The sequence below is a fragment of the Paracoccus zeaxanthinifaciens ATCC 21588 genome (assembly GCF_000420145.1).
Taxonomy (GTDB): domain Bacteria; phylum Pseudomonadota; class Alphaproteobacteria; order Rhodobacterales; family Rhodobacteraceae; genus Paracoccus; species Paracoccus zeaxanthinifaciens.
Genome location: NZ_ATUJ01000015.1, coordinates 1 through 56094 on the forward strand (window position 1 = coordinate 1; position 56094 = coordinate 56094).

Here is a 56094-nt window from a genome sequence, read left to right on the forward strand (position 1 = left end):
CCAGAAAAGATTACTCATGATGCCCCCACCTGTTTGGGAGCGTGAATCACGCCGACAGGACGGCATCAAGAAAATTAATGGGTCCTGACCCTGGGGTCTTCTGCGCTATCTTCTGACTGACGATGGGGCGTCCCGCGTAAATGTCCTCCTGTATCTCTTTCTCACGTTTCTTGGCCCATGCCTCGGCAGCCCGCCGACTGTCGAACGTCCTAGACTCCTTGTGTCCGTAGCGGCGTTTGATGATCTGCACCAAGTAGCTTATTGTGCCGTTCTTGCGCTTGCGTTCGGCTATTGTTGCCAAGCATATGACTCCATCGGGCGAGTATGATTTCCTTGTCATACATGATGCAGTCATACGCAAAAACATGCAAGATCATACATGAAGTTGAAGCTCTATCTGGCGGTCTAAATGGTAGAAAATCAAATGAATACAGTTATTTGGGACTCTGCCAAGCTTAGCATTGCACCTATGATGGACTGGACGGACCGCGAATGCCGGTTCTTCCACCGGCTGATGTCGCGCAACGCGCTGCTCTATACCGAGATGGTGACGGCACCGGCGGTGATCCATGGCGACCGTCCGCGCCTGCTGGACTTCGACGCGGCCGAGCATCCGCTGGCCCTGCAGCTTGGCGGGTCGGATCCCGACGAGCTGGCCGAGGCGACCCGCATCGCCGCCGACTGGGGCTATGACGAGATCAACCTGAATGTCGGCTGCCCGAGCGACCGCGTCCAGTCGGGCTGCTTCGGTGCGGTGCTGATGAAGGATCCCGACCTCGTGGCCCGCTGCGTGCAGGCGATGCAGGCCGCAAGCCCGGTCGAGGTGACGGTGAAATGCCGCATCGGTGTGGACGACCAGGAAGCGTCCGAGGTGCTGCCCGCCTTCGTCGCGCGCATGGCCGATGCGGGCGTTGCACGCATGTCCATCCATGCCCGCAAGGCCTGGCTGCAGGGCCTCTCGCCCAAGGAGAACCGAGAGGTTCCGCCCCTCGACTATCCGCTGGTCCACGCCATGAAGGCGCGCTTCCCGCAGATGCACCTGTCGATCAATGGCGGCATCGCGTCGCTGGACCAGGTGCGCACGCATCTGGACGCGATGGACGGGGTGATGGTCGGCCGCGCGGCCTATCACGAGCCGTGGAACATCATGGGGCAGGCCGACGCGCTGTGGGGCGACACGCCGCCCTTTTCCGACCCGTCCGAGGTGGCCGTCGCGATGCGCGACCGGATCGGGGCGCATCTGTCGGCGGGCGGCAAGATGCACCAGATCACGCGCCACATGCTGGGCCTGTTCCACGGGCGCGCGGGCGCGCGCGGCTGGAAGCGCATCCTGTCCGAGGCCTCGTCGCGCGGCACGCTGGACGATTACGATGCCGCGCTGGCCGCCGTGACCGAGGCGGCCTAGGCCTTCTCGGCCCGCTTGGCCGCATCCCACAGCCGGTCCATCTCGGCCAGGTCGCTGTCCTCGGGGCGGCGGCCGTCGCGGGCCAGCGCCTCCTCGATGGCGGCGAAGCGGCGGGTGAACTTGGCGTTCGCACGGCGCAGGGCCTGTTCGGGATCGACCTTCAGGTGGCGCGCAAGGTTCGCCATCACGAACATCAGGTCGCCGAACTCCTCCTCGACCTGATCCTGGCCTAGGGTGTCGCGGGCCTCGACCAGTTCCGCGACCTCTTCGGTGATCTTGTCGGTGACGCCGCTGATCTCGGGCCAGTCGAAGCCTACACGCGCAGCGCGGTTCTGCAGCTTGATCGCGCGGGTCAGCGCGGGCAGCCCGAGGGCCACCCCGTCCAGCGTGCCGCGTTCGGCCTTGCCCGCGCGTTCGACCGCCTTGATCGCCTCCCAGTCCTTGACCTGCTGTTCGGCGGACTTGTCGCGGGATTCGTCGCCGAAGACATGGGGATGGCGGAAGACCAGCTTGTCGCTGATCGAGGCCGCGCAATCGGCAAAGTCGAACATCCCCTTCTCGGATGCCATCTGCGCGTGGAACACCACCTGCAGCAGCAGGTCGCCCAGCTCGCCCGGCAGTTCGTCCCAGGCTTCGCGCTCGATCGCGTCCTCGACCTCGTGGGCCTCCTCGATGGTATAGGGGGCGATGGTCGCGAAATCCTGTTCGATATCCCAGGGGCAGCCCGTCTGCGGATCGCGAAGGTCGGACATGATGCCGATGAGGCGGGTGATCTCGACCGCCGGATCGCGGCGTTCGGAACGGTCGTCGGGCATTGCAAATCCCCTTGCGCAACAGGAAGGTGCGTTTCGACTGCCACAAGGAAGGACGCCTGTCCACATGCCCGTGATCAACCGCATCGCCGATTTCACCGACGACATGACGGCATGGCGCCGCCACCTGCACCGCAATCCCGAACTGGGCTTCGACTGCCACGGAACGGCGGCCTTCATCGCCGACCGCCTGCGCGAATTCGGCGTGGACCAGATCCACGAGGGCATCGCCCGCAGCGGCATCGTCGCCATCATCGAGGGGCGGGCCGAGGGGCCGACCATCGGCCTGCGCGCCGATATCGACGCGCTGCCCATCCACGAGGCGACGGGCGCGGAATGGGCCTCGACCGTGCCGGGGCGGATGCATGCCTGCGGGCATGACGGCCATGCGACGATGCTGCTGGGCGCCGCCCGCTATCTGGCCGAGACGCGCAACTTCGCGGGGCGCGTGGCGCTGATCTTCCAGCCCGCCGAGGAAGATGGCGGCGGGGCCGACATCATGGTGCAGGAAGGCATCATCGAACGCTTCGGCATCACGCGCGTCTTCGCCATGCACAACAATCCCGGCCAGGCGCCGGGCAGTTTCGTCACCACCCCCGGTCCGATCATGGCCGCCGTCGACACGTTCGAGATCAACGTGAAGGGGCAGGGTGGCCACGGGGCAATGCCGCATCTGACGGTCGATCCCATCGTCGCGGCCGTGGCCATCGTCAGCGGCATCCAGACCATCTCCAGCCGCAACCATTACTCGTTGGACGATCTTGCGATCTCGGTCACGCAGATCCATGCGGGCAGCGCCGAGAACATCGTCCCCGACAGCGCCTATATCAACGGCACTGTCCGCACCTTCGCGCCCCATGTCCGCGAGATGGTCGCCCGCCGCATCCGCCAGATCTGCGAGGGGCAGGCCACCGCCTATGACCTCAGCGTCGATCTGGACTATGTCCAAGGATATCCGGCGACGGTGAACGACCCCGCCCAGACCGATTTCGCCACCGCCGTCGCCCGGGAGATCGCGGGCGACGCCGCCGTCAGCGACCAGGGCGGGCGCGAGATGGGGGCCGAGGATTTCAGCTACATGCTGAACGAGCTGCCGGGCTGCTACCTGTTCATGGGGCAGGGCGACACCGCGGGCCTGCACAGCCCCGACTACGATTTCAACGACGAGGTCGCCCCCGTCGGCGCCAGCTTCTTCGCGCGGCTGGTCGAACGCGCCCAGCCCGCCGCCTGACGCGCCGCTCAAATTGACGTTTCCCCGCCCTTCGGGGGCGGGGCGCTTTCTTGCCAATGGCGGTCGGCGCGGCTAGGGTCCGTGCCGACCCAGACATGGCCCCGCCTTTTCGCCGGGGCCTTCTTGCGAAAGGAATACCGATGTTCGTGACCCCCGCTTACGCCCAGGCCGCAGGTGCCGGCGCAGGTAACGCGTTCGCGCAGTTCATCCCGCTGATCCTGATCTTCGCGATCATGTATTTCCTGATGATCCGCCCGCAGCAGAAGCGCGCCAAGCAGCACCGCGAGATGGTCGCGAACCTGAAGAAGGGCGATCAGGTCATCACCCAGGGCGGCGTCATCGGCAAGGTCGCGACCGTCCGCGACGACGAGGTCGAGGTCGAGATCGCGCAGGGCGTGCGCATCCGCATCGTCCGCAGCACCGTGGCGCAGGTTCTGGGCAAGACCGAACCCGTCGCCGCGAACAGCTGAGGGGGCGCAAGCCAGATGCTTCAGATCGACCGCTGGAAGCGCATCCTGATTCTCGGGATCTGCCTTCTCGGGCTGCTCTATGCGCTGCCCAACGCCTTCTATGCCCGCGTCGAGGCGCATAACGACGCCGCTGCCCAGATCGAGGCCAGCGGCGTGGAAACGCCCGAGCTGCTGGCGGCGCGCGACGCATGGCCGTCCTGGCTGCCGGCGGGGCTGGTCAATCTGGGGCTGGACCTTCGGGGCGGCGCGCACCTGCTGGGCGAGGTCCAGGTGGACCAGGTCTACAAGTCGCGCATGGACGCACTGTGGCCCGAGCTTCGCCGCGCCCTGGCCGAGGACCGCGAGACGGTCGGCGCGATCCGCCGCGTGGATGCCCCCGAGGGCGAGCTGCGCGTCGAGATCGGCAATCCCGACCAGATCGCCCGCGCGGTCGAGATCGCGCGCGAATTTTCCGACCCGGTCACGACGCTGACCGGCGCGGGCCAGCAGACGCTGGACATCACCGGCAGCGGCGCGACCCTGTCGATCGCGCTGTCGGATGCCGAGAAGGCCGTGACCGACGACCGCACCATCCAGCAGACGCTGGAGATCGTGCGCCGCCGCGTCGACGAGGTCGGCACGCGTGAACCCACGATCATGCGCCAGGGCACCGATCGCGTGCTGATCCAGGTGCCGGGCATCGGTTCGGCCGCCGAGCTGAAGGAGCTGATCGGCACCACCGCGCAGCTGACCTTCAACCCCGTCGTGGGAACGACCGGCGATGCGGATGCCCAGGCGGGCGTCGGCCAGACCGTCGCGCCCTCGATCGACCAGGAGGGGGTGTACTACATCCTCGACAGCACGCCCGTCGTCACGGGCGAGGACCTGGTCGATGCGCTGCCCGCCACCGACCAGAACGGGCTGCCCTCGGTCAACTTCCGCTTCAACCCGACGGGCGCGCGCGCCTTCGGGTCCTATACCTCGGCCAATGTCGGCCAGCCCTTCGCCATCGTGCTGGACAACGAGGTCATCTCGGCCCCGGTCATCCGCCAGGCGATCACCACCGGTTCGGGACAGATCTCGGGCTCGATGGATTTCGACCAGGCGAACCAGCTGGCGATCCTGCTGCGCGCGGGCGCCTTGCCGGCCGAGATGACCTTCCTCGAGGAACGGACCGTCGGTCCCGAACTGGGGCAGGACAGCATCGACGCGGGCAAGGTCGCGGCGGGCGTCGGCTTCGTGCTGGTCGTCGCGCTGATGATCGGCAGCTATGGCATGTTCGGCGTCTTCGCGACCGTCGCGCTGGCCTTCAACATGGTGCTGCTGTTCGCGATCCTGTCGGCCATCGGCGCGACGCTGACGCTGCCGGGCATCGCGGGGATCGTGCTGACCATCGGCATGGCGGTCGATGCCAACGTGCTGGTCTTCGAACGCATCCGCGAGGAACTGAAGACCGCCCGCGGCCCCGCCCGCGCCATCGAGGCGGGTTACGAGAAGGCCATGTCGGCCATCGTGGACGCCAACATCACCACGCTGATCGTCGCGGGCATCCTGTTCGTGCTGGGCTCCGGCCCGGTCAAGGGCTTTGCCGTGACGCTGACCATCGGGATCGTCACCTCGGTCTTCACCGCGCTCTACGTGACGCGGCTGATCACCGTGATGTGGTTCGAACGCGCCCGCCCGAAGAAGATCGAGGTCTGACATGGCATTCCGTCTGAAACTGGTCCCCGACGAGACCAAGATCGACTTTTTCCGCTGGCAGTTCGTGACCTTCGGGTTCTCGGCCATCCTGATGCTGGCATCGGTGGTGGTGCTGTTCCTGAACGGGTTGAACTTCGGCATCGACTTCCGCGGTGGCACGACCATCCGGACCGAGGCTGTCCAGCCCGTCGATGTCGGCGCCTATCGCGACGCGATCCAGCCGCTGGACCTGGGCGACGTCGCCATCACGCAGGTCTTCGACCCCAGCTTCGGTCCCGAACGCAACGTGGCGCAGGTCCGCATCGGTGCCCAGGACGGGGCCGAGGCCGTGACCCCCGCCACCATCGAGGAGGTGCGCGGCGCCCTTCAGCAGGTCGACCCCTCGATCGAGTTCGCATCGGTGGAATCGGTTGGCCCCAAGGTGTCGGGCGAACTGATCAACACCGCGATCTATGCGGTGCTGGCGGCGCTGGTCGGCATCTCGATCTATATCTGGCTGCGCTTCGAATGGCAGTTCTCGATCGGAGCGATCATCTCGCTTCTGCATGACGTGCTGATCACCATGGGCATCTTCGCGCTGTTCCAGATCCGCTTCGACCTGACCACCATCGCGGCGCTTCTGACCATCGTGGGCTATTCGATCAACGACACCGTCGTCGTCTTCGACCGGCTTCGCGAAAACCTGATGAAGTACAAGACCAAGCCCCTGCGCGACCTGATGAACCTGTCGGTCAACGAGACGCTGTCGCGGACGGTCATGACCTCGGGGACGACGCTTCTGGCGCTGATCGCGCTTCTGGTGCTGGGCGGCGACGTGATCCGCGGCTTCGTCTTCGCGATCACCTTCGGCATCCTGATCGGGACCTATTCCTCGATCTATGTCGCGAAGAACTTCGTGCTGTGGCTGGGCGTCAAGCGCGACTGGGACAAGTCCGATCCCAAGGACCCCAAGAAGCGCAAGAACGTCTCGCCCTTCGAGGGCGCCGAGGAGGTCTGATCCATGCTGAGCCCCACGGATTTCGACGGTCAGAACGCGGTGGACGGGTATGGGCCGGGTTTCTTCCGCGTGGCCGGGAACGTCCATCACGGGGCCATCGTGGTCGAGGGCGACCGGATAAGCGAATGGGGTGGGCTGGACGACCGGGCCACCCTTCGCGGTCTTGCGGGCCGCGTGGACGTGCTGTTCCTGGGGATGGGGGCAGAGATCGCCTATGCCCCGCGCGAGCTGGTCGAGGAACTGAAGGCGCTGGACATCCGGGTCGAGGCCATGGCCTCGGCCACGGCGGCGCGCACCTACAACGTGACCCTGTCCGAGGGCAGGCGCGTGGCCTGCGCGCTTCTGCCGCTGTGATCCGGCTGCGCGCCCGCGATCTGGCGGTGTCCCGCGGGGGCCTGCGCGTGATCGAGGGGGTGGACGTGGATCTGAGCGCGGGCGATGCGCTGATCCTGCAGGGGCCGAACGGCGCGGGCAAGACGACGCTTCTGCGCACCATCGCGGGGCTTCAGCCGCCCGCCGCGGGGACGATCGAGGCCCCCGAGGAGTCCATCGCCTATGCCGCCCATGCCGATGCGGTGAAACCGACCCTGACCGCGGCCGAGAACCTTGCCTTCTGGGCGCGGGTCTTCGGTGGCAGCGACCGGGGCGTGCTGGCGCGGTTCGACCTTGCCGATCTGGCAGGGCGACCCGCCGCAAGGCTGTCGGCGGGGCAGCGGCGGCGTCTGGGCCTTGCGCGGCTGGCGGTGACGGGCCGCCCGATCTGGGCGCTGGACGAACCTACGGTCTCGCTCGATCGCGGATCGGTGGCGCGTTTCACGGATGTCCTGCGCGCGCATCTGGGGCAGGGCGGCATCGCCATCATCGCCAGTCATCTGGAACTGGACCTGCCCGCCAGGGTGCTCGACCTGCGCGCCCATCGCGCGGCGCCGGGCAGGGTCGCGCGCCCCTCCAGCTTCAACGAGGCCTTCGGATGAGGGCGCTTCTGCTGCGCGATCTGCGCCTTGCGATCCGCGCGGGCGGGGGCTTCGGGCTGGGCTTGTGCTTCTTCCTGATCCTGACGGTGCTGGTGCCCTTCGGCATCGGGCCTGCACGCGCCGGGCTGGCGGCGGTCGCGCCGGGTATCCTGTGGGTCGGCGCGCTTCTGGCCTGCCTGCTGTCGCTGGACCGCATCTTCGCGCTGGATCACGAGGATGGCAGCCTGGACCTGCTGGCCACGTCGCCGCTGCCGCTGGAAGGGGTCGTCGCGATCAAGGCGCTGGCCCATTGGCTGACGACGGGCCTGCCGCTGGTGGTCGCGGCCCCGGTCTTCGGGCTGCTGCTGCAACTGCCCTTCGCGGCCATGCCCTGGCTGGTGCTGTCGCTGCTGCTGGGAACGCCCGCGCTGTCGGTGCTGGGGGCCTTCGGGGCGGCGCTGACCGTGGGGCTGCGGCGCGGCGGGCTGCTGATGTCGGCGCTGGTGCTGCCGCTGTACATCCCCACGCTGATCTTCGGGGCCGAGATCACGCGCCGCGGTGCCGAAGGCGCGCCGGTCGCGGCCCCCGTTGCGCTGATCGCGGGGATCACGCTGGCCAGCGCCGCGCTGATCCCCTTTGCCGCCGCTGCCGCGCTGCGCGTCAACCTGCGATGACCGCTTGAGCCTGCGCGCGGCATCGGGATAAGGAAAGCCATGTCCATCTGGGAATACGCCAACCCCGCCAAGTTCATGCGCACCACCGGCGCGATGCTGCCCTGGCTTCTGCCCGTGGCGGTCGCGGCGACCGTGGGCGGCGTGGTCTGGGGCTTCCTCACGCCCGACGATTACCGGCAGGGATCGACGGTCAAGATCATGTACATGCACGTGCCCGCCGCGATGATGGCGATCAACGTCTGGGTCATGATGCTCGTGGCCTCGGTGATCTGGATCGTGCGGCGGCACCATGTCAGCGCGCTTGCCGCCCGGGCGGCGGCACCGGTCGGCGCGGTCATGACGCTGATCGCGCTGGCCACCGGCGCGATCTGGGGACAGCCGATGTGGGGGACGTGGTGGGAATGGGATCCGCGGCTGACCTCGTTCCTGATCCTGTTCCTGTTCTACCTGGGCTATGTCGCGCTGTGGTCCGCGATCGAGGATCCCGACAGCGCCGCCGACCTGACGGGCGTCCTGTGCCTTGTCGGGTCGGTCTTCGCGCTGCTGTCGCGATATGCCGTGCTGTTCTGGAACCAGGGGCTGCACCAGGGCGCGTCGCTGTCGGTCGCCTCGGGGGAACGGATGTCGGCGGTCTATCGCTATCCTTTGTACCTGGCGATGCTGGGCTTCGCAGCGCTGTCGCTGGCGCTGATCCTGATCCGCACCCGGACCGAGATCCGCAGGCGCAGGCTGGCCGCCCTTCAGGCGAGGGAGCTTCGTTCGTGATCGATCTGGGAAAATACGCGGGCGCCGTGATCGGGGCCTATGGCGTGTCGCTGGTCCTGCTGGGCGGTCTGATCTGGCACAGCGTCGCGGCGAATGCGCGTGCGCGGCGCGATCTGGAAAGGCAGGAACGCGATGGCTAGGATCTCTCCGGTCGTGCTGATCCCGCCCGTGGTCTTTGCCGGGCTGGCCGCGATGTTCCTGTGGGGGATGGGGCGCGACGACCAGCTGCCATCCGCGTTCCAGGGCCGCGAGGCCCCCGCGCTGCCGCAGACGACCCTGCCGGGCAAGGAACAGCTGACCGACGACATGCTGCGCCAGCCGGGCGTGAAGCTGGTGAACTTCTGGGCCAGCTGGTGCCCGCCCTGCCGGGCCGAGCATCCGACCCTCATGCAGCTTGCGGGGGAACTGCCGGTCTACGGCATCGACCTCAAGGACGATCCGGACGACGCGCTGGAGTTTCTGGCCGAGGACGGCGATCCCTTTGCCGCGATCGCGACCGACCCGAAGGGGCGCGGGGCCATCGACTGGGGCGTGACCGCCCCGCCCGAGACCTTCATCGTCGACGGGCAGGGGCGCATCCTGCATCGCCATGCCGGTCCGCTCATCCGCGACGATTTCGAGCGGCGTTTCCTGCCGATCCTGCAGGAAGCACGAGACCAGCAACAACTGTCGGTTGCGGACTGATCCGACCCGCGTCAGACTGCCCCCATCATTCGACATGGGCGAAGGGGGAAGATGATGCACAGGGGTCTGACGCTGGCATTCTTGCTGGGCAGTGCGGCGATGGCGGGGGCCCAGCAGGCCGCCGACGGCGTGGCACCCGAAGGCGCAAGCGGCACCGAGGTGATCGCCGACGGTTTCGGTGAACTGGGGCAGGCGGCGCAGGACGCGCTGGCCGCGAAATCCGAGGGCCGCCCGGTCGTGGGACAGGACTGGATGGTCGCCGCAGCCCATCCGCTGGCGGTCGAGGCAGGTGCCAAGGTGCTCGAGGCCGGCGGAACCGCTGCCGATGCGATGGTTGCGGTGCAGACGGTGCTGGGCCTTGTCGAGCCCCAAAGCTCGGGGCTGGGCGGGGGTGCGTTCCTCGTGTGGTACGATGCCGAGACGGGCGAGGTGACGACGCTGGACGGGCGCGAGACCGCGCCGATGGCCGCGACGCCCACGCTGTTCCAGGACCAGAACAGAGAGCCGATGGGCTTCATGGACGCCGTGATCGGCGGGCGTTCGGTCGGCACGCCCGGCACCCCGCGCCTGCTGGAGGTCGCGCACCGCAAATGGGGTCGCGCCAACTGGTCGGGCCTGTTCGACGACGCGATCCGGCTGGCGAATGACGGCTTTACCGTGTCCCCGCGCCTTGCGGGCGCCGTCGCGGACGAGGGCGACGACCTGCGCGGCCATCCCGCGACCGATGCCTATTTCTTCCCGGGCGGTCAGCCGGTCGCGGCGGGGTCGGTGCTGAAGAACCCGGCCTATGCCGCGACGCTGCAGGCCCTGGCGATGGACGGGGCCGACGCCTTCTACGAGGGGCCGATCGCGGGCGACATCGTCGCCGCCGTCACCGGGGTCGCGGACAATCCCGGCGTGTTGGCCGCGGGCGACCTGTCGGCCTATCGCGTGATCGAGCGTCCGGCGGTCTGCGTGGAATACCGCGCGCATGACGTCTGCGGGATGGGGCCGCCCTCGTCCGGGGGGCTGACGGTCGGGCAGATCCTGGGCATGCTCGAGGGGCAGGACATGGCGTCCCTTGGCGCCGAGAACCCCGAAAGCTGGCGCCTGATCGGCGATGCCTCGCGCCTGGCCTTCGCGGATCGTGGCCGCTTCATGGCCGACAGCGATTTCGTGGCCATGCCGACCGAGGGGCTGATCGACCCCGCCTATCTGGCCAAGCGCGCCGAACTGCTGGCGGGCGACGACGCCCTGCCTGAAGTCAGCGCAGGCCAGCCGGGATGGAGCCATGCCAGCCTCTGGGGGCAGGACAACGCGATCGAGCTGCCCTCGACCACGCATATCTCGATCGTGGACAGCGATGGCAACGCCCTGTCGATGACCACCACCATCGAGAACGGCTTCGGGTCGCGCGTGATGACCAACGGCTTCCTGCTGAACAACGAGCTGACCGATTTCAGCTTCTCGACCCATGACGACGACGGCTGGCCCATCGCCAACGCGCTGGCACCGGGCAAGCGTCCGCGGTCCTCGATGGCGCCGACCATCGTGATGAAGGACGGCGCGCCCGCGATGGTGATCGGATCGCCCGGCGGCAGCCGCATCATCGGCTATGTCGCCAAGGCCATCGTCGCGCATCTGGATTGGGGGATGGATGTGCAGCAGGCGGTGGCCAGCCCGAACATCCTCAACCGTTTCGGGACGATGGATGTCGAACCGGGCCTGCCCACGGACCTGACCGAGGCGCTGACCGGCATGGGCTTCGAGCTGAACGAGGGCGACCTGACCTCGGGGCTGCAGGGGATCGTCATCACGCCCGACGGGTTGCAGGGCGGGGCCGATCCGCGCCGCGAAGGCATTGCCATCGGCGGGTGAACGGCGCGCATGAAGAAGGCCCCCGGTCGCGAAACCGGGGGCCTTTTTTCGCATCGTCGGCAGATCAGGCTGCGGCGAGGTTGCGCAGCACGTAATGCAGCACGCCACCGTTCTTGAGATAGTCGATCTCGACCTCGGTATCGACGCGGGCCTTCAGCTGGATCTGCTTCTCGGTGCCATCGGCATATTTGATCGTGCAGGGCACCATCGCCAGCGGCTTGAAGTCGCCCTCCAGCCCCTCGATGGTGATCTGCTCGTCGCCGGTCAGGTTCAGCGTGTGGCGCGTGTCGCCGTCGGTGAACTCGAACGGGATCACGCCCATGCCGACCAGGTTCGAGCGGTGGATGCGCTCGAAGCTCTCGGCGATGACGGCCTTGATGCCCAGCAGGTTCGTCCCCTTGGCCGCCCAGTCGCGGCTGGAGCCCGCACCGTATTCCGCGCCCCCGATCACCACCAGCGGGGTGTCGCTTTCGGCATAGGACATGGCCGCGTCGAAGATCGCCGCCTGGTTGCCCTTGGCGTCCTTCGAGAAGCCGCCCTCGACCCCGTCCAGCATCTCGTTCCTGATGCGGATATTGGCGAAGGTGCCGCGCATCATGATCTCGTGGTTGCCACGACGAGAGCCATAGCTGTTGAAGTCGCGCGGTGCGACCTGCCGCTCGGTCAGGTACTGCCCTGCGGGGGTGTTCGGCTTGAACGAACCGGCGGGGCTGATGTGGTCGGTCGTGATCATGTCGCCCAAGAGCGCAAGGACGCGCGCGCCCTTGATGTCGCTGATCGTGCCCGGATCCTTGGACATGCCCTGGAAATAGGGCGGGTTCTGGATGTAGGTCGAGCTTGCGGGCCAGTCGTAGGTCTCGCTGTCAGTGACCTCGACGGCCTGCCAACGCTCGTCGCCCTTGAAGACATCGGCGTATTTCGACTGGAACATCTCGCGCGTGACCACGCTGTGGACCATCTCGGACACTTCGTGAGAGCTGGGCCAGACATCCTTGAGATAGACGGGGTTCCCGTCCTTGTCGGTCCCGAGCGGATCGCGCGTCAGGTCGATGTTCATGTCGCCCGCCAGCGCATAGGCCACGACCAGCGGCGGCGAGGCCAGATAGTTCGCGCGCACGTCCGGGCTGATCCGGCCCTCGAAGTTGCGGTTGCCCGACAGGACCGACACGGCCACCAGGTCGTTGTCGTTGATCGCCTTCGATATCTCGGGCTGGAGCGGCCCCGAATTGCCGATGCAGGTGGTGCAGCCGTAACCGACGAGGTCGAAGCCGATGGCGTCCAGATCGTCCTGCAGGCCCGCCGCCTCCAGGTATTCGCTGACGACCTGCGACCCCGGCGCCAGCGAGGTCTTGACCCAAGGCTTGCGGTTCAGGCCCAGCTCTCGCGCCTTGCGGGCCACGAGGCCCGCGGCCATCATCACATAGGGGTTCGAGGTGTTGGTGCAGGAGGTGATCGAGGCGATCACGATGCTGCCGTCATGCAGCTTGTAATCCTCGCCCTCGACCTCGGCCTCGGCAAAGCCCTCGTGGCGTCCGCCGGGGACATAGCCCGGTTCGCGCGCGCCGCCCTCGCGGGTCCATTTCTCTTCCTCGGCATCGGGGGCGTCGGGGAAGCGGATGCCGCGGATCAGCTTGGTGAAGGCATCGGCGGCCTCGTCCAGCGGGGTGTGGTCCTGCGGGCGCTTCGGCCCCGAGATGGCCGGGACGACATCGCCCAGATCCAGGTGCAGCGTCGAGGAATAGACCGGCTCGTAGGCCTCGTCGCGCCAGAAGCCGTTTTCCTTGGCATAGGCCTCGACCAGCGCGATGCGGTCCTTGTCGCGACCCGTCTGTTCAAGATAGCGCAGCGTTTCCTGGTCGATCGGGAAGAAGCCGCAGGTCGCGCCGTATTCCGGCGCCATGTTCGCGATGGTCGCACGGTCGGCCAGCGGCATGTTCGACAGCCCGTCGCCATAGAATTCGACGAACTTGCTGACCACGCCATGCGCGCGCAGCATCTGCGTCACCTTCAGCACGAGGTCGGTCGCGGTCACGCCTTCCTTCAGCGCGCCGGTGATCTTGAAGCCGACGACCTCGGGGATCAGCATCGAGATGGGCTGCCCCAGCATCGCGGCCTCGGCCTCGATCCCGCCGACGCCCCAGCCCAGAACGGCAAGGCCGTTGACCATGGTGGTGTGGCTGTCGGTGCCGACCAGCGTGTCGGGATAGGCGACGCTGCGGCCGTCCTGGTCGGTGTCGGTCCAGACGGTCTGGGCCAGGTATTCAAGGTTCACCTGGTGGCAGATGCCGGTGCCGGGCGGGACCACGCGGAAATTGTTGAACGCCTTCTGGCCCCATTTCAGGAAGGTATAGCGTTCGATGTTGCGTTCGTATTCCAGCTCGACATTGCGTTGGAAGGCGCGCGGATTGCCGAATTCGTCGATCATGACCGAATGGTCGATCACCAGGTCGACCGGGTTCAGCGGGTTGATCTTCTGCGCGTCGCCGCCCAGGGCGTTGATCCCGTCGCGCATCGCGGCCAGATCGACCACCGCCGGCACGCCGGTGAAGTCCTGCATCAGCACGCGCGCGGGGCGATAGGCGATCTCTCGCGGGTTCTTGCCGCCCTTTTCGGCCCATTCCGCGAAGGCCTTGATATCGTCGAGCGAAACCGTGCGGCCGCCATCCTCGAAGCGGAGCATGTTTTCCAGCACCACCTTGAGCGCCGCCGGCAGTTTCGAGAAATCGCCCAGCCCGGCTTCGGTTGCTGCCGCGATCGAGTAGTAATCGACCTGCTGGTCGCCCGCCGTCAGCGTGCGACGCGTCTTGGCCGTATCGGTTCCAGTCTGAATAGGCATCAGGGCCTCCCTGTCTGCGAATGTGGATGGGTCCGGCTCACATCCTTGCTAGCCCGATAGAACGAAGCGTCGCAAGGGCGTTAAGGTTCAATGTATGCGACGGCATACCGAAATCAAGCCTGTTGCCGATCCGGCACGCAGCGCCCTTCGGGATCGCGGTTGACGAACCGTTGATTTGGCGGATCGTGCTGCGGGGCATTATCACCATGGCGACATGAATATGCACAGACACATCACGGGCGGATGTCAGCTTGCCGGCATGGCGGCGGGAATCCTGCTGTCCCTGGGCGGGTTGCCCGCTGCCGCGCAGGCGCCGATCATCGCCGCCCCCGACCAGCCGGGGCGCATGGCCGCGCCGGCTCCGATGGACAGGCCGGGGCAGGGGTTCAACGCCTTCTCGGCCGACATGGCGCCGCCCCCCGCCGCGCGCCTGAACACCGAGGCCGAGCCCGTCGTGGTCGAGCTGTTCACCTCTCAGGGGTGTTCGTCCTGCCCGCCCGCGGATCACATGCTGAACCGCCTGGGCGACGACCCCGAGATCCTGCCACTGTCCTATCACGTGGATTACTGGGACTATCTCGGCTGGGCCGACAGCTTTGCCAGCCCGGAATTCACCGAGCGGCAGGAAGCCTATGCCCGCAGCGCGGGCGAGCGTTCGGTCTATACCCCGCAGATCATCGTGAACGGGGCCGACACCGCGGTCGCGCCCAGCCCTGCGCAGCTGATGGGCCTGATCGACGCGCACCGCTTCGCCCCCGCGATGCTGAACGTCGACCGCGAGGCCACCGACCAGGGCGAGACGATCGAGCTGATGCCCCTGTCCGATATCGGCGGCGCGGTGGACGTGGTCCTGGTGCGTTACCTGCCCGAGCGGCTGGTGAACGTCACCGCGGGCGAGAATCGTGGCAAGACGGTGCGCTATTCCAACATCGTCGTGCAGATGGAGCTGCTGTCGCGTTGGGACGGGGCCGCGCCCCTGCGGCTGTCCGTCCACCCCGAGGAAATCCGCGACGCCGATTTTCCCGCCGACACGCGCCATGCGCTGCTGGTCCAGCGGATGCTGGGCAACGAGGCCCTTCCCGGCAAGATCCTGGCGGCCCTGCGACTGGACTGAGCGATAGGGTCTTGCACGTCGTGCAATCCGCGGCCATGAAACGGCATGGGAGAATGGATCACCTCGATTGCCGGAACCGAGCAGGGCGCGACGCTGGCCTCGGTGCTGGCGCTTTCGGCGGCCTTTCTGCACGCCGTCTTCGGTGCGTTGCAGAAGGGGCGGCACGACCCCTGGATCAGCCGCGCGGCCATCGACATCTGCTATGGCCTGATGGCGCTGCCCGTCGCGCTGTTCGTCGTGCCCTGGCCCGACGGGCCGCTGTGGCTGGCGCTTGCGGGGGCGGTCGTCATCCACATCGTCTACAAGATCGCGCAGGCGCAGACCTATCAGCGGGGGGCCTATATCGTCGTCTATCCGGTGGTGCGGGGCAGTGCGCCCTTCTTCGCGGTGCTGGCGGCGATGCTGGTGTTCCACGAACGCTTCAACGCGGTGCAGTGGATCGGGCTGGCCGCGCTGACGGGCGGGATCTTCGCGCTGGCGGCGCATAACTACCGCAAGGTGACGGTCGGCCGCGAGACGCTGGTCCCCGCGCTTGGATGGGCGCTGGTCACGGGGGCGACGGTCGCGCTCTATACCACCTACGACGCGTGGGGGATCCGGCTGGCGCAGAACCCGTTCACCTTCCTGGCCTGGTTCTTCCTGATGGACGCGTTCTTCATGCCGATCTGGAACATGCGCCGCCTGGCCGCGCTGCCCCGGTCCGAGCTGGTGCCGCTGATGGGGCGCGGGGTGATCGGCGCGCTGGTGGCCTTTGCCAGCTTCGGGTCCATCATGATCGCCACCCGCATCGACGAGGTGGGGCGCGCCGCCGTCCTGCGCGAAACCTCGACCGTGTTCGCCGCCCTTGTGGGTTGGCTGATCCTGGGCGAAAAGGTTGGCGCGCGCCGGGCGGTCCTGATGGCCGTGATCGCCGCCGGCGCGATGATCGTGGAATTCGCGGCCTGAGGCAGATGCAATGGAAAACCCCAAACCCTGGCTGAAGCCGCTTCTGGAATTCGGCCCGCTGGTCCTGTTCTTCGCGGTGTTCATGCTGTTCCGCAACGACACCGTCAGCATCGCCGGGCGCGAATATGGCGGCTTCATCCTGGCGACGCTGGCCTTCATCCCGGCGCTGGTGCTGGCAAGCGTCGTGCAATGGCGCGTCAACGGACGCCTGCAGCCGATGCAGATCGCGACGCTGGTCCTGGTGCTGGTCTTCGGCGGGCTGTCGATCTGGCTGAACGATCCGCGCTTCTTCAAGATGAAGCCCACGCTGATCTATCTGCTGTTCGGGGCCATCCTGGGCGCATCGCTGGTGCTGCGCCGCAACTGGCTGGGCGCCGTCCTGTCCGAGGCCCTGCCGATGGACGATCACGGCTGGCGCAAGCTGACGCTGCGCATGGCGGTGTTCTTCGTCGTGCTGGCGGTTGCCAACGAGGTGATCTGGCGCAATTTCTCGGACGAGACCTGGGTCTGGTTCAAGACCTTCGGCCTGCCGATCATGCTGTTCGCCTTCCTGATGGGGAATGCGGGTCTCTATCGCGCGCACGCCCTGCCTGAAAAACGCGACTAGGCCCGCGCCATCGCGCCCGGCGCGGACCAGAGCCGCGCCCAACGCGGTTCGGGACGCACCGGCAGGTGATGGCGCAGCAGCCCCAGGGGCAGCGCCCAGGGGTAGCACATCGCGGCGCGATAGAAGTCGAACAGCCCGCCCCGGCGATAGGATGTCCAGTGCGACAGCCGCCGGGCGCCGCGTTCGGTCGGAAAGCCCAGATCCGCCAGCGCATCCAGCGTCGCCGCATCGTCGATCTGCAGATCGACCCAGTTCGCGCGGCTGCGTTCCAGCCCGAAACCCAAGGCACGCCTGCGCCCGCCCGACAGCATCGCCTCGAGCGCGAAGTCGAAGGGGTCGTTCTCGCGCGAGGTGACGTTCAGGAACTCGGCCCGCCGTCCGGCAGGGGTGGCGACGGCCGCATCGGCGGTGTCGCGGAACTCGGCCGCGTTCAGCAGCACGACGCGACCGACCGCACCGGGCGTCGCGGTGGCTGCGGCCTGCAGCGCGACCCGCCCGCCAAGCGAATGCCCGATCATGGCGACCGGACGCTCGGCGGCTTCGGACAGGCGCGCGGCAAGGTGGCCCATCGTCCGGCCTGCATCCTCGGCCCGGCCATAGGCCACGCGAAGGCGGCAGCGGGCCTCCCAGCCGAAGGCGATCGCCAGCCCCTCGGTCGGCTCGCCCCGAAAGCCCAGTGCCAGCGGCCAGGACGGCCCGCAGCGGGGCTTCCTGGGCGACAGGATGTGGCTGTGGGGGCAATGCGCGGGAATGCTGGGGGAATAGCGCAGACCGTGCGACATCAGGATGACCGGCGCGCCGGGCGGCAGCGCCTCGGCGGCCCGCAGCAGCGCGTCGTCGATATCCCGATCCGCATTCGCCCGCATCACCGTCATGGGGTCCTCCGGCCTTCCCGTCATGGTCGCGTTCTGCCCCAAGGCTGCGACACGGGCGTGAAAGCGGCGTTATGACTTCGTGACAGCAATGATGCGTCGCGGACGGTGCGGGGCACGGATCGGCGCGGGTCGGGGCGTTTCCGGCGGGCTTCGTGTCACCCGTGCGACAGCGGCCCTGCGCAGGAATGTGTCGCAGACCGTTTTCGGCATTGAATTTTCCTGCCCTCCGCCTCTATGGTGAAGCCATGCGCCACCGGTCCGTCGAACGGAAACCGGCAGGCGCCGACAGTTTCGCAGCGCGACACCTCTGGCCCCGAAGAATGGCGGGCGATGTGTCTCGCGGAAAACCCGCCCTTGGGCCGCGCCTTGCAGCGCGCCGGGGCGATGACAGACAGCGGCCCGGCTGTCCCCACGGACGGCGGGTCTTTCGAAGGAACAGACGCGATGACGCGCGCTTTGGACGGCAGATACGGGGACGGGCGGGGCTTTGCAGCCGCCGTCGCCGGTTTCGCCGCCAGCGACGCCGCCGCGTCCCCATCACAACGCAGCGTAGGGCCGGGGTCGACATCGTCGCCACCCGGCGCCTGCCTGCGCGAAAGACATAATCAATGGCAAAGAAAATGCTCATCGACGCCACCCATGCCGAGGAAACTCGGGTGGTCGTGGTCGACGGAACCAAGGTCGAGGAATTCGATTTCGAGACCCTGAACAAGCGTCAGCTTTCGGGGAACATCTATCTGGCGAAGGTCACGCGGGTCGAACCCTCGTTGCAGGCCGCCTTCGTGGATTACGGCGGGAACCGCCACGGCTTCCTGGCCTTCGCGGAAATCCATCCCGACTATTACCAGATCCCCGCGGCCGATCGCGACGCCCTCATCGCCGAGGAGAGCGCCGAGGCCGATCAGGACGATCACGAGCCCAAGGCCGCCCGCGCCGACACCGCCGAGGGTGACGAGCCCACGAGCGACGACGACGGCATCGAATCCGTCGCCGAGGAGGACGTGACCGAAGAGGTCCGCGCCCCCCGCAAGCCGCGTGCGCGCCGCTACAAGATCCAGGAAGTGATCAAGGTCCGCCAGATCATGCTGGTGCAGGTCGTCAAGGAGGAACGCGGCAACAAGGGCGCGGCGCTGACCACCTATCTGTCGCTGCCGGGCCGCTATTGCGTCCTGATGCCCAATACCGCGCGCGGTGGCGGGATCAGCCGCAAGATCACCAATGCCGCCGACCGCAAGAAGCTGAAGGACATCGCGGGCGAACTGGACGTGCCGCAGGGCGCGGGCCTGATCATCCGCACCGCCGGCAGCCAGCGCACCCGGACCGAGATCAAGCGCGACTACGAATACCTGCTGCGCCTGTGGGAACAGATCCGCGACCTGACTTTCCAGTCGGTCGCGCCCGCCGCCATCTACGAGGAAGGCGACCTGATCAAGCGGACCATCCGCGACCTGTATTCCAAGGAGATCGACGAGGTTCTGGTCGAGGGCGAGCGCGGTTACCGCGTCGCCAAGGACTTCATGAAGATGATCATGCCGACCCATGCGGGCAGCGTGAAGCATTACCACGACCAGATGCCGCTGTTCGCCCGCTACCAGGTCGAAAGCTATCTGGGCGGGATGTTCAACCCGGTCGTGCAGCTGAAGTCGGGCGGCTACATCGTCATCGGCGTGACCGAGGCGCTGGTCGCCATCGACGTCAACTCGGGGCGTGCCACCAAGGAAGGCTCGATCGAGGATACGGCGACCAAGACCAATCTCGAGGCCGCCGACGAGATCGCGCGCCAGCTGCGCCTGCGCGACCTTGCGGGCCTGATCGTCATCGACTTCATCGACATGGACGAGCGCAAGAACAACGCCGCCGTCGAGAAGCGCATGAAGGATCGTCTGAAATCCGACCGTGCGCGCATCCAGGTCGGCCGCATCTCGGGCTTCGGCCTGATGGAGATGTCGCGCCAGCGCCTGCGTCCGGGGATGCTGGAATCGACCACGCAGCCCTGCCAGCACTGCCACGGCACCGGCCTGATCCGCAGCGATGACAGCCTGGCGCTGACCATCCTGCGCGCGATCGAGGAAGAGGGCACGCGCAAGCGCTCGCGCGAGGTTCTGGTCAAGGCGCCCATCGCCGTCGTGAACTTCCTCATGAACCAGAAGCGCGAACATATCGCCGGGATCGAGACGCGCTATGGCATGGCCGTGCGGGTCGAGGCCGATCCGTCGCTGATCTCGCCCGATTTCGCGATCGAGAAGTTCAAGACCGCGACCCGCCAGGTCGCCGAGGCCGCGCATGCCCCCCTGGGCGTCAGCGCGGACCTGATGGCCAGCATCGTCGTCGAGGAAGAGGACGACGAGGTTGTCGCCGTCGAGGTCGAGGAGGATGCGAGCACCGACGAAGCGACCGCCGAGGAGGCCCGTTCGGACGCGCCCCAGCCCGAGGCCGACGAGGATGGCGAGGGCCGTTCGCGCAAGCGTCGCCGCCGTCGCCGCCGCCGTGGCAATGGTGACCGCGCCGAGGGCGATCAGGCCGAACAGCAGGCCGAGACCGCTCAGGAAGCACCCGAGGCTTCGGAGGAGGAAAACGACGGCGAGGCCCGTTCGGAGGTCGAGGGCAGCGGCTCCGGTCGCAGCCGCTCGCGCAGCCGGTCGCGCAGCCGCAGCCGCCGCAGCACCGATGATGCGCTGCCCGAGGTGGTCGATGCCGGAGGCGAGGAGCTGCGCGCCGATGCGCTGCCCGACGCCGCCGCGGCACCGGTCGAGACGCCTGCCGAAGAGCCCGTCGCCGAAGCCCAAGAGGCAGCCGTGACCGAGACGGCGCCCGTCGCCGAAGCGCCCGTCGCAGAAGCGGTCGCCGCCGAGGCGCTGCCCGAGGCCGTCACCGCCCCGCAGGCGGTCGCACCCGAGGCTGCGAACCAGCCCGAGCCCGCGACCGAGAAGCGCACCAAGCGCCGCGGCTGGTGGGCCCGCTGATCCAGCACGCCAAAACGACCAATCATGGGGGCGCAGGGAAACCTGCGCCCCTTTTTCGTGACAGCCGCCCCCGCGACCCACGAAGGCGTGACAGCCTGGCGGCTATCTTTCCACGGTGGGCTGGCTAAGTTGCTGGCATGTTTGGAATCGAGCTCGCCACCGCCGCCTTTCTTCCCGCCGCCTTCGTCGCGCTTCTGGCGGGCGTGCTGTCCTTCCTGTCGCCCTGCGTGCTGCCCATCGTGCCGCCCTATCTGGCCTATATGACCGGGGTGGGCGTGAACGGCCTTCGGGCGCGCGAACGCAGTGCCGTCCTGCCGGCGCTGTTCTTCGTGCTGGGCCTGTCGACGGTCTTCCTGATCATGGGCTTCGCGGCATCGGCCTTCGGGCGGGCCTTCTTGGCATATCAGGACTGGCTGGCGCGGGCGGCGGGCGTCATGGTCATCGTGATGGGCCTGCATTTCCTGCACGTGATCCGCATCCCGATCCTGGACCAGGAGGCGCGGATGCAGACCGGGTCGGGGCAGGGCGGGGCGCTTGGGGCCTATGTGCTGGGCCTTGCCTTCGCCTTCGGCTGGACGCCCTGCATCGGGCCGCAACTGGGCATGATCCTGTCGCTTGCGGCCTCGGGGGGCGAGCTGTCGCGCGGCACAGCACTTCTGGCGGTCTATGCGCTTGGGCTGGGGATCCCGTTCCTGCTGGCCGCGATCTTCATCAACCGCGCGATTGGGGTAATGAATCGCATCAAGCCCTGGTTGAAGACGATCGAGCGGGTCATGGGCGCGCTGCTGATCGTGGTCGGCGTCATGCTGCTGACGGGGGCCTTGTCGGCAATCAGCTTCTGGCTGCTGGAGACCTTCCCAGGCCTTGCGATGCTGGGCTGATCGCGCTGCCGCGAAAAAATTCGTCGCATTGTTCATTTTTTCATTCGACTGTAGCGGCGGAGGCACAATCGCGCTATCATCCGCGTCAGACCCGGACCAACCGGGCAGGACAGAGGCAGTGACGGCGGTATTCCCATGACCGAGATGGTCTTTGGCGCCACGCCCGCACGGGCGGGCGATCCCATTCTTCCACGCTGGTGGCGGACGCTCGACAAATGGGCGCTGGCCTGCGTGATCGGGCTGTTCGCGATCGGGCTGCTTCTGGGACTTGCGGCGTCGGTGCCGCTGGCCGAGAAGAACAACCTTCCGCGCTTCTACTATGTCCAGCGGCAGATGGTCTTCGGCGGGCTGGGACTGGTCGTGATGCTGGTCGTCTCGATGCTGTCGCCGCGCCAGATCCGGCGGATCGGCGTGCTGGGCTTCGCGGTGTCCTTCCTGCTGATCGTGGCGCTGCCCTTCATCGGGACCGATTTCGGCAAGGGCGCGACGCGCTGGCTGTCGCTTGGTTTCGTGTCGCTGCAGCCATCGGAATTCCTGAAGCCCGGCTTCGTTGCGCTCTGCGCCTGGTTCATGGCCGCCAGCCAGGAGGTGGGCGGCCCGCCGGGCAAGCTGATCAGCTTTGGGGCGCTGGTGACGGTCGTTCTGTTCCTCGCGGCGCAGCCCGATTTCGGGCAGGCCTCGCTGGTGCTGTTTTCCTGGCTGGTCATGTATTTCGTGGCCGGGGCCCCCATGATCCTGCTGCTGGCCGTGGCGGGGATGGCGCTGATGGGCGGGGTCTTCGCCTATGGCGCGTCCGAACACTTTGCCCGCCGCATCAACGGCTTCCTGCAGCCCGAGGTCGATCCCCGCACCCAGATCGGTTACGCCACCAACGCCATCCAGGAGGGCGGCTTCTTCGGCGTCGGCGTGGGCGAGGGGTCGGTGAAATGGTCGCTGCCCGATGCGCATACCGACTTCATCATCGCCGTCGCCGCCGAGGAATACGGCTTCATCATGGTGATGGCGATCATCACGCTTTATGGCCTGATCGTCAGCCGGTCGCTGCTGCGGATGATGAAGGAACGCGATGCATTCGCGCGGATCGCGGGGACGGGGCTTGCCTGCGCCTTCGGCGTGCAGGCGCTGATCAACATGGGCGTGGCCGTGCGGCTGCTGCCCGCCAAGGGGATGACGCTTCCCTTCGTCAGCTATGGCGGTTCGTCGGTGATCGCATCCGGGATCGCCATGGGCATGCTGCTTGCGCTGACCCGCACCCGCCCGCAGGGCGAGTTCGCCGAAATCCTCCGTCGGAGGCACTGAGATGACCCGAAAACTTGCACTCATCGCTGCCGGGGGGACCGGTGGCCACATGTTTCCCGCGCAGTCGCTGGCCGAACTGATGCTGGCCGAGGGCTGGCGCGTGAAGCTGTCGACCGATACGCGCGGCGCCCGCTATGCCGGGAATTTCCCCGAGGCCGTGGAGCGGCAGGTCGTGAACTCGGCCACCACCGCGCGTGGCGGCGTCGCGGGCAAGCTGTCCGCGCCGTTCCGCATCCTGTCGGGCGTGATGGCCGCGCGGCGGGCCTTCCGCGCGGACCGGCCCGAGGTGGTGGTCGGCTTCGGCGGCTATCCGACGATCCCCGCGATGTCGGCGGCGCTGACCATGGGTGTTCCGCGCATGATCCATGAACAGAACGGCATCATGGGGCGCGTGAACCGCATCTTCGCGGGGCGCGTCCAGCGGGTCGCCTGCGGCACCTGGCCCACCGACCTGCCGGGCGGGGTGCAGGGCAGCCATGTCGGCAACCCGGTCCGGGCGGCGGTGCTGGAACATTCCGCCGCGCCCTATGCCGCGCCGGGGCAGGGGGCGCTGAACCTGCTGGTGATCGGCGGCAGCCAGGGCGCGCGCGTCCTGTCGGACGTGGTGCCCGCCGCCGTGGCCGGTCTGCCCGACGATATCCGCGCGCGCCTGCGCGTCAGCCACCAGGCACGGGCCGAGGATGCGGAACGCGTCACCGCCGCCTATGCCGAGGCCGGGATCGAGGCCGAGGTCCAGCCCTTCTTCGCGGATGTTCCCGAACGCATCGCGGCGGCGCAGCTGGTCGTCAGCCGCTCGGGGGCGTCCTCGCTGGCCGATATCACGGTGATCGGGCGGCCCTCGATCCTGATCCCCTTCGCGGCGGCGGCGGGCGATCACCAGACTGCGAACGCGCAATCCCTGGCCGAGGCCGGGGCCGCCCATATCCATCCCGAATCGGTGCTTGACGCCGAGAGCCTGACGCGCGACATCCGCGCGATCCTTACCGACCCCGCGCAGGCACAGGCCATGGCCGATGCCGCGCTGTCCCTGGCCCGGCCCGATGCGGCGCGGCGCCTCTATGACCTCGTGACGGAGATTCTGCGATGAACGCGGCGACAAAACTGCCCGGAGAACTGGGCCCGATCCATTTCGTGGGCATTGGCGGCATCGGCATGTCGGGCATCGCCGAAGTGCTGCTGACCCTGGGCTATCGCGTGCAGGGCAGCGACCTGAAGCGGTCGAAGATCACCGACCGGCTGGAAACGCTTGGCGCGACCGTGTTCGAGGGCCAGCGCGCCGAGAATGTCGAGGGCGCGGGCGTCGTCGTCATCTCGACCGCGATCAAGAAGGGCAACCCCGAGCTGGAAGAGGCCCGCCGCCGCGGCCTGCCCATCGTCCGCCGCGCCGAGATGCTGGCCGAGCTGATGCGCATGAAGTCGAACATCGCCATCGCGGGCACCCACGGCAAGACGACGACCACGACGATGGTCGCCACGCTGCTGGATGCGGGCGGCGTCGATCCGACGGTCATCAACGGCGGCGTGATCCACGCCTATGGCTCGAACGCGCGCGCCGGGGCCGGCGAATGGATGGTGGTCGAGGCCGACGAGAGCGACGGCAGCTTCAACCGCCTGCCCGCCGACATCGCCATCGTCACCAATATCGACCCCGAGCACATGGAGCATTGGGGCAGCTTCGACGCGCTGCGGCAGGGCTTTTACAATTTCGCATCGGGCATTCCCTTCTATGGCCTGGCGGTCTGCTGCACCGACCACCCCGAGGTGCAGGCCCTGGTCGGACGCCTGACCGACCGCCGCGTCGTCACCTTCGGCTTCAACGCGCAGGCCGATGTGCGCGCGCTGAACCTGACCTATGAGAACGGCATCGCGCATTTCGACATCGCGCTGCAGGGCGAGGCGACGGGCGACGACATCCCCCTGATCGAGGGGTGCACGCTGCCCATGCCGGGCGATCACAACGTGTCGAACTGCCTGGCCGCCGTCGCCGTTGCGCGTCACCTGGGCATCAAGAAATCCGAGATCCGCGAGGCGCTGGCCAAGTTCGGCGGCGTCGGTCGCCGCTTCACCCGCGTGGGCGAGGTCGATGGCGTGACCATCATCGACGATTACGGCCACCACCCGGTCGAGATCGCCGCCGTGCTGAAGGCCGCCCGCCAGGCGACCAAGGGCCGCGTCATCGCCGTCCACCAGCCGCACCGCTTCTCGCGGTTGTCCAGCCTGTTCGACGATTTCTGCACCTGCTTCAACGAGGCCGATGTCGTGGCGATCGGTGACGTCTATGCCGCGGGCGAGGATCCGATCCCCGGCGCGGGTCGCGACGACCTGGTGGCCGGGCTGATCGCGCATGGCCACCGCCACGCACGCGCCGTCATGGACGAGGACGACCTGGAGCGCCTTGTCCGAGAGCAGGCCCGTCCGGGCGACATGGTGGTCTGCCTGGGCGCGGGCACCATCTCGGCCTGGGCGAACGCGCTTCCGGCGCGATTGCAGGGCAAGGCCGCGTGACGCTGGCGCAGCATCTCTCGGCGCCGGGCCTGGCGCTGGTCGCATCGGCGGCGTTCCTGCTGGTCGCGGCCCTGCGCCCCTGGACCGAGGGGCGGCTGCGCCGCTGCCTGTCCTGGATGGTCGTGCTGGGCGGCGTTCCGACATTGGGCTGGCTGACGCTGCTGTGGGGGCCGGGCTTCGGCGTGGCGGGCTTTGCGCTTGGGGCGCTGGCGTTCTGCGCGCATCCGCGTTCGGGCGGCCATCCTCCCGCGATGCCGCCGGGTGCCGGACAGTGACGATCGAGACCCCCTGGATCATCGCGGCCTGCTGCCTTGCGGGCGCGGGCTTCATCGCCTGGGGTGCCGCGCGGTTGCGCCTGATCTGGCCGCTGCTGGTCCTGTCGCTGCTGTTGGCGGCCATCGCCCTGCAACTGCGCCTTGCCGCGCAGGGGCGCGACGGCTTTCACGACCTGGCCGCGATGACGGCGCAGGCATTCACCGTCCTGCCCGCCCTTCTGGGTGTCGCCACGGGGCTGGGCATCGCCTTCGCGCGGCGCCACCGGCTGCGCTGGCGCAACGCGGCGGGCGGTCTGACCGTGCTGGCGCTGCTGACCGCCGGTGTTGCCGCCGGGACCACCTTTCTTCTGTAACCGGGGCCTGCGGTTGACGCCTGCGCCCCCCGTGACTACCAGATCCGCATGACCGCTGACATTCCGACCCCCCGTGGCAGCCTGATTGCCAACCGCTCTCTCGACAGTCTGACCTGGCTGCGCGTGGGCGGCCCTGCCGACTGGCTGTTCCAACCCGCGGACGAGGCCGACCTGGCCGAGTTCCTGGCGGCGCTGGACCCCCAGGTTCCGGTCTTCGCGATGGGCGTCGGCAGCAACCTGATCGTGCGCGACGGCGGTATCCGCGGCGTGGTGATCCGGCTGGGGCGCGCCTTTAACGGGGTCGAGATCGACGGCGACATCGTGACCGCGGGCGCGGCATCGCTGGATGCGCAGGTCGCGCGGCGGGCGGCCGATGCGGGGCTGGATCTGACCTTCCTGCGCACGATCCCCGGCAGCATCGGCGGCGCTGTGCGCATGAACGCCGGCTGCTATGGCACCTACATGGCCGACCGCCTGATCGACATCACCGCCGTGACGCGGGACGGGCAGGTCGTCACGCTGGACGCCGCGCAGCTGAGGCTGGCCTATCGCCATTCCGAACTGCCCGAGGGCTGCGTGATCACCGGCGTCCGCATGCGCGCGCCCAAGGGCGATCCCGACGCGCTGCATGCCCGCATGGCCGAACAGCTGGAACGCCGCGATGCGACCCAGCCGACCCGGGACCGCAGCGCGGGGTCCACCTTCCGCAATCCGGCGGGCTACAGCTCGACCGGGCAGGCCGACGACACGCACGAGCTGAAGGCTTGGGCGCTGATCGATCAGGCCGGGCTGCGCGGCCACAGCTGGGGCGGCGCGCAGATGTCGCAGAAGCATCCGAACTTCCTGATCAACACGGGCGGCGCGACCGCCGCCGATCTCGAAGCCCTGGGCGAGCTGGTCCGCCGCCGCGTCCTGGAGGAGAGCGGCCACGAGCTGCAATGGGAGGTCGTTCGCATCGGCGAACCCGGCCCAGAGGAAAGTTAAGGCCGGGTTAACCGGCGAAAGCTTGCAAACTTATATTCTGAAACGAGAAAATGCGCTTTTGTGCGCAGGGCTTTGGCTGTATTCTTTGTGATGCGCGGGGCCTGACGGTCGCGCGCCTTCTTCATGAACCCCGATCAAAACGGGGATGAAAGGCAAATACGTGACGGGCAGGTCGAGCAGGACAGCCCCCACAGTGGCCGTTCTGATGGGCGGACCCTCGGCCGAGCGCGAGGTGTCGCTGTCGTCGGGCCGCGAATGCGCGGCTGCACTGCGGGTGGCAGGATACGAAGTCATCGAGATCGCGCTTGGCGATTCGCGCGGGGACGAGCTGGTCCGCCGTCTGAACGAGGCTGCGCCCGATGTCGTCTTCAACGCGCTGCATGGCCGGTGGGGCGAGGATGGCTGCGTGCAGGGCGTCCTCGAATGGATGGGGCTGCCCTATACGCATTCGGGCGTGCTGGCCTCCGCGCTGGCGATGGACAAGACCCGCGCCAAGGCCGCCTTCCGCGCCGCCGGACTGCCGGTCGTCGAAAGCGTGATCGCCGATGCGGACGAGGTGCGCGCCCGCCACGTGATCGCGCCCCCCTATGTCGTGAAGCCGAATGACGAGGGCAGCTCGGTCGGGGTCTATATCGTGCATGACGGCGCGAACGAGCCGCCGCAGCTGTCGCCCGACATGCCCGCCCGCGTCATGGTCGAGACCTATGCCCCGGGGCGCGAGCTGACGACCACCGTGATGGGCGACCGCGCGCTGGACGTGACCGAGATCATGGTCGATGGCTGGTACGACTATGCCGCGAAATACACCGTGGGCGGGTCGCGTCACGTGGTTCCCGCCGACATTCCCGCCGATATCCGCGAGGCATGCCTTGCGATGGCCCTGCGCGCGCACGAGGCGCTTGGCTGCCGCGGGCTGTCGCGCACCGATTTCCGTTGGGACGACACGCGCGGTCTGGACGGGCTGGTCATCCTCGAGGTGAACACCCAGCCCGGCATGACGCCGACCTCGCTTGCGCCCGAACAGGCGGCGCATGCGGGGATCGACTTTCCCGCCCTGATGCGCTGGATGGTGGAGGATGCGCTGTGCCGGTCGTGATCGATCACCGCCCCGGAAAGCAGCAGACCCATGACACGGCGCGTCCGCGCCGCGACCCCGCGCCGTCCCGCCTGAAATACCGCCTGCAGCGCATGTGGCTGCGCCCCTTGTGGCGCCGCGTCGCGCGCATCGGTGCGCCCGCCTTCCTGGCCGCGATGATCGGGGGGCTGTGGCTGTCCGACGAGGATCGCCGCGCCGCGCTGACCGACAACATCGCCCGCGCCGTGGACAGCGTCCAGAACCGAGAGGAATTTCAGGTCCGCGAGATGCAGGTCGAGGGGGCCTCGCCCGTGGTCGAGCGCGCGCTGAAGGCGATGCTGCCGGTCGATCTTCCGGCCTCCAGCTTCGACATCGACCTGCCCGCGCTGCGGCTTCAGGTGATGCAGCTGGACGCGGTGGACACGATCGACCTGCGCGTCAAGCCGGGCGGCATCCTGTCGGCGGTCGTGACCGAACGGCAGCCCGCGCTGCTGTGGCGCCATGCCCGCGGGATCGAGATGCTGGACGAGGACGGTCACCGCGTCGCCGGCGTCACCTCGCGCGAGGTGCGCCCCGACCTGCCGCTCGTTTCGGGCGAGGGGGCGGAAGAGGCCACCCCCGAGGCGCTGCAGCTGTTCGATGCGGCCGGGCCGATCCTGCCGCGCGTGCGCGGGCTGGTCCGGCGCGGCGAACGCCGGTGGGACCTGGTGCTGGATCAGGGTCAGCGGATCATGCTGCCCGCCCAAGGGGCGCTGGTCGCGCTGGAGGCCGCGATCGCGATGGACCGCGCGCAGGATCTGCTGGCGCGCGACATCACCGTGGTCGATCTGCGCGATCCCAAGCGGCCCGTGCTGCGGCTGGGGATCGACGCGCGAAACACGATCAGGACCGCCCGTGGCCAGCCCCCCCTGGGGCCGGACGGGCGCATCCTGCAGGACAACGAAGGCTGAAGCGAGGGGAGGGGTCGGATCATGGCGGAACTGTACCAGACACAGCGGGCGATGCGGAACATGCGCCGCGCGGCGCTTCAGCGGGGCGTCATCGGCATCCTCGACATCGGCACCTCGAAGATCGCCTGCCTGGTGCTGCGCTTCGACGGGACCGGAACCTTCCGCGAGACGGACGGCGTCGGGCCGATGGCGGGGCAGGTGAACTTCCGCGTGATCGGCGCGGCCTCGACCCGGTCGCGCGGGATGCGCCGGGGCGAGATCGAGACCATGGCGGAAACCGAGCGTGCGATCCGCACCGTGGTCGCCGCCGCGCAGAAGCTGGCGGGCGTCCGGATCGACCACGTGATCGCCTGCATGTCTGGCGGGCGCCCGTCCTCCTACGGTCTGGCGGGCGAGACGCCGCTGGCGCAGGGCAAGGTCGACGATCACGACGTGGCCAAGGTGCTGGCCGCCTGCGACGTGCCCGATTTCGGCCGAGGCCGCGAAGTGCTGCACGCACAGCCCGTGAACTTTGCCGTGGACAACCGCTCGGGCCTTGCCGACCCGAGAGAGCATCTGGGAAACAAGCTGTTCTGCGACATGCATGTCCTGACGGTGGATGGCGACGCGATCGGCAACCTGGTCCACTGCATCCGGCGCTGCGACCTGGAACTGGCCGGGATCGCGTCCGCGCCCTATGCCTCGGCGCGCGCAAGCCTGGTCGAGGACGAGCAGGAGCTGGGCGCGGCCTGCATCGATTTCGGCGGGGGCGGCACGGGCGTGTCGATCTTCGTGCGCAAGCACATGATCTTCTCGGATCACGTGGCGATCGGGGGCAACCTGATCACGCAGGACATCGCGCAGGGCCTGCGGGTCAGCCTGCCCGTGGCCGAACGGCTCAAGACGCTCAGCGGCGGGGTCGAGGCCACGGGCCGCGACGACCGCGACATGATCGACATCGGCGGCGATACCGGCGACTGGGAGGCCGATCGCCGTCAGGTCAGCCGTGCGGACGTCATCGCGATCATGCGCCCGCGGGTCGAGGAGATCCTGGAGGGCGTGCGCGGGGTGCTGGACGCTGCGGGTTTCGACTACATGCCCAGCCAGCAGATCGTGCTGACCGGTGGCGGCAGCCAGATCCCGGGTCTGGACGGTCTGGCGGCGCGGATCCTTGGGCCGAACATCCGCTGCGGGCGTCCGCTGCGCATCGATGGCCTGTCCCACCAGCTGACCGATCCCAGCTTCTCCTCGGCGGTGGGGCTGGCGCTGTTCGCGGCCCATCCGCAGGACGAATGGTGGGATTTCGAGACCCCGGCAGATGCCTATCCCGCGCGCAGTTTCAAGCGCGCCTATCGCTGGTTCAAGAGCAACTGGTGATCGCGGAAACCTTTCGTTAGCGATTGGTGCGGGCTTCCACACCATATTCTGCGCCCTTGGCAAGATACCGCTTAATTTGCAGGTGAATCTTGCCATATTTTGCGGGCTTTCCGGCTTTTTCGGATGACGGAACGTGGCAGAAAGGTTACGATCAAGCATAAATCAACGGGATTCGAGCGGGCAGACCGCGCCCGAATGCGAAGCAGCGAAAAACAGGCGGAACCATGAACCTCAATCTGATGATGAACGACGAAGAAGAGCTGAAGCCCCGCATCACCGTCTTCGGCGTCGGCGGCGCGGGCGGCAACGCCGTCAACAACATGATCGAGAAGATGCTGGAAGGCGTCGAGTTCGTGGTCGCCAATACCGACGCGCAGGCGCTGCAGCAGAACAGCGCCACCAGCCGCATCCAGATGGGTCCGAAGGTGACCGAGGGTCTGGGCGCGGGCGCCAAGCCCACCATCGGCGCCAAGGCCGCCGAGGAGACGATCGAGGATATCGTCGATCACCTGATGGGCGCGCATATGTGCTTCATCACGGCAGGCATGGGCGGCGGCACCGGCACCGGTGCGGCCCCGATCATCGCACAGGCGGCCCGTGAGATGGGCATCCTGACCGTCGGCGTCGTGACCAAGCCCTTCCAGTTCGAGGGCACGAAGCGGATGCGCCAGGCCGAGGAGGGCGTCGAGGCCCTTCAGAAGGTCGTGGACACGCTGATCATCATTCCGAACCAGAACCTGTTCCGCCTTGCGAACGAGAAGACGACCTTCACCGAAGCCTTCGCCATGGCCGACGACGTGCTGTATCAGGGCGTCAAGGGCGTGACCGACCTGATGGTCCGTCCGGGCCTCATCAACCTCGACTTCGCCGACGTTCGCGCGGTGATGGACGAGATGGGCAAGGCCATGATGGGCACCGGCGAGGCTGCGGGCGACAACCGCGCGCAGGAAGCCGCCGAACGCGCCATCGCCAACCCGCTGCTGGACGAGATCAGCCTGAATGGCGCCAAGGGCGTGCTGATCAACATCACCGGCGGCTATGACATGACCCTGTTCGAGCTGGACGAGGCCGCGAACGTGATCCGCGACAAGGTCGACAGCGATGCGAACATCATCGTCGGCTCGACGCTGGATCCGGACATGGACGGCACGATCCGCGTCTCGGTCGTCGCGACCGGCATCGACGCCGATGCCGCCCCGGCCGAGGTTCCGACCCCGCGCCGTGGCATGGCCGCGCCGCTGACGCAGAACCCCTCGATCGCGGATGCCCCGGTGGTCGAGGATCAGGCGACGGTCCGCAGCCAGCAGGCCGCAGCCCAGCCCGCGCCGGCTGCGCCTGCGCCGCAGCCCGCGGTCCAGCAACCCGCCGCGCGGACCGAGGACGAGATGCCGAAGCCGGCCTATCAGCCGAAGGAAGCACCGCGCCAGAACTCGGTGCGGATCGAGGATGACGCCTCGGCCTTCGTCGCGCCGCGCGCCCCCCAGGGCCGTCCTGGCCAGCCCACCCCCGAGGTGATGGACCGTCTGCGCCGCGCCGTCGACAACCGCAGCCAGCAGGGCGCCGCGGCCCAGCAGCAGCCGCAGCAGGCCGATCCGCGCGCGAACAGCCGGATGAGCGGCCTCGGCCGCATGCTGGAGCGTATGGCTGGTCACGGTGAACAGGGCGCGCAGAAGCCCGCCGCATCCTCGATCGCCGAGCGCGTGAACGAGCGTGTCGCCGTCCGTGCCCGTCAGCAGGAAACCGATTTCGACGATCTGGCCAGCCCTGACAATGGCGGCGACAATGTCGAGATCCCCGCTTTCCTGCGTCGCCAGGCGAACTGATCCGTTCACGAAATCGACGCATATCTTCTGGGGAAGGGCCGCCATGTGCGGCCCTTCTTTCTTTTGTAATCAATGCGTTGCCAAATGCATCGTCGGCAATGTTGCAGGGGCGGGGGTGATTGTTTCACCCCGTTACAAAACGTTAATTGAAGCTGCACCCGCCCGGGCATAGCTGAAACCTTGCAGCCAGCGTTGTGCGTTGGCTTGCAGGAATTGAACCGATCAGAAGCTTTGCGAAGACAGGCAGATCATGCAGACGACGCTGAAAGACAAAGTGGCATTCGACGGTGTGGGCCTCCACTCCGGCAAGCCCGCACGACTGGAAATCCACCCCGCGCCCGCGGGCCACGGGATCGTCTTCCGGCGCGTCGACCTGTCCCCGGCGGTCGAGATCGCGGCGTTGTGGAACAATGTCACGCTGTCGCCGCTGTGCACGCTGATGGATAACGGGCAAGGCGTGACCCTGTCGACGGTCGAACACGTGATGGCCGCGCTGGCCGGCACCGGCGTCAACAACGCCGTCGTGACGGTCGATGGCCCCGAGGTTCCGATCCTCGACGGCTCCTCGGCCCCCTTCGTGGCCGAGATCCTTGCCGTTGGCCTGCGTCGCCAGAACGCGAAGCTGCGCGCGATCCGCGTCCTGCGCCCGGTCGAGGTTCGCAGCGGCGAGGCGTTCGCACGCCTGACGCCTGCCGATCACCTCGAGATCGACTTTCAGATCGATTTTGCCGACGCCGCGATCGGGCACCAGGAAAAGGTGCTGGACATGGCCAATGGTGCCTTCCTGCGCGAACTGGCCGACAGCCGCACCTTCTGCCGCGCCTCCGATATCGATGTGATGCGCGAGAACGGGCTGGCGCTTGGGGGCACCTATCTGAACGCCGTCGTCGTCGATGGCGCGGATGTCCTGTCGCCGGGCGGCCTGCGCCATGACGACGAGGCCGTGCGCCACAAGATGCTGGACGCCACGGGCGATCTGGCGCTGGCGGGTGCGCCGCTGCTTGCACGCTATACCGGTCACCGCGCGGGTCACGCGATGACGAACCGCCTGCTGCGTGCGCTGTTCGCGGATCCGACCGCCTGGACCTGGGCCGAGGTCGATTCCGACCTGGAAACCCGCCTGCCGGGCGCCGGCGTCGCCGATTACGGCCCGCTGGCCGGGCTGTCGCATCCGATGCCCGTCGCCGCCGAGTGACCTGCGGCACAGTGATTCTGCGCCGCCCTCCGCCGGCCTTCCCGCTGTCGTGAAAGCATCGCGGAAATCAACGCATTGCCATTTTGCGCCCCCTGTTGTTCTGTGCTAGGACGTCGCGGCGGCGTCGGCCCTTGGGGCCGGGGCGGAACAGAAGCTTGGGCAGGGTGAAGATGGCTGGCACGAATATCTCGGCTTCGATGATGGCTGCGGTGCTGGCCGGACTGGTCCTGACGGGCTGCGGTGCCAATCGCGAGGCTGCGCTGCGCCAGAATCTCGACCAGTTCACGGCTGCCGAAATCTATCAGCGCGGCGAATACGAGCTTGAGAACAGCGGCGATCCCGAGGATGCCGTCTTCTATTTCTCCGAGATCGAGCGCCTCTATCCCTACAGTGAATGGGCGCGACGCGCGCTGATCATGCAGGCCTATGGCAACCACAAGGCCCAGAACTATGAAGAGGCCCGCAGCGCCGCGCAGCGTTTCCTTGACGTCTATCCCGGGGATGAGGAAGCCGCCTATGCGCAGTACCTGCTGGCGCTGTCCTATTACGACCAGATCGACGACGTTGGCCGTGACCAGGGCCTGACCTTCCAGGCGCTGCAGGGGCTGCGCACGGTCATCGAGCAATATCCCGACAGCGAATATGCCCGCAGCGCGATCCTGAAATTCGACTTGGCCTTCGATCACCTCGCCGCCAAGGAGATGGAGATCGGTCGCTACTACCTCAAGCGTGGGCATTATTCGGCGGCCATCAGCCGCTTCCGCGTCGTGGTCGAGGAATTCCAGACGACCACTCAGACCCCCGAGGCGCTGCTGCGCCTGGTCGAGGCCTATCTGGCGCTTGGCCTGACCGACGAGGCGCAGACCGCGGGCGCGATCCTGGGTCACAACTTCCAGTCCTCGCCCTTCTACGACGACGCCTATCGCCAGCTTCGCGGTCGCGGCCTGTCGCCCGAGGCGCGCGGGGACAGCTGGCTCGACAACGTGTACCGCCAGACCATCCAGGGAAAATGGCTCTGATCCGACACGGGTCAGACCTGATCGGGGCGCTCGGATGCTGAGAACGCTCGATATTCGCGACATGCTGCTGATCGACCGGCTGGAGCTGAGCTTCGGACCGGGCCTCAACGTGCTGACCGGCGAAACCGGCGCGGGCAAGTCGATCCTGCTGGATTGCCTCGGCTTCGTGCTGGGATGGCGGGGCAGGGCGGACCAGGTCCGCAAGGGCGCCGATCAGGGCGAGGTTCAGGCCGTCTTCGACCTGCCGAAGGGGCATCCCGCGCGCGACGTGCTGGCCGAGGCCGGCATCGCGGTCGAGGATGACGAGCTGATCCTGCGCCGCGTGAACGCCGCCGATGGTCGCAAGACCGGCTGGGTGAACGACCGCCGCGTCTCGGGCGAGGTGCTGCGCCGCCTGTCCGAGGTGCTGGTCGAACTGCACGGCCAGCATGACGATCGCGGGTTGCTGAACCCACGCGGCCACCGCGCGTTGCTGGATGCCTTCGCGGGCCTGGACATGGCCCGAACGCGGGCCGCCTGGACCGCGCGCCGCGCCGCGCATGCCGAACTGGCCGAGGCCGAGGCAAGCCTTGCCGCCGCCCGCGCCGAAGAGGAATTCCTGCGCCACGCCGTCGAGGAATTGGACAAGCTGGCACCCGAACCCGGCGAGGAAGAGCGTCTCGACGTCGCCCGCCGCAGCATGCAGGGGGCCGAACGCATCCGCGAAGATGTCGCTCGCGCCTTGCAGCTTCTTGGCGGCGATGGCGCGGAAGGCGCGATGGTCGATGCCGCGCGTTGGCTGGACGGCGCTGCCGAGCGGGCCGAGGGGCGGCTGGACGACCCGATCTCGGCGCTGTCGCGGGCGCTGATCGAGCTGGGCGAAGCCACGCAGGGCGTCGAGAACGCGCTGAGCGCGATGGATTTCGACCCCCACGCGTTGGAGGCCACCGAGGAGCGCCTGTTCGCCCTGCGCGCGCTGGCCCGGAAGCATGACGTGCTGGCGGATGATCTGGCAGGGCTGGCAGATGATTTGCGTGACCGGCTGCAACGGATCGACGCCGGTGAAAGCCGCATCGCGGATCTGCGCAAGGAGGTGATCGCCGCGGATGCCGCCTATGATGCCGCCGCCGATGCGCTGACCAAGGCGCGGACCACGGCTGCGGGGCAGCTCGATACCGCCGTCATGAGTGAGCTTGCGCCGCTCAAGATGGAAAGGGCGGTCTTCGAGACGCGGGTGACTGCGGGCGGGCCTGGCCCCGAGGGACGCGATGCCGTGGCCTTCACCGTCGCGACGAATCCCGGTGCGCCTGCGGGTCCCTTGGACAAGATCGCCTCGGGCGGCGAGCTTTCGCGCTTTCTGCTTGCGCTTAAGGTCTGCCTTGCGCGCGGCAACGATGCGTTGGTCCTGATCTTCGACGAGATCGACCGCGGTGTCGGCGGCGCGACCGCCGATGCGGTCGGCAGGCGGCTCAAGACCCTGGCCGAGGGGTCGCAGGTGCTGGTCATCACGCATTCGCCGCAGGTCGCGGCGCTTGGGGCGGGGCATTTCCGCGTGGCCAAGGCCGTGGCGGACGGGATGACGACCTCGACAGTGACGCCACTGGACCGCGACGACCGCATCGCCGAGATCGCGCGCATGCTGGCGGGGGATCGCGTGACGGCCGCCGCGACCGAGGCCGCGATCAGCCTGCTGGACGGCTAGTCCACGATCGCATCGACGGGCCGCATCCGCGACAGGATCTTGCGGCTGGTGGCGTCCAGCCTGACCAGTTGCCCGCCAAGCACCGCATAGACATCGCCGTCGGGCGGCACCGACAGCCCGTAAAGCCCCGGACGCGAGACGATATGCGTCCCGTCGCGCGGCGCGATGTCGCCCACGTCGAAGCTGCGCGGCACCTGCGCGGGTTCCGATGCGGGGCTGTTCGCATGTCCAAGCGATATGTCGAATGGGGCGAGGGCTGCCGTCACGCAGATGACCCCCGCCGCGGCGATGAGGGTGCGCGGCAGCATGATATCGGACCTTTGGATTGTTTCAGGTCACATGCAACACGGCGGTGGCGCAGGGGTTCCGCATTCATGCTGCAATGCAGCCATGCGATTTCCGACCTATCTGCGCGAAGGGCGTGGGCTGTCGGGCAGGGGGCGCAGGATCGACACGATCTTGCCCGTCTCGTTCAGGCGGATCAGATGGCCGCGATGCACGGCGTAATGCGTGCCGCGCGGGGCGGGACCGATGCCGAAGCGGCCCGGATCCTCGATCATCTGCAACTGGTTGGCGGAGGGCGTCGCGCCGATCTCGGGGCGGGCGGGGGCAGCGGCTGCCTCCTGCGCCTCGGCGGTGCGGGCAAGGTGGCGATGACCGATGCCGGCCGCACCGGTGGCGGCCAGCGCGGCGATCAGCGCGATCCTTGCAAATCTGGACATTCCGGGCGCCCCTTGCGGCATGGTTTCCGTCATGGGAACCCAACCACGCCTATGATTGAGGGTTCCCTAACGCGAAAGCCGGAATCTCGAACTTCAGCCGTTTCGCTTCACAAATCGCGGAAGCATGGCGGAAAAGTCACGCCCGCGCCCGTCCTCGTCCTCGACGAAGCGTTCGTACAGGTCCCGCGCCAGCTGACCCATGGGCGTGTCGGCCCGGGCCGAATCCGCCGCCTGATGCGCCAGGTTCAGGTCCTTCAGCATCAGTTCGGCCGCGAAGCCGGGGGTATAGTCGTTATCCGCAGGCGATTTCGGCCCGACGCCCGGCGCGGGGCAATAGGCGTTCATCGACCAGCTGTAGCCCGAGCTGGTCGAGACCACGTCGAACATCTTCTGCCGGTCGAGGCCCAGCTTGTCGGCCAGGGCGAAGGCCTCGCAGGTGGCGATCATCGTGACGCCAAGGATCATGTTGTTGCAGATCTTGGCTGCCTGGCCCGCGCCCGCATCGCCGCAATGCACGGCCTTCTGGCCCATGATGTCGAACAGCGGCTGAACGGTCGCGAAATCCGCATCGGCACCGCCCACCATGAAGGTCAGCGTGCCGCCCTGCGCACCCCCGATCCCGCCCGAGACCGGCGCATCGACCGCGCCCAGCCCCGCCGCCGCCGCGTCCGAGGCGACCGCCCGCGCGCTGTCCACATCGACGGTCGAGCAATCGCAGAGGATCGCGCCCTGGCGCATCGCCGGGATCACCTCGGCCGCGACGGCGCGAAGGATCTGGCCGTTGGGCAGCATCGTGATGACCACGTCGGCCCCTGAGGCAGCCTCGGCGGCGGTGGTCGCCTGCGTCACGCCCTGCGGCATCGGCGCGGCGGTGTCGAAGCCCACGACCTGATGCCCTGCGGCGGCCAGGTTCGCCGCCATCGGCGCACCCATGTTCCCCAGGCCGATGAAACCGATCTTCATGCTGTCTCCTCCCATTCCAGTTCGTCGTCCAGCGGTGCAAGCATCGCGGCGACGGCCTCGGGCGTCGCTGCGGCCTGCCAGTCCGGCTGGCGATCCTTGTCGATGATCTGCGCGCGCACGCCTTCCAGGAAATCGCCCTGCCGCGTGGCGCGGGCGGTAAAGCGGAACTCTCGTGACAGCGATTGCTGCATGCGGTCGTCGGCCCGCGCGGCGCGCACCATCTCCAGCCCCGCCGCCATCGACAGCGGAGAGTTGCGGTCCAGCGCCTTCAGGCTGTCGGCGTCGCCCTGCGCCTCCAACCTTGCGCGGATCTGTTCCAGGTCATGCCCACCGAAGGCCGACAGATCCCGCGTGGCCAGGGGTGCATCGGGCGGGGTCTGGCCCCGGATCAGCGTCGCGTCCCCCGTCCGTTCCAGTTCGGCGATCAGGTCGGGCCAGAGGTCCTCGGGCAGATAGCTGTCGGCAAAGCGCGCATGGATCGCGTCGCCCGGTCCCATCCGCGCGCCCGTCAGCGCCAGGTATTCGCCGATCCGGCCCGGCGCGCGCGCCAGAAGCCAGGTGCCGCCCACGTCGGGGATCAGGCCGATGCCGCTTTCGGGCATGGCGATCCGGGTCGTGTCGCCGACGATGCGGTGCCCGGCATGGCCACCCACGCCGACGCCCCCGCCCATCACGAAGCCCTGCATGAAGGCGACGATCGGCTTGGGATAATCCGCGATGGCCGCGTTCATGCGGTATTCGTCGCGGAAGAAATCCGCTCCGACCGAATGATCGCCCGCCTTGCCCGCGTGATAGACCGCGGCGATGTCGCCGCCCGCGCAGAAGGCGCGCTCGCCCTCGGCGTCGATGATGACCAGGTCCACATCCGCATCCTCGCGCCAGTCGTCCAGCGCGCGGTGGATCGCCTGCGCCATCGGGTGGCTCAGCGCGTTCAGGGCCTTGGGCCGCGTGAAGGTGATGCGGCCCGCGCGGCCCGTCTTGCGGATGCTGAGATCGGTCACGTCGTCACCCCCTGTCAGCCAGCATGGAGCGGCCGATGATCAGCCGCATGATCTCGTTCGTGCCTTCCAGGATCTGGTGGACGCGCAGGTCGCGCACGATCTTCTCGATCCCGTAATCGGCCAGATAGCCATAGCCACCATGCAGTTGCAGGCACTGGTTCGCCACCTCGAATGCGCGGTCGGTGACCTGCAGCTTGGCCATGGCGCAGAACTTGGTCGCGTCGGGCGCGCCCTGGTCCAGCATCCACGCGGCCTGGCGCAGGAAGATGCGACTGGATTGCAGCGCGGTCTCCATCTCGGCCAGGCGGAACTGCAGGGCCTGGAACTGATCCAGAGACTTTCCGAAGGCGCGACGCTCGGACATGTAGGCGACGGTGCGGTCCAGCGCGGCCTGCGCGCCGCCAAGCGCCGAGGCCGCGATGTTCAGCCGACCCCCGTCCAGCCCCGCCATCGCATAGGAAAAGCCGCGGCCTTCCTCGCCCAGCAGGTTGTCCGCGGGGATGCGGCAGTCGTCGAACTGGACCTGCGCGGTGGGCTGGGACCGCCAGCCCATCTTGTCCTCGGGGGCGCCGAAGGACAGGCCGGGGGTCGCATCCTCGACGATGACGGCGCTGATGCCGCGCGGGCCGTCGCCGCCGGTGCGCACCATCGACAGGTAGGCGTCCGAATACCCCCCGCCCGAGATGAACGCCTTGGTCCCGTTCAGCAGCCAGCCGTCGCCGTCGCGTTCCGCGCGGCTGCGCAGGGCGGCGGCGTCCGATCCCGATCCGGGTTCGGTCAGGCAATAGCTGAAGATCTTCTCCATCCGCGCCAGCGGGGGCAGCCAGCGTTCGCGGGCGGCGTCGCTGCCGAATTTCTGGATCATCCCGCCGCACATGTTGTGGATCGACAGGAAGGACGCGACCGAGGGGCATGCCATCGACAGCGCCTCGAAGATCAGCGTCCCGTCCAGGCGGCCAAGGCCCGATCCGCCATGTTCCTCGGCCACGAAGATCCCGCCCAGGCCCAAAGCGGCCACGTCCGGCCAGAGGTCCTTCGGGATCGTGCCGTCCTGTTCCCACTGATGTGCGTGGGGTGCGATCCGGTCCTGTCCGAAATCGCGTGCCATCTCGAAGATGGCGGTCTGTTCCTCGGTCAATGCGAAGTCCATGCGTCTCCCTCCCCAGATCCGCTTGAATTGAACGCATGTTTAATTGGCAGATGTTGCCAGAATGTTGCAAGGCGAAAGCGATTGGCCGGGGCGAACACCGCCCCGGCCAACCCGTCTTATTCCATGGCCTTGAAGTTGAACTCTCCGCCTTCCTTGATCCCCGAGGGCCAGCGCGCGGTGACCGTCTTGGTGCGGGTGTAGAAGCGGAAGGCGTCCGGGCCGTGCTGGTTCAGGTCGCCGAAGCCCGACTTCTTCCAGCCGCCGAAGGTGTGATAGGCCAGCGGAACCGGGATCGGGACGTTGATGCCGACCATGCCGATATTGATGCGGTTCGCGAAATCGCGCGCCGTGTCGCCGTCGCGGGTGAAGATCGCGGTGCCGTTGCCGTATTCGTGGTCGATGGCCAGCTTGATCGCTTCCTCGTAGCTGCCGGCGCGGACGGTGGACAGCACGGGACCGAAGATCTCTTGCTTGTAGATGTCCATGTCGGGCGTCACGCGGTCGAACAGGTGCGGACCGACGAAGAAGCCGTCCTCGTAGCCCTGCAGGCTGAAGTCGCGGCCATCGACCACCAGCTCGGCGCCCTGGTCGACACCGGACTGGACCAGGCGCAGGATGTTCTCCTTGGCGGCCTTGGTCACGACGGGGCCGTAATCGACATCGTCGCCCGCGGTCCAGGGACCGACCTTCAGCGCCTCGATGCGGGGAACCAGCTTCTCGATCAGGGCATCGGCGGTCTTCTCGCCCACCGGCACCGCGACCGAGATCGCCATGCAGCGTTCGCCCGCCGCGCCGTAGCCCGCGCCGATCAGCGCGTCGGCGGCCTTGTCCATGTCCGCGTCGGGCATGATGATCATGTGGTTCTTCGCGCCGCCGAAGCACTGCGCGCGCTTGCCGGTCGCGGCGGCGCGTTCATAGATGTACTGCGCGATGGGCGTCGATCCGACGAAGCCGACGGCCTGGACGACTTCGTTGTCGAGGATCGCGTCCACGCTGTCCTTGTCGCCGTTCACGACCTGCAGCACGCCGTCGGGCAGGCCCGCCTCCTTCAGCAGTTCCGCCAGCATCAGCGGGACCGAGGGGTCGCGCTCGGACGGCTTGAGGATCATGGCGTTGCCCGCTGCCAGCGCCGGGCCGATCTTCCACAGCGGGATCATGGCCGGGAAGTTGAAGGGCGTGATGCCCGCGACCACCCCGAGCGGCTGGCGCATCGAATACATGTCGATGCCGGGACCGGCGCTGTCGGTGAAATCGCCCTTGAGCAGGTGGGGCGCGCCGATGCAGAACTCGATCACCTCGAGCCCGCGCTGGATGTCGCCCTTGGCGTCCGGGAAGGTCTTGCCGTGTTCGCTGGACAACACCTCGGCCATCTTGTCCATGTCGCGATTGATGAGGCGCACGAACTCCATCATGACGCGGGCGCGGCGCTGCGGGTTGGTCGCTCCCCATGCGACCTGTGCATCGGCGGCGCGGGCGATCGCGTCGTCCAGCTCGGCCTTGGTCGCCAGCGAGACGCGTGCCTGAACCTCGCCGGTGGCGGGGTTGAACACGTCGGCGAAGCGGCCCGACGTGCCCTTGTATTCCTTGCCGTCGATCCAGTGATGAATCTCTTTCATGGCGTCCTCCTGTTCGCTTTGAGGGCACTCTATCCTTGCGGAAATGCGGCTTGAAGGGGCATGATGGCAAAAGGGTTTTGCAAATTCGCAAAGGGTGGGAATGGACTGGGACGACCTGCGCATCTTTCTTGCGGTGGCCCGCACCGAGAGCCTGTCGGGCGCGGGGCGGCGGCTGTCGATGGACGCATCCACCGTGGGGCGGCGCGTCACGCGGTTGGAATCCGCGATCGGGGCGGCGCTGTTCCTGAAGACGCCGCAGGGCTATCAGCTGACGAACGAGGGCGCGCGCCTGGTCGCCCCCGCCGAGGCCGCCGAGCAGGCCGCCCAGGCCGCGGCCGAGGCCGTCAACCGCGAGGCCGGCATCACCGGCCAGCTGCGCATCGGTGCGCCTGACGGCTGCGCCAACTACCTGCTGCCGCAGGTCGCCCTGCAGATCTCGCGCCTGCATCCGGGGTTGGAGATCCAGATCGTGGCCCTGCCGCGCGTCGTCAACCTGACCAGACGAGAGGCCGACATGGCCATCGCCGTGTCGCCCCCTGATACGGGGCGGCTGACGGTGCAGCGGCTGGCGGATTACCGGCTGCATCTTGCGGCGCATGGGGATTACCTGTCGCGGCGCGCGCCGATCCGCGACCTGGCCGATCTGCACGGGCACCGGATGATCAGCTATATCCCCGACATGATCTTCGACCGGGAACTGGACTACCTGTCGGCGACCGGTGTGGGGACGGCGCAGATCACCTCGAACTCGGTCGCGGTGCAGATGCAGGCGGTGCGCAGCGGGGCGGGCCTGGGGATCGTCCACGATTTCGCGCTGCCCTTCGCGCCGGGGGTGCGGCGGATCCTGACGGATCGCGTCTCGCTCAGGCGCAGCTTCTGGCTGATCCGCCATGCCGACGACCGCGCGTCGCGTCGGCTGAGCCTTCTGGCGGATGCCGTCGCACAGGGCGTCCGCGCCGAGGTCGCGCGCCTCGAGGCGCTGGTCGCCGCGGACGAGGCCGCCCGCACTTGACGCGGCCCGCGACCGGACGAAAGATGGAAGCAAGCAGTTTCGAGGAGGAGACGACATGCTGGTCAAACAATTGCTGGCGTTGAAGCATGACGCGGCCAAGCCCTGGATCGAGTCCGGCACCATCGTCACGATCAAGCCCGAGGTCACCCTGGCCGAGGCCGCGCAGCTTCTGGCCGACATGCGCATCGGCGCCGCCGTCGTCTCGGATGACGGTGCCTCGCCCATCGGCATCCTGTCGGAACGCGACATCGTGCGCCAGCTTGGCAAGCACGGGGTCGAGGTCCTGAAGCAGCCCATCAGCGAGGTGATGACCCGCAGCATCCAGACCTGCGCGCCGGGCGACGACGCGCTGTCCGTGCTGGAGCGGATGACCGAAGGCCGCTTCCGTCACATGCCGGTCATCGACGACGAGGGCGTGATGCTTGGCGTCATCTCGATCGGGGATGCCGTCAGCGGCCGCCTCAAGGAACTGGACGCCGAGAAGGACGCCCTGACCGGGATGATCATGGGGAACTGACGCCAAGTCGGCGCGGGGCGGCCGGGATCACGTTCTTGCAATCGGGCCGCAAATGCGCTTTGCCTTGGGCCCGAGACCCACACGAAGGACGCGCCATATGCGGATCGGCCTCTATCCCGGCACATTCGACCCCATCACCCTGGGGCATATCGACATCATCGAGCGCGCGATGGCGCTGGTCGACCGGCTGGTGATCGGGGTCGCGATAAACCGCGACAAGGGTCCGCTGTTCGACCTCGAGGAGCGCGTTGCGATGGTGCAGGCCGAATGCGACCGCATCGCCGCCCGGACCGGAGGAGAGATCCTGGTCCACCCCTTTGAGAACCTGCTGATCGACTGCGCCCGCGACGTGGGCGCCAGCCTGATCGTGCGCGGCCTGCGCGCGGTCGCGGATTTCGAATACGAGTTCCAGATGGTCGGCATGAACCGCGCCCTGGACAACGAGATCGAGACCGTCTTCCTGATGGCCGATGCGCGCCGTCAGGCGATTGCGTCCAAGCTGGTCAAGGAAATCGCACGGCTGCATGGGGACGTGTCGAAATTCGTCAGTCCCCCCGTTGCCGAGGCGCTGGTCAGGCGCTTCGCCTGAGCCCCTGCGCCCGCAACACAGTGCAGAAAGCAGAAAGCCCGCGGGATCCGCGGGCTTCTTTCGTTCGGTGGGATCTGCCGATCACTCGGACGGCGGGGCCAGCTTCTTGGTGCCGCCATTGTTCAGCGGGTCTTCCTGACGCTGGACCGAACCCTCGAAATGGGCGCCGGATTCGATGGCGATGGTCTTGTGGATGATGTCGCCCTCGACGCGCGCGGTCGCCGACAGGCGCACCTTGAGGCCGCGGACGCGGCCCACGACGCGACCGTTCACCACGACGTCGTCGCCGACGATCTCGCCCTTGATGGTCGCGCTTTCGCCGATGGTCAGTTGGTGGGCGCGGATGTCGCCCTCGACCGTACCCTCGATCTGGATGTCGCCCTGCGTCTTGATGTTGCCCGTGACGATCAGGTCCGAGGACAGGACCGACGGCACCGCGCGCGGACGCGGAGCGGCGGGCGCGGGCTGTGCCGCGGCTTCGGGCTTGCGCTGCTCGGGGGCGGGGGCGGTTTCGGCGGCCGCAGCCTGCGGGGCGCTCGATTGCTGGGGACGGTTCTCGGTCACGCGGGTCTTACTGAACATTTTCTGCTGCCTTGATGAAGCTCATCGGGTCCACGGCCCGACCGTTCATGCGCACCTCGTAATGCAGGTGCGGCCCGGTCGAGCGTCCGGTATTCCCCATAGCACCGATCGTGTCGCCTTGCGACACCCTTTCGCCCTGACGCACGTTGATGCGGCTCAGGTGGGCATAGCGGGTCTCGGTGCCCAGCTCGTGCTCGATCTTGATGAGGTTGCCATAGGCACCCGAACGGCCCGCGAAGGTCACGACGCCGTCGCCGGTGGCATGGATCGGCGTGCCGACGGGACCGGCCATGTCCACGCCCTCGTGCATGCGGCCCCAACGGCGACCGAAGCCCGAGGTATAACGGAAGCTCTGGAAGACGGGCATGGCCAGCGGCAGCTTCTCGATGGCGATGCGATAGGTGTTCATCTGGTCCAGCGTGACCACGATCTGGCGGGCCTTGGTCTCGCCCTCGCTCAGGGCGGCATTGCCGCGGGTCGAGTAGGACAGCGGCGTCAGCGGGCCGCCCTGGCCGCTATAGCCTGCGCGGATGGTGCGCAGCACCGCGTCGGGGTTCATCCCGACCGACCGGAACACGTCGTCCAGCGGCGCGACGGACACGGTCACCGCGTCCTCCAGCTGGGTAAGGATCTCGTCGTTGCGGGCGATGATCTCGGCGCGCTCGACGCGCAGTTCCTCGGCGGCCAGCTGGGCCTCCTCGGCGGCCTTGACGGCCTCGTGGCGTTCGACGCTGGCATTGCGCAGCTCGCCCGACAGGATGTCCAGCGCGGTCGAGACCTCGATGGTGCGGTCGGTCGCGCTGTCATCGGTCTGGGCCTCGGCCATGCGCAGGGCGTCGTCGCGTTCCGCGATTGTGTCGCGCAGGCTGGTGCGGACGGCGTCGAGGCCGCCCTCCAGCTCGCGGCGGCGTTCCTCGCTGGCCAGAAGCTGCGACTGCATCTGCGACACCTGGTCCATCGCGACCGAGAAGCGGTTCTGCGCGGCCAGCGCCTCGGAGGCGCGGGCGTCGCGTTCGGCCTGAAGCTGGTTCAGGCGCTCCTCGAACGCGGCCTGGCTGCGCATGATCTGGTCGCGGCTGTTGCCCGAGCTGACGGCGTCGATAACAAGGAACGAGCTTGCGACCAGCGTCCAGCCGAAGACCACGGTGACGCCGCCGATCCCGGCGATCTGGGTCAGGGGACGAAGACGGACGAAGCGGGTCGTGTCATCGGACCGGAGGAAAAGACGCTGTTCGGGAAGCCACTTTTCCAGCTTGGAATTCAATCGTTCCATCACGGTCATGTTCAGACACTGTCCCCCGGTTCGCGGCCTTGTTGCCTGATCGATCGGTCGCGTTGGTTCCATTTCCGGACGGGTAAACAGCTTCTGTGCCTTCAAGGCAACAACGCAGGAGTTAACGCCCCTTGCATTACGCGAAACTTTGCCGCCATCGGCGGGAACCTGCCGACTTATGTCTGCATGACAGCCGCTCAGGCCAGGGCATAGGGCAGGGGACCGTCACGATCCTGTGGGATCCGCAGGGGCCTGTCCATCGGGGGAACGGACCGCTGGTGGCAGTCGGGCCGCGGGCAGATGCGGCAGGAAATGCCGATCGGCTCGAAGGCGCGGGGGCGGTTCAGGTCCAGCCCGTCGGCATAGACCATGCCCTCGGCCTCGCCGATCTCGACGCCCAGTCCGATGGCAAAGCGGCGGACCGGCGCGTTGAAGGCGCCCGCGTGCTTGGACACGTCGCGTGCCAGCAGAAGATAACGGATGCCGTCGGGCGTCTCGGCCAGCTGGCGCAGGAAGCGGCCCGGCTGCTCGAACGCCTGGTGGACGTTCCACAGCGGGCAGGCCCCGCCGAAGCGCGCGAATTGCAGGCGTGTCGCGGAATGGCGCTTGGTGATGGTGCCCGCCTGGTCGACGCGGACGAAGAAGAAGGGCACGCCCTTGGCGCCCGGACGCTGCATCGTGGACAGCCGATGCGCCACCTGTTCCAGCGACGCCCCGAACAGATGCGCCAGCCGTTCTAGGTCGTGACGTTCGGCCCGCGCCGCCGCCAGGAACGCGCGATAGGGCATCAGCGCCGCCCCCGCGAAATAGTTGGCCATCCCGACGCGGGCGATTTCCCGCGCGGTGGGGCTGCGGAACCGCGCCAGGTCCAGCGTCGCCTCCAGCAGGTCGGACTGACGTTCCAGCGCGACAAGATGCAGGATCTGGAACAGGCGGGTCGGGGGCTCTGCCGCCGCATTGACCAGCAGGGTCGCCCCCTCGCGGCGGAAGACGGAATTGGCGGGCAGTTCGGTCAGGCGGACCTCGATGCCGCGTTGGGCCAATGCCTCGACCGCAAGGGCCCAAGGGTCGCGGCGCTGGCCGTCGGGGCAGGCGAAGCGTTCCGCCGCGCGGTCCACCGCGTCGATATAGTTGTCGCAATAGTGGAAGAAGTCGCGCACCTCCTCCCAGGGCGTGGTCAGCGCGTTCTGGCCCGCAGCGCCGATGGCCTGGTCCAGCGCCGCCAGCCGTTCCTGGCCTTCGCGGTGCGCGCGATAGAGGTCGAGGAACGCGCGGGCCAGCACCGGCGCATTCGTCGCCGCCAGCCGCAGGTCGGCAAGGGGCGGGGCGGCGTCGAACAGCGGATCGGCCAGCGCCTCCTGCATGTCGATGACCATGCGTTCGGCGTCGCCCGCGGCAAGCGTGGTCAGGTCGATCCCGAATTCCTGCGCCAGCCGCAGCAGCGCGCCCGCGGAAATGGGGCGGTGGTTGTTCTCCATCTGAGACAGGTAGGGCAGCGACACCCCAAGCGTTTCGGCAAAACGCTTCTGCGTCAGACCTGCGCGCGCGCGTGTCTCGCGCAGCGCGGTCCCGGCATAGATCTTCTGCGTGGCCATCCCCGTCCCCCTTTGCAATCACCGTGATAGCGTTTGCAAAGGCCGCGCGGCAAGGGGATCAGATCAGCGCCAGCTGTCTTTCGCGGCGCAGCACCCACATGATCGCCAGAAGCGATCCGGCGGCGGATGCGACCATGATCGCCAGAAGCGGCTCGGGTCCGCTGCCCGGTTGCAGCAGCGCGCCCGCCAGCGCCGACAGGACCGCGCCGCCCGCGACGGCCAGCGCCCCGCCAAGGCCCGATGCCGTGCCGGCCAGTTCCGGGCGCACGCTCATCATCCCGGCATTCGCGTTGGGCAGCACCATCCCGTTGCCCAAGCCCATGCAGGCGATCGCGCCGAAGAAGACGATGGGCTGCACGATCCCCGCCAGCGTCGCCAGCATCGAGGCCGACAGCGCGATCACGCAGATCACCGCGCCGATCAGGATCATCCGGTTCAGCCCCAGGATGCGCGAGTACCGCCCCGACAGGAAATTGCCCGTGACATAGCCGACCGAGGGGGCCGCGAACCAGTAGCCGACCTGCGCGGGCGTCAGGCCGAAGACCTGCGCCCCCACGAAGGGCGCCCCGCCCAGATAGGCGAAGAACGCCCCCGAGGACAGCGTGGCCGCCGCGCAATATCCCCAGAACCGCTGCGACCGCGCCAGCGCGGGGTAATTCGCGATCTGCGCACGCAGGGGCAGGCCGCCGCCGCGCACCGTCTCGCCCATGTCTGTAAATGCCAGGATCAGCACGGCAAGGCCCAGAAGCCCCATCACGGTGAAGTTGGCGCGCCAGCCGAACAGCTCGTCCAGGACGCCGCCGAAGACGGGGGCCATCATCGGCACCACCGCCATCCCCATCGTGACATAGCCCAGCATCGAGCCCGCCTTGTCCCCGTCGAACAGGTCACGGATCACCGCGCGGGGCACCAGCATGCAGACCGTGATGACCGCCTGCGCCAGCCGGAAGGCCAGGAAGCTGCCCGCATCCTGCGCCGTCAGCGTCCCGATCGTCGCCAGCAGGAACAGCACCAGCCCCCAGATCACCACCGGCCTGCGCCCGAAGCGGTCGCTGATCGGTCCGCCCAGAAGCTGCAGCACCGCGCTGGCTCCGATATAGGCCGAGACCGACAGCTGCATCACCGCGTAATCCACGCCGAAATCCACCGCCATTCCGGGCAGCGAGGGCAGGAAGACGTTCATCGACAGCGCCGAGACGCCCGAAAGCGCGACAAGCGTCAGAAGATGCGGCGGCGTGCGGGTGGCTGGTCGTGACATGGAAGATCCCCGGCGCGGAGGGCACCGGGGATCTGTCTAATCTGCATGACGTGCAAGCGCCAGCCTGCTCAGTCCCACTGGGTCTGGCGATCCTTGGCAAGGTTGCCGAAGCGGGTGAACTGCCCCTCGAAGGCCAGCTCGACCGTGCCAATGGGGCCGTGGCGCTGCTTGCCCAGGATCACCTCGGCCTTGCCGTGGACCTGTTCCATCACCTGCTGCCACTTGGCCATCGCGTCCAGATCGCTGTCGGACGGCTTCTCGCGTTCCTTGTAGTATTCCTCGCGGAAGACGAACATCACGATGTCGGCGTCCTGTTCGATCGAGCCGGATTCGCGAAGGTCGCTCAGCTGCGGGCGCTTGTCCTCGCGGCTCTCGACCTGACGCGACAGCTGGGACAGGGCGATGACGGGGATGTTCAGCTCCTTGGCGACGGCCTTGAGCCCTTGGGTGATCTCGGACACCTCGTTGACGCGGCTGTCCTTGGCGGTCGCGGCCTTGAGCAGCTGAAGATAGTCCACCATCAGCACGTCCAGCCCATGCGTCCGCTTCAGCTTGCGCGCGCGGGCGGCCAGCTGGTTGATCGGCAGCGCGGGCGTGTCGTCGATATAGAGCGGACAGTTCTGCAGCGCATGGGCGGCCTCGACGAAGCGGCGGAACTCGGCCTCGTCCATGTTGCCCGAACGGATGCGTTCGGAAGGCACCTCGGCGGCCTCGGACAGGATCCGCGCGGCCAGCTGTTCGGCCGACATCTCCAGGCTGAAGAAGCCGACGACGCCGCCCTCGACGCTGCCATGCGTGCCGTCGGGCTTCTCGCCCAGCTTGTGCGCCTTGGCGATGTTGAAGGCGATGTTGGTCGCAAGCGAGGTCTTCCCCATCGAGGGACGACCGGCAAGGATCACGAGGTCCGAATTGTTCAGACCGCCCATCTTGGCGTCCAGGTCGACCAGCCCGGTGGAAATCCCCGACAGCTTGCCGTCGCGCTGATAGGCGGCATTGGCGGCATGGACCGCGCCCGTCACCGCCTTGAGGAAGCTCTGGAAGCCGCGCTCGGCCACGCCCTGTTCGCCCAGCTTGTACAGAACCTGCTCGGCGGCCTTGATCTGTTCCTCGGCGTCGTCGTCCACCTCGACCGTCGAGGCGCGGGCGGCGATGTTCTGGCCCAGCTGCATCAGTTCGCGGCGCAGCGCGAATTCGCGGATCATCTGGGCATAGTCGCGCGCGGCATAGGCGCTGATCGCCGCCGCCGCGATCCGCGCCAGATAGGCCGGGCCGCCCAGCTCCTTCAGCCCCTCGTCGTTTTCCAGGAACGCCTTGATGGTGACGGGGCTGGCCAGCGCGTTCTTGCGGATGCGTTCGGCGCAGATCTCGTAGATGCGCGAATGGACGGGGTGGTAGAAATGCTCGGGCTTGATGATCTGGCTGACGCGGTCGAACACGTCGTTGTTGGTCAGCAGCGCACCCAGAAGCTGCTGCTCGGCCTCGAGCGAGAAGGGAATGGCCGATTTCTCGGTCTCTTCGGTGTCTCCGGGAACGATTGCGCGAATTCCGCTCATGCCGATCCTGCCTTTCGCGATCCTTGAAGGGTCGAATCTAGACGAAAAGGGCGGGCCATGTAATCGGCCCGCCCAAGATTTCCGGTGGAAAGCCTGTGGATAAATTTCAGGCGTTGGCCTTCTGCCAGGCGCGCGGGTTCATCAGGAAGCTCTCGACCTCGTCAAGGGTGTCCTTGTCGAAGATCTCCTGCTCGCGGGCTTCGGCCAGCACGTCCCACCAGGTGCACAGGTGATGCAACGTCACGCCATGTTCGCCCAGGCGCTCGGTCGTTTCGGGGAAGATGCCATAGTAGAAGATGACCGCCGTATGCGCGCAGGTGGCGCCGGTGTCGCGGATGGCATCGACGAAGGACAGCTTGCTGCCCCCGTCCGTGGTCAGATCCTCGACCAGCAGGACGCGCTGGCCTTCGGTCATCGCACCCTCGATCCGGGCGTTGCGGCCGTAACCCTTGGGCTTCTTGCGGACATAGGTCATGGGCAGGGACAGACGCTCGGCCACCATGGCGGCGAAGGGGATGCCCGCGGTCTCGCCGCCCGCCACGTTGTCGAACGCCTCGAAGCCCGCATCGCGCATGACGGTCGCGGCCAGGAAATCCATCAGCGTCTGGCGCACGCGCGGGAAGCTGATGATCCGGCGGCAATCCACATAGGTCGGACCCTTGAGGCCCGACGCATAGGTGAAGGGCTCGGCCGCGTTGAAATCGACGGCCTTGATCTCCAGCAGGGCGCGGGCGGTCAGGCGGGCGATCTCCTCGCGCGTGGGAAAGGTCAGGCTCATGCGTCCTCCAGGTGCCAGTGAATGGGGAAGCCGGGGTCGAAGACGGTCACGACCTCGTCGCCGGCCTCGATCTGCGTCGGGTATTCGGCGGGGGTGTCGCGCTTCGTCAGGCGGATGCGATCCTCGGACGGGGGCAGGCGGTAGAAGGCCGCGCCGTTGAGGCTGGTAAAGGCTTCCAGCCGGTCCAGTGCGCCGTCCTCTTCGAAGACATGGGCCAGGATCGACATGGTGTTCGGGGCCGTGAAGCAGCCCGCGCAGCCGCAGGGCTGCAGCTTGGCGCTGTCGGCATGGGGGGCGCTGTCGGTGCCCAGGAAGAAGCGTGCCTCGCCGCTGGTCGCGGCCTCGCGCAGGGCCAGGCGGTGGGATTCGCGCTTGGCCACGGGCAGGCAGTAGTAATGCGGGCGGATGCCGCCTGCCAGGATGGCGTTGCGGTTGATCACCAGGTGATGGGTGGTGATCGTCGCGGCCAGATCGTCGCCGCCCGACCGCGCATAGGCCACCCCGTCCGAGGTGGTGATATGTTCCATCACCACGCGCAGGCCCGGCGTGCGGCGGCGCAGAGGCTCCAGCACGCGGTCGATGAAGACGGCCTCGCGGTCGAAGATGTCGACCTGCGGATCGGTCACCTCGCCATGGACGCACAGCGTGACGCCCGCTTCGGCCATCGCCTCCAGCACGGGCTGGACGCGGTCGAAATCGGTCACGCCCGATGCGCTGTTGGTCGTGGCGCCTGCCGGGTACAGCTTGACCGCGCGGATGATGCCCGCCCGGAAGGCCGCGACGACATCGGCGGCATCCGTCGTGTCGGTCAGGTACAGCGTCATCTGCGGTTGAAGCGCCGCGCCCTCGGGCAGGGCGGCCAGGATCCGGTCGCGATAGGCCGCGGCCTGATCGCCGGTGACCACGGGGGGCACCAGGTTCGGCATGATGATCGCGCGGCCGAAGCCGGCGGAATGGCGGGCAACGGCATTCAGCATCGCGCCGTCGCGCAGATGCAGGTGCCAGTCGTCGGGGCGGCGAAGGATCAGGCTGTTGGTCATGAGCTGCCTCTATACATGGCGGAACGTGGTTGTGAAGGCGCATCGTCGAATTTCGGAAACCTTATCCCAAAGTGCCGGTTGTCAAAGCGGTTGGCCCATCGCACCCTGCCGGATGGCGGCAGCGTGCCGGTATGATGAAAGGGTTCGGCAATGCTTCCGATTTGGATTCCCGCGGCGCAGATGCGCCTGGCGCATCAGTTCACCAGGATCGCGATCGAATCGCAGGTCGTGATCGGCATGCGCATGGCGGGCATGATGGGCGTCATCGCCCAGGCCCCGGGCGAGCCCTTCCGCATGGTCGCCGAGAAGCAGGCCGCCGCGCAGGAATCCCTGTTCGCCATGGCCAAGGCCGGTCTGGGCGGCGCGTCGCCCGAGAGCATGATGGCTGCGGGTTTGCGCCCCTATGGCCGCAGGACGCGGGCGAACTCGCGCAGGTTGACCGCGCCCCGCGCGCGGCGCTGATCGCGCAGGAACCAGCGCGGCGGGGCCCGCATTGGTTTTGTGCAACCAAATAATTCCAAGGGGGCTGTCATGCAAACCGCCATCGTCACCGGTGCCGCGCAGGGGATCGGTCGCGGCATCGTCACGCGCCTTCGCCAGGACGGCTGGCGCGTCGCCGCACTGGATCTCGACGCCGAAGCGCTGGCCGAGCTGCCCGAGGACCCGCATCTTCTGCCCGTCGAATGCGATGTCGGCGACGAGGATGCCGTCGCCCGCGCTATGACGCGGGTGGGGGATTGGCTGCAGGGGGCGGGGCTGGACCTGCTGGTGTCGAATGCGGGCATCGCCAACCCGGTCAGCGGCCCGATCGAGCGTCTGTCGCTGTCGGAGTGGCGCGCGTGGCAAGATAGTCACGTGACGGGGGCCTTTCTGGTCGTCCGTGCCTGCGTGCCGCTGCTGCGCAAGGCGCAGGGCAGCATCGTGACGATGGCCTCGACCCGCGCGTTGCAGTCCGAACCCGATTGCGAGGCTTATGCCGCGGCCAAGGGTGCGCTTCTGTCGATGACCCATGCGTTGGCGGTCAGCCTTGGGCCGGATATCCGCGCCAACTGCATCCTTCCGGGCTGGATCGAGACCGGCCCTTGGCAGAAGGCCGCGAACCGGACCGATCCCGATCACGGCACGCGCGACAAGGCGCAGCATCCGGTCGGGCGCGTGGGACGGGTCGACGATATCGCGGGGCTGGTCACGTGGCTGGCCTCGGATCAGGCGGGCTTCGTCACGGGGCAGCGTTTCGTGGTCGATGGGGGCATGACGACCAAGATGATCTATGCCGAATAGGCAATGAAGAAGGCCCCCGTTTCCGGGGGCCTTTTCGCATCAGATGAGCTTGCCCATCGCGACGGCGGTATCCGCCATGCGGTTCGAGAAGCCCCACTCGTTGTCGTACCAGGTCAGAATGCGGCACATGCGGCCTTCCATCACCTTGGTCTGATCCATGTGGAAGATCGAGCTGTGCGGGTCGTGGTTGAAGTCGGTCGAGACCAGCGCTTCCTCGGTATAGCCCAGCACGCCCTTCAGCGGGCCGTCGGCGGCCGCCTTGATGGCCGCGTTGATCTCCTCGACGGTGGTGTCGCGGGCGGCTTCGAAGGTCAGGTCGACGACCGAGACGTTCGGCGTCGGCACGCGGATGGCGACGCCGTCCAGCTTGCCCTTCAGTTCCGGCAGAACCAGGCCCACGGCCTTGGCGGCACCGGTCGAGGTCGGGATCATCGACAGCGCCGCGGCGCGGGCGCGGTACAGATCCTTGTGCATCGTGTCCAGCGTCGGCTGGTCGCCGGTATAGCTGTGGATGGTGGTCATGAAGCCGCGGCTGATGCCGATGGCGTCGTTCAGGACCTTGGCCACGGGCGACAGGCAGTTGGTGGTGCAGCTGGCGTTCGACACGACCAGGTCGTCCGAGGTCAGCGTGTCGTCGTTGACGCCGAAGACGATGGTCTTGTCGGCATTTTCGCCGGGCGCCGAGATCAGCACGCGCTTGGCGCCGGTCGACAGGTGCGGCTGCACCTTTTCCTTCGAGGCGAAGATGCCGGTGCATTCCATGATGACGTCGACATCGCCCCAGGGCAGTTCGGCCGGGTTGCGGATGGCGGTGACCTTGATCGGGCCGCGGCCCACGTCGATCGTGTCGCCGTCGACCTTCACCTCGGCGGGGAAGCGGCCGTGGACCGAGTCGTAGCGAAGCAGATGGGCGTTCGTCTCGACCGGGCCGAGATCGTTGATGGCGACGACCTCGATGTCGGTGCGGCCCGATTCGATGATGCCACGCAGGACATTGCGTCCGATGCGACCGAAACCGTTGATGGCGACCTTGACTGCCATGGGTACCCCTCCTGAGCAGATGACGGTTGGCTTCCTCTAGCGTGACGGCAGGGGCGATGCAAACGCCCAGAGCCGTTCAGCGCCAGAAGCTGAGATATTCGATGAAGCGGTCAAGCGTCCGCGCGGCCGTCAGGGGCAGCAGGCCGTCGAACCAGGTCGCGTCGATGGCGAAGGTTGCGGCGATCAGCAGGACAAGGGCGAAGGCGATCTTGTTCGTCATCAGGACCTCGGGGCTTGACGCCGCCTTATCGCGCGGGGCGCGCGGGGGGACAAGCCTTCGGCGTCACTCGGCATCCTCGGGCAGCTTCAGCGTGATCTCGGACCGTTCCTCGAGACGCCTGACGGCGGCGACGACCTCGGACTTGGCGTCCTCGATTTCCTTGGCGCGCAGCTTGGGGGCGCCGTCGCGCTCCTCGCGCAGGTTGTCGGCCATGCGCTGCGACAGGTTCGACAGGATGAATTCGGCGGCGGCCGCATCCTCGGGGGCGGGGGCGGCAAGGGCGCGGACCAGCGCGGCCTGATCGACCTCTCGGACGAGGCGGGCGATGTCGCGGGGTTCGATGCGGGCGGGGATATGGGCGAAGATGAAGATCGCCTTGCGCACCCCTTCGGCGAAGTCGGCGTCGCGCTGGTCCAGTTCGACCAGCACGTCGTCGCGCAGATCCGATGTCGCGAAATTCAGGATCGCGCCCATCCGGTCCGCCGCCGGGGTCGGGATGGCGGGGCGGGGCAGATCCTCGACCGCGCGCAGCAGCACGAGGCCCACGCGGCGCAATGCATCGGGCGTCACCTCGCCCGTCAGGGCCATGGCCTGCGCCACGGAATGCGCCCTGTCGCGCGACAGGCTGGCGAAGACCTCGGATGCCGGTGCGACGGGCAGCTTCGAGAGCATGAGCGCGATCAGTTCGACGGATTCGCCCGCGGCGATGCGGCACAGCTGTTCGGCGGGCAGGGCCGCGATCTGCGCCCAGGGGTCGCCGCGCCCCGACATGGCGGCATTGCGCCGCGCGCGGTCGCTGCTGCCGGCCGAGATCCGTTCGCCGAAGATGGCAAGCGTGCCGTCCAGATCGCCGGGGAATGTCAGTCCGACCTGTTCCAGCCTGTCGCAGAATTCCGTGATCACCGCGTCTCGGGTGGGGCGGTCGATGACCTCCATCCCGGCCATCTCCTCGGCCAGGAGGGTCTGCGCCTCGGCGTTGAGGCGGTCGAGCCCCTCTGCCTGGTCGTCATCCAGAAGAAGCCGCACGATGACGGCCGCCTTCTGCCGCTGGCTCAGTCCGATCTGCATCTGCGCTGCCCCCGAAAGCATCTTGTCCGGGGGCAGCATCGCAGCATTTGGTTGACGAAACGCTTACAGCGGGTCGTTCTCGAAGACGCGGGCGAAGATCGTGTCCACGTGCTTGGTGTGATAGCCGAGGTCGAACTTCTCCTCGATCTGCTCGGGGGTCAGGGCGGCGGTCACCTCGGCATCGGCCAGAAGCTCTTCCTTGAAGTCCTTGCCCTGTTCCCAGACCTTCATCGCGTTGCGCTGGACCAGGCGATACGCGTCTTCGCGCGACACACCCGCCTGCGTCAGCGCCAGAAGCACCCGCTGCGACATGACCAGGCCCTTGAACTTGTTCATGTTCGCCAGCATCGTCTCGGGATAGACGACCAGCTTGTCGATCACGCCCGCAAGGCGGTTCAGCGCGAAGTCCAGCGTGATCGTCGCGTCCGGCGCGATGCCGCGCTCGACGCTGGAATGGCTGATGTCGCGTTCATGCCACAGGGCCACGTTCTCCATCGCGGGGATCACGGCCATGCGCACCAGGCGGGCAAGGCCCGTCAGGTTCTCGGTCAGGACCGGGTTGCGCTTGTGC

Annotated in this window: 55 protein-coding genes (1 of these 55 only partly in view); 35 read left to right on the forward strand and 20 right to left on the reverse strand. The window is 67.6% G+C overall.

Annotated features, from left to right (window positions below):
* Positions 1–409 precede the first annotated feature (409 nt).
* Positions 410–1405, forward strand: coding sequence for a tRNA dihydrouridine(20/20a) synthase DusA (gene dusA / locus F804_RS0112715; protein WP_051142381.1), 996 nt, complete (start codon positions 410–412; stop codon positions 1403–1405).
* On the opposite strand, the gene mazG is transcribed toward dusA, so the two are convergent.
* Positions 1402–2220 (reverse strand): nucleoside triphosphate pyrophosphohydrolase, encoded by an 819-nt coding sequence (gene mazG, locus F804_RS0112720; RefSeq protein WP_022708127.1) that lies wholly within the window; start codon positions 2218–2220, stop codon positions 1402–1404. The two genes, dusA and mazG, sit on opposite strands and share 4 nt — an antisense overlap.
* 64 nt (positions 2221–2284) lie before the next feature.
* On the opposite strand from mazG, the gene F804_RS0112725 reads away from it, so the two are divergent.
* The 11 genes from F804_RS0112725 (at position 2285) to ggt (ending at position 11528) form a co-directional block, all read left to right on the forward strand.
* On the forward strand, positions 2285–3448 hold the full coding sequence (locus F804_RS0112725; protein WP_022708128.1) for a M20 aminoacylase family protein: 1164 nt from the start codon (positions 2285–2287) through the stop codon (positions 3446–3448).
* Between the two features lie 140 nt (positions 3449–3588).
* Positions 3589–3918, forward strand: coding sequence for a preprotein translocase subunit YajC (yajC, locus tag F804_RS0112730; protein WP_022708129.1), 330 nt, complete (start codon positions 3589–3591; stop codon positions 3916–3918).
* Between the two features lie 15 nt (positions 3919–3933).
* On the forward strand, positions 3934–5598 hold the full coding sequence (secD, locus tag F804_RS0112735; RefSeq protein ID WP_022708130.1) for a protein translocase subunit SecD: 1665 nt from the start codon (positions 3934–3936) through the stop codon (positions 5596–5598).
* Between the two features lies 1 nt (position 5599).
* A complete protein-coding gene (gene secF / locus F804_RS0112740) occupies positions 5600–6595 on the forward strand; it encodes a protein translocase subunit SecF (RefSeq protein WP_022708131.1) in 996 nt (331 codons plus the stop codon).
* A 3-nt stretch (positions 6596–6598) separates the two neighbouring features.
* The gene (locus F804_RS17700) at positions 6599–6949 is read left to right on the forward strand and encodes an Mth938-like domain-containing protein (RefSeq protein WP_022708132.1); all 351 of its coding nucleotides are present in this window, start codon (positions 6599–6601) and stop codon (positions 6947–6949) included.
* Positions 6949–7569 carry a heme ABC exporter ATP-binding protein CcmA gene (ccmA, locus tag F804_RS0112750; protein WP_028725958.1) on the forward strand — a complete coding sequence of 207 codons (621 nt, stop codon included), beginning with the start codon at positions 6949–6951 and terminating at the stop codon, positions 7567–7569. The genes F804_RS17700 and ccmA overlap by 1 nt, the downstream gene beginning before the upstream one ends.
* The gene (gene ccmB, locus F804_RS0112755) at positions 7566–8222 is read left to right on the forward strand and encodes a heme exporter protein CcmB (RefSeq protein ID WP_022708134.1); all 657 of its coding nucleotides are present in this window, start codon (positions 7566–7568) and stop codon (positions 8220–8222) included. The genes ccmA and ccmB overlap by 4 nt, the downstream gene beginning before the upstream one ends.
* A 39-nt stretch (positions 8223–8261) precedes the next feature.
* Positions 8262–8987 (forward strand): heme ABC transporter permease, encoded by a 726-nt coding sequence (locus tag F804_RS0112760; protein WP_022708135.1) that lies wholly within the window; start codon positions 8262–8264, stop codon positions 8985–8987.
* Positions 8984–9127 carry a heme exporter protein CcmD gene (gene ccmD / locus F804_RS0112765; protein WP_022708136.1) on the forward strand — a complete coding sequence of 48 codons (144 nt, stop codon included), beginning with the start codon at positions 8984–8986 and terminating at the stop codon, positions 9125–9127. The genes F804_RS0112760 and ccmD overlap by 4 nt, the downstream gene beginning before the upstream one ends.
* The gene (locus F804_RS0112770) at positions 9120–9671 is read left to right on the forward strand and encodes a DsbE family thiol:disulfide interchange protein (RefSeq protein WP_028725959.1); all 552 of its coding nucleotides are present in this window, start codon (positions 9120–9122) and stop codon (positions 9669–9671) included. Before ccmD ends, F804_RS0112770 begins: the two co-directional genes overlap by 8 nt.
* Positions 9672–9722: 51 nt before the next feature.
* A complete protein-coding gene (ggt, locus tag F804_RS0112775; RefSeq protein ID WP_022708138.1) occupies positions 9723–11528 on the forward strand; it encodes a gamma-glutamyltransferase in 1806 nt (601 codons plus the stop codon).
* Positions 11529–11592: 64 nt separating this feature from the next.
* Here the strand turns inward: ggt and acnA are convergent, their stop codons facing one another.
* Positions 11593–14364 carry an aconitate hydratase AcnA gene (acnA, locus tag F804_RS0112780; RefSeq protein WP_022708139.1) on the reverse strand — a complete coding sequence of 924 codons (2772 nt, stop codon included), beginning with the start codon at positions 14362–14364 and terminating at the stop codon, positions 11593–11595.
* Between the two features lie 220 nt (positions 14365–14584).
* Here acnA and F804_RS16490 point away from each other — a divergent pair, with 220 nt between their 5' ends.
* The 3 genes from F804_RS16490 to F804_RS0112795 are packed head-to-tail and all read left to right on the forward strand — an operon-like array spanning position 14585 to position 17030.
* Positions 14585–15478, forward strand: a complete 894-nt coding sequence (locus tag F804_RS16490) for a DUF1223 domain-containing protein (RefSeq protein WP_028725961.1) — start codon at positions 14585–14587, stop codon at positions 15476–15478.
* Between the two features lie 45 nt (positions 15479–15523).
* The gene (locus tag F804_RS0112790) at positions 15524–16423 is read left to right on the forward strand and encodes a DMT family transporter (protein ID WP_022708141.1); all 900 of its coding nucleotides are present in this window, start codon (positions 15524–15526) and stop codon (positions 16421–16423) included.
* A gap of 10 nt (positions 16424–16433) precedes the next feature.
* Positions 16434–17030 (forward strand): inner membrane-spanning protein YciB, encoded by a 597-nt coding sequence (locus F804_RS0112795; protein WP_022708142.1) that lies wholly within the window; start codon positions 16434–16436, stop codon positions 17028–17030.
* Here the strand turns inward: F804_RS0112795 and F804_RS0112800 are convergent.
* Positions 17027–17929: an alpha/beta fold hydrolase gene (locus F804_RS0112800; RefSeq protein ID WP_022708143.1), complete on the reverse strand. Its 903-nt coding sequence runs from the start codon at positions 17927–17929 to the stop codon at positions 17027–17029. The two genes, F804_RS0112795 and F804_RS0112800, sit on opposite strands and share 4 nt — an antisense overlap.
* 584 nt (positions 17930–18513) lie before the next feature.
* Between F804_RS0112800 and F804_RS0112805 the strand changes: the two genes are divergently transcribed.
* The 15 genes from F804_RS0112805 to recN all read left to right on the forward strand — a co-directional run bounded on the left by F804_RS0112805 (position 18514) and on the right by recN (position 36264).
* Entirely contained in the window at positions 18514–20868 is a 2355-nt protein-coding gene (locus F804_RS0112805) for an Rne/Rng family ribonuclease (protein WP_022708144.1), read from the forward strand.
* A 137-nt stretch (positions 20869–21005) separates the two neighbouring features.
* A complete protein-coding gene (locus F804_RS0112810; protein WP_022708145.1) occupies positions 21006–21749 on the forward strand; it encodes a cytochrome c biogenesis CcdA family protein in 744 nt (247 codons plus the stop codon).
* A gap of 135 nt (positions 21750–21884) precedes the next feature.
* A complete protein-coding gene (ftsW, locus tag F804_RS0112815) occupies positions 21885–23048 on the forward strand; it encodes a putative lipid II flippase FtsW (RefSeq protein WP_022708146.1) in 1164 nt (387 codons plus the stop codon).
* A 1-nt stretch (position 23049) separates the two neighbouring features.
* Positions 23050–24135, forward strand: a complete 1086-nt coding sequence (locus F804_RS0112820) for a UDP-N-acetylglucosamine--N-acetylmuramyl-(pentapeptide) pyrophosphoryl-undecaprenol N-acetylglucosamine transferase (RefSeq protein ID WP_028725962.1) — start codon at positions 23050–23052, stop codon at positions 24133–24135.
* Positions 24132–25553: a UDP-N-acetylmuramate--L-alanine ligase gene (gene murC, locus F804_RS0112825; protein ID WP_022708148.1), complete on the forward strand. Its 1422-nt coding sequence runs from the start codon at positions 24132–24134 to the stop codon at positions 25551–25553. Before F804_RS0112820 ends, murC begins: the two co-directional genes overlap by 4 nt.
* Entirely contained in the window at positions 25550–25828 is a 279-nt protein-coding gene (locus tag F804_RS16495; protein ID WP_022708149.1) for a DUF2484 family protein, read from the forward strand. The genes murC and F804_RS16495 overlap by 4 nt, the downstream gene beginning before the upstream one ends.
* Positions 25825–26181 carry a hypothetical protein gene (locus F804_RS0112835; protein ID WP_022708150.1) on the forward strand — a complete coding sequence of 119 codons (357 nt, stop codon included), beginning with the start codon at positions 25825–25827 and terminating at the stop codon, positions 26179–26181. Before F804_RS16495 ends, F804_RS0112835 begins: the two co-directional genes overlap by 4 nt.
* A gap of 48 nt (positions 26182–26229) precedes the next feature.
* Positions 26230–27165, forward strand: a complete 936-nt coding sequence (gene murB, locus F804_RS0112840) for a UDP-N-acetylmuramate dehydrogenase (protein ID WP_022708151.1) — start codon at positions 26230–26232, stop codon at positions 27163–27165.
* Between the two features lie 205 nt (positions 27166–27370).
* Positions 27371–28261 (forward strand): D-alanine--D-alanine ligase, encoded by an 891-nt coding sequence (locus F804_RS0112845; RefSeq protein ID WP_022708152.1) that lies wholly within the window; start codon positions 27371–27373, stop codon positions 28259–28261.
* On the forward strand, positions 28249–29190 hold the full coding sequence (locus tag F804_RS16500) for a cell division protein FtsQ/DivIB (protein ID WP_022708153.1): 942 nt from the start codon (positions 28249–28251) through the stop codon (positions 29188–29190). Before F804_RS0112845 ends, F804_RS16500 begins: the two co-directional genes overlap by 13 nt.
* Positions 29191–29211: 21 nt before the next feature.
* Entirely contained in the window at positions 29212–30546 is a 1335-nt protein-coding gene (gene ftsA / locus F804_RS0112855) for a cell division protein FtsA (RefSeq protein WP_022708154.1), read from the forward strand.
* Positions 30547–30770: 224 nt separating this feature from the next.
* Complete coding sequence (ftsZ, locus tag F804_RS0112860) at positions 30771–32369, forward strand: cell division protein FtsZ (protein ID WP_022708155.1); 1599 nt, start codon at positions 30771–30773, stop codon at positions 32367–32369.
* Positions 32370–32619: 250 nt separating this feature from the next.
* On the forward strand, positions 32620–33564 hold the full coding sequence (gene lpxC, locus F804_RS0112865) for a UDP-3-O-acyl-N-acetylglucosamine deacetylase (protein WP_022708156.1): 945 nt from the start codon (positions 32620–32622) through the stop codon (positions 33562–33564).
* A 170-nt stretch (positions 33565–33734) separates the two neighbouring features.
* Positions 33735–34583, forward strand: coding sequence for an outer membrane protein assembly factor BamD (locus F804_RS0112870; protein WP_028725964.1), 849 nt, complete (start codon positions 33735–33737; stop codon positions 34581–34583).
* Between the two features lie 34 nt (positions 34584–34617).
* Entirely contained in the window at positions 34618–36264 is a 1647-nt protein-coding gene (gene recN, locus F804_RS0112875; protein WP_022708158.1) for a DNA repair protein RecN, read from the forward strand.
* Here the strand turns inward: recN and F804_RS0112880 are convergent.
* The 6 genes from F804_RS0112880 to F804_RS0112905 form a co-directional block, all read right to left on the reverse strand.
* Positions 36261–36572, reverse strand: a complete 312-nt coding sequence (locus F804_RS0112880; protein WP_022708159.1) for a hypothetical protein — start codon at positions 36570–36572, stop codon at positions 36261–36263. The genes recN and F804_RS0112880 overlap by 4 nt on opposite strands.
* Before the next feature lie 96 nt (positions 36573–36668).
* Positions 36669–36986, reverse strand: a complete 318-nt coding sequence (locus F804_RS0112885; RefSeq protein WP_022708160.1) for a hypothetical protein — start codon at positions 36984–36986, stop codon at positions 36669–36671.
* Positions 36987–37079: 93 nt separating this feature from the next.
* On the reverse strand, positions 37080–37949 hold the full coding sequence (gene mmsB, locus F804_RS0112890) for a 3-hydroxyisobutyrate dehydrogenase (RefSeq protein WP_022708161.1): 870 nt from the start codon (positions 37947–37949) through the stop codon (positions 37080–37082).
* Positions 37946–38950, reverse strand: coding sequence for an enoyl-CoA hydratase/isomerase family protein (locus F804_RS0112895; protein ID WP_022708162.1), 1005 nt, complete (start codon positions 38948–38950; stop codon positions 37946–37948). Before F804_RS0112895 ends, mmsB begins: the two co-directional genes overlap by 4 nt.
* A 4-nt stretch (positions 38951–38954) precedes the next feature.
* Positions 38955–40100: an acyl-CoA dehydrogenase family protein gene (locus tag F804_RS0112900; RefSeq protein ID WP_022708163.1), complete on the reverse strand. Its 1146-nt coding sequence runs from the start codon at positions 40098–40100 to the stop codon at positions 38955–38957.
* Positions 40101–40216: 116 nt separating this feature from the next.
* Positions 40217–41716 (reverse strand): CoA-acylating methylmalonate-semialdehyde dehydrogenase, encoded by a 1500-nt coding sequence (locus tag F804_RS0112905; protein ID WP_022708164.1) that lies wholly within the window; start codon positions 41714–41716, stop codon positions 40217–40219.
* A 100-nt stretch (positions 41717–41816) separates the two neighbouring features.
* Here F804_RS0112905 and F804_RS0112910 point away from each other — a divergent pair, with 100 nt between their 5' ends.
* From F804_RS0112910 to coaD, 3 genes are all read left to right on the forward strand, one after another.
* Complete coding sequence (locus tag F804_RS0112910; RefSeq protein ID WP_022708165.1) at positions 41817–42728, forward strand: LysR family transcriptional regulator; 912 nt, start codon at positions 41817–41819, stop codon at positions 42726–42728.
* 55 nt (positions 42729–42783) lie between these two features.
* Positions 42784–43245 (forward strand): CBS domain-containing protein, encoded by a 462-nt coding sequence (locus F804_RS0112915; protein WP_022708166.1) that lies wholly within the window; start codon positions 42784–42786, stop codon positions 43243–43245.
* A 97-nt stretch (positions 43246–43342) separates the two neighbouring features.
* On the forward strand, positions 43343–43834 hold the full coding sequence (coaD, locus tag F804_RS0112920) for a pantetheine-phosphate adenylyltransferase (protein WP_022708167.1): 492 nt from the start codon (positions 43343–43345) through the stop codon (positions 43832–43834).
* Positions 43835–43915: 81 nt separating this feature from the next.
* On the opposite strand, the gene F804_RS0112925 is transcribed toward coaD, so the two are convergent.
* From F804_RS0112925 to pyrC, 7 genes are all read right to left on the reverse strand, one after another.
* Positions 43916–44416: a bactofilin family protein gene (locus F804_RS0112925; RefSeq protein ID WP_022708168.1), complete on the reverse strand. Its 501-nt coding sequence runs from the start codon at positions 44414–44416 to the stop codon at positions 43916–43918.
* Positions 44406–45689, reverse strand: coding sequence for a DUF5930 domain-containing protein (locus tag F804_RS0112930; protein WP_040596040.1), 1284 nt, complete (start codon positions 45687–45689; stop codon positions 44406–44408). The genes F804_RS0112925 and F804_RS0112930 overlap by 11 nt, the downstream gene beginning before the upstream one ends.
* Positions 45690–45886: 197 nt before the next feature.
* Positions 45887–47284, reverse strand: coding sequence for a helix-turn-helix domain-containing protein (locus F804_RS0112935; RefSeq protein WP_022708170.1), 1398 nt, complete (start codon positions 47282–47284; stop codon positions 45887–45889).
* A 58-nt stretch (positions 47285–47342) separates the two neighbouring features.
* Positions 47343–48542, reverse strand: a complete 1200-nt coding sequence (locus F804_RS0112940; protein WP_022708171.1) for a multidrug effflux MFS transporter — start codon at positions 48540–48542, stop codon at positions 47343–47345.
* A 68-nt stretch (positions 48543–48610) separates the two neighbouring features.
* A complete protein-coding gene (locus tag F804_RS0112945) occupies positions 48611–50095 on the reverse strand; it encodes a replicative DNA helicase (RefSeq protein ID WP_022708172.1) in 1485 nt (494 codons plus the stop codon).
* A gap of 106 nt (positions 50096–50201) precedes the next feature.
* The gene (locus F804_RS0112950) at positions 50202–50873 is read right to left on the reverse strand and encodes an orotate phosphoribosyltransferase (protein WP_022708173.1); all 672 of its coding nucleotides are present in this window, start codon (positions 50871–50873) and stop codon (positions 50202–50204) included.
* Positions 50870–51913 carry a dihydroorotase gene (gene pyrC, locus F804_RS0112955; RefSeq protein ID WP_022708174.1) on the reverse strand — a complete coding sequence of 348 codons (1044 nt, stop codon included), beginning with the start codon at positions 51911–51913 and terminating at the stop codon, positions 50870–50872. The genes F804_RS0112950 and pyrC overlap by 4 nt, the downstream gene beginning before the upstream one ends.
* A gap of 150 nt (positions 51914–52063) precedes the next feature.
* Here pyrC and F804_RS0112960 point away from each other — a divergent pair, with 150 nt between their 5' ends.
* Positions 52064–52375, forward strand: a complete 312-nt coding sequence (locus tag F804_RS0112960; RefSeq protein WP_022708175.1) for a hypothetical protein — start codon at positions 52064–52066, stop codon at positions 52373–52375.
* Positions 52376–52444: 69 nt separating this feature from the next.
* Positions 52445–53194, forward strand: a complete 750-nt coding sequence (locus tag F804_RS0112965; RefSeq protein ID WP_022708176.1) for an SDR family oxidoreductase — start codon at positions 52445–52447, stop codon at positions 53192–53194.
* Between the two features lie 39 nt (positions 53195–53233).
* Here F804_RS0112965 and gap read toward each other — a convergent pair whose 3' ends face one another.
* The 4 genes from gap to purB form a co-directional block, all read right to left on the reverse strand.
* The gene (gene gap / locus F804_RS0112970) at positions 53234–54235 is read right to left on the reverse strand and encodes a type I glyceraldehyde-3-phosphate dehydrogenase (RefSeq protein WP_022708177.1); all 1002 of its coding nucleotides are present in this window, start codon (positions 54233–54235) and stop codon (positions 53234–53236) included.
* Between the two features lie 76 nt (positions 54236–54311).
* The gene (locus F804_RS17540) at positions 54312–54455 is read right to left on the reverse strand and encodes a hypothetical protein (protein WP_022708178.1); all 144 of its coding nucleotides are present in this window, start codon (positions 54453–54455) and stop codon (positions 54312–54314) included.
* A gap of 63 nt (positions 54456–54518) precedes the next feature.
* The gene (locus tag F804_RS0112980; protein WP_051142384.1) at positions 54519–55523 is read right to left on the reverse strand and encodes a FliG C-terminal domain-containing protein; all 1005 of its coding nucleotides are present in this window, start codon (positions 55521–55523) and stop codon (positions 54519–54521) included.
* A gap of 63 nt (positions 55524–55586) precedes the next feature.
* Positions 55587–56094: the 3' end of an adenylosuccinate lyase gene (gene purB, locus F804_RS0112985; protein WP_022708180.1), read on the reverse strand. It continues 806 nt past the right edge of the window; 508 of the gene's 1314 nt are visible here — the last part of the coding sequence; its start codon lies beyond the right edge, outside the window; the stop codon is at positions 55587–55589.

Coding starts and splice junctions, on each gene's coding strand:
- F804_RS0112965 (WP_022708176.1), top strand. CDS start 52,445: ATGCAAACCGCCATCGTCACCGGTGCCGCGCAGGGGATCGGTCGCGGC.
- ggt (WP_022708138.1), top strand. CDS start 9,723: ATGATGCACAGGGGTCTGACGCTGGCATTCTTGCTGGGCAGTGCGGCG.
- F804_RS0112845 (WP_022708152.1), top strand. CDS start 27,371: ATGGGCGGACCCTCGGCCGAGCGCGAGGTGTCGCTGTCGTCGGGCCGC.
- lpxC (WP_022708156.1), top strand. CDS start 32,620: ATGCAGACGACGCTGAAAGACAAAGTGGCATTCGACGGTGTGGGCCTC.
- ftsW (WP_022708146.1), top strand. CDS start 21,885: ATGACCGAGATGGTCTTTGGCGCCACGCCCGCACGGGCGGGCGATCCC.
- F804_RS0112950 (WP_022708173.1), bottom strand. CDS start 50,873: ATGAGCCTGACCTTTCCCACGCGCGAGGAGATCGCCCGCCTGACCGCC.
- coaD (WP_022708167.1), top strand. CDS start 43,343: ATGCGGATCGGCCTCTATCCCGGCACATTCGACCCCATCACCCTGGGG.
- secD (WP_022708130.1), top strand. CDS start 3,934: ATGCTTCAGATCGACCGCTGGAAGCGCATCCTGATTCTCGGGATCTGC.
- F804_RS0112925 (WP_022708168.1), bottom strand. CDS start 44,416: ATGTTCAGTAAGACCCGCGTGACCGAGAACCGTCCCCAGCAATCGAGC.
- F804_RS0112790 (WP_022708141.1), top strand. CDS start 15,524: ATGGGAGAATGGATCACCTCGATTGCCGGAACCGAGCAGGGCGCGACG.
- F804_RS17700 (WP_022708132.1), top strand. CDS start 6,599: ATGCTGAGCCCCACGGATTTCGACGGTCAGAACGCGGTGGACGGGTAT.
- F804_RS0112770 (WP_028725959.1), top strand. CDS start 9,120: ATGGCTAGGATCTCTCCGGTCGTGCTGATCCCGCCCGTGGTCTTTGCC.
- F804_RS0112880 (WP_022708159.1), bottom strand. CDS start 36,572: ATGCTGCCGCGCACCCTCATCGCCGCGGCGGGGGTCATCTGCGTGACG.
- F804_RS0112905 (WP_022708164.1), bottom strand. CDS start 41,716: ATGAAAGAGATTCATCACTGGATCGACGGCAAGGAATACAAGGGCACG.
- F804_RS0112945 (WP_022708172.1), bottom strand. CDS start 50,095: ATGAGCGGAATTCGCGCAATCGTTCCCGGAGACACCGAAGAGACCGAG.
- F804_RS0112915 (WP_022708166.1), top strand. CDS start 42,784: ATGCTGGTCAAACAATTGCTGGCGTTGAAGCATGACGCGGCCAAGCCC.
- gap (WP_022708177.1), bottom strand. CDS start 54,235: ATGGCAGTCAAGGTCGCCATCAACGGTTTCGGTCGCATCGGACGCAAT.
- murB (WP_022708151.1), top strand. CDS start 26,230: ATGACCGCTGACATTCCGACCCCCCGTGGCAGCCTGATTGCCAACCGC.
- F804_RS0112910 (WP_022708165.1), top strand. CDS start 41,817: ATGGACTGGGACGACCTGCGCATCTTTCTTGCGGTGGCCCGCACCGAG.
- mmsB (WP_022708161.1), bottom strand. CDS start 37,949: ATGAAGATCGGTTTCATCGGCCTGGGGAACATGGGTGCGCCGATGGCG.
- F804_RS0112760 (WP_022708135.1), top strand. CDS start 8,262: ATGTCCATCTGGGAATACGCCAACCCCGCCAAGTTCATGCGCACCACC.
- acnA (WP_022708139.1), bottom strand. CDS start 14,364: ATGCCTATTCAGACTGGAACCGATACGGCCAAGACGCGTCGCACGCTG.
- ftsA (WP_022708154.1), top strand. CDS start 29,212: ATGGCGGAACTGTACCAGACACAGCGGGCGATGCGGAACATGCGCCGC.
- recN (WP_022708158.1), top strand. CDS start 34,618: ATGCTGAGAACGCTCGATATTCGCGACATGCTGCTGATCGACCGGCTG.
- dusA (WP_051142381.1), top strand. CDS start 410: ATGGTAGAAAATCAAATGAATACAGTTATTTGGGACTCTGCCAAGCTT.
- F804_RS0112725 (WP_022708128.1), top strand. CDS start 2,285: ATGCCCGTGATCAACCGCATCGCCGATTTCACCGACGACATGACGGCA.
- F804_RS16490 (WP_028725961.1), top strand. CDS start 14,585: ATGCACAGACACATCACGGGCGGATGTCAGCTTGCCGGCATGGCGGCG.
- F804_RS0112800 (WP_022708143.1), bottom strand. CDS start 17,929: ATGACGGGAAGGCCGGAGGACCCCATGACGGTGATGCGGGCGAATGCG.
- F804_RS0112980 (WP_051142384.1), bottom strand. CDS start 55,523: ATGCAGATCGGACTGAGCCAGCGGCAGAAGGCGGCCGTCATCGTGCGG.
- murC (WP_022708148.1), top strand. CDS start 24,132: ATGAACGCGGCGACAAAACTGCCCGGAGAACTGGGCCCGATCCATTTC.
- ccmB (WP_022708134.1), top strand. CDS start 7,566: ATGAGGGCGCTTCTGCTGCGCGATCTGCGCCTTGCGATCCGCGCGGGC.
- F804_RS0112810 (WP_022708145.1), top strand. CDS start 21,006: ATGTTTGGAATCGAGCTCGCCACCGCCGCCTTTCTTCCCGCCGCCTTC.
- F804_RS0112930 (WP_040596040.1), bottom strand. CDS start 45,689: ATGGAACGATTGAATTCCAAGCTGGAAAAGTGGCTTCCCGAACAGCGT.
- F804_RS0112820 (WP_028725962.1), top strand. CDS start 23,050: ATGACCCGAAAACTTGCACTCATCGCTGCCGGGGGGACCGGTGGCCAC.
- F804_RS0112960 (WP_022708175.1), top strand. CDS start 52,064: ATGCTTCCGATTTGGATTCCCGCGGCGCAGATGCGCCTGGCGCATCAG.
- F804_RS17540 (WP_022708178.1), bottom strand. CDS start 54,455: ATGACGAACAAGATCGCCTTCGCCCTTGTCCTGCTGATCGCCGCAACC.
- F804_RS0112885 (WP_022708160.1), bottom strand. CDS start 36,986: ATGTCCAGATTTGCAAGGATCGCGCTGATCGCCGCGCTGGCCGCCACC.
- pyrC (WP_022708174.1), bottom strand. CDS start 51,913: ATGACCAACAGCCTGATCCTTCGCCGCCCCGACGACTGGCACCTGCAT.
- ftsZ (WP_022708155.1), top strand. CDS start 30,771: ATGAACCTCAATCTGATGATGAACGACGAAGAAGAGCTGAAGCCCCGC.
- mazG (WP_022708127.1), bottom strand. CDS start 2,220: ATGCCCGACGACCGTTCCGAACGCCGCGATCCGGCGGTCGAGATCACC.
- secF (WP_022708131.1), top strand. CDS start 5,600: ATGGCATTCCGTCTGAAACTGGTCCCCGACGAGACCAAGATCGACTTT.
- F804_RS0112900 (WP_022708163.1), bottom strand. CDS start 40,100: ATGGACTTCGCATTGACCGAGGAACAGACCGCCATCTTCGAGATGGCA.
- yajC (WP_022708129.1), top strand. CDS start 3,589: ATGTTCGTGACCCCCGCTTACGCCCAGGCCGCAGGTGCCGGCGCAGGT.
- F804_RS0112870 (WP_028725964.1), top strand. CDS start 33,735: ATGGCTGGCACGAATATCTCGGCTTCGATGATGGCTGCGGTGCTGGCC.
- F804_RS0112795 (WP_022708142.1), top strand. CDS start 16,434: ATGGAAAACCCCAAACCCTGGCTGAAGCCGCTTCTGGAATTCGGCCCG.
- F804_RS0112935 (WP_022708170.1), bottom strand. CDS start 47,284: ATGGCCACGCAGAAGATCTATGCCGGGACCGCGCTGCGCGAGACACGC.
- F804_RS0112805 (WP_022708144.1), top strand. CDS start 18,514: ATGGCAAAGAAAATGCTCATCGACGCCACCCATGCCGAGGAAACTCGG.
- F804_RS0112940 (WP_022708171.1), bottom strand. CDS start 48,542: ATGTCACGACCAGCCACCCGCACGCCGCCGCATCTTCTGACGCTTGTC.